Here is a 56,209-nt window from a genome sequence, read left to right on the forward strand (position 1 = left end):
GACATCGCCACGCAGAAAGAAGAACCTGCACGGCTCGCTCTCAGGCTGACGAAGCGACCACCGACCCGGCGAACCTATGCGGTCACAGCACTAGCTCCGTACTTCGCGGGTCACTCTTTTGCACAGCCTCCGAGCTTGATCACCGTCCTCAGGTGATCGTGCTTCGGCGGGTTCTGTAACTCGGACCGCTGCGCTGATCGGTGGCTGACCGCTGCGATCTGTTGATCTTCCCGATTGGGCGACTGGCGGAGAACAACAGATCTAACGCCGGGCTGGGCCGACACCCACTCGACCTGCCAACGGCATTGAACGCCGGGGCACCTGTCCACCACTGGCACTACCCGCAGTACGCCCTCGCTCAGCAGTCGTAGCTCTTGAGCGTCTTCGAGGCACCGGTGGCCGACTTCAGGTAGTCGTTCTCCGACTTCAGGCTGTCGTTCTCCGCCGTCGACTCCGCCAACTGCACGACCAGTCCGGCAGCCATGGACAGGAGCCCCTCGTGCTTCGTTTGGAGCTCCTCGTGCTCTTCCTGAAGCCCTTTGTACTTCCAGGCGAGGACCCCGATGGTGGTGGCGGCCAGAACGCTGGCGCCGGCCTTGACCACGATCCTGGCTTTGCCGAACTTACCTCCGGCTGGCTCGGCACCGTCCTTGCCGATGCAAACGCGGCCCGTCTGGTGCGAGTGCTGCTGGGCCTCGCCGAGATGGTCGCTCTGATACGAGCACGTTCCGCATTGGTAATGGGTCATCAGTCGTTCCTCTCCCCCAGGGGGATGAGCCTGCCACAGATCACGTGCTTCCGGCGACCACTTGGTCACCCTCCGTACGCCCGCCGACGCTGAGGGGAAGGACGCACACCTACACAGGCGGCGCGCCCGCTGGTTGTGGGCTATTATGGTCACTTTCTGTGACAGCTGCAGGCGCTGGTTAGTGACTTCTACGAGTGGCCTCTGTTGTCCCGGTCGCCAGCTTCCGACGGCGCGCGTCGGGGCGCTCGACGAGCCCACAGGTCAGCCCCTGCTCCAGGGTGCCGGCGGCAGGAACAGCGCTCTCTCAACAGAAACCAAAGACGACGGCAGCTCGTATCTGCGGACCGCGTGACTTCGGGCAGGTCATCGTCACCGGGCGGAACGCCACGCAGACCAAGGTCAGGGGCTGACGCGCTTATAGGAACCTCGAGGACAGCGCTGACACGCTGGCCGATGCCTCTATCGTGAACGTCGGGCCACTGGGCCAGGACGATGAAACGGCTGCGGATCACGCAATGAGTGCCGCCGACAGGTTGAGTGATGCCCGCTTCTGAGCATCGCAAGCAACCGTGTCTCACGGGGATTGTGGTTGCGCTGAGTGACAGACGAAGCGAAAGGACGATCCGAGTCGGCTGTCGGTGCGGACGGGTGTATGGGGCTGTACCTAGGCACTGTTCGTCAAAAAGATCTTGCCAAGGCGGCGTAGACGCCAGGCATGATGTGCCGGTGGGACATCTTCCTGTCGACGTGCGTGCTTCGCTTCGGCTCTTCGCCTTCTACCTGGCGAACGGCACCATCGACGTTGACCTGCTCGACGGTTTTGACTACCGACCAACGCTCTTCCGGTTCGGTTCGTCGTTGGAACAGATCTTCGCGATCTATGGCAATGTGCTACAAGTCGACACGAACGGCGAGGTGCTGAACGACGGGGATGCGCAGTACCGCGTCGCTCAGTGGATCCGCAGTTGTTGCGACCCAACTTATGAGGTCGAGCCGCCGTTCGAGGCTTGGGAGACCGAGCTCCACGGTCCATGAATGAGTCAGCAGTCCTCGTGGAGGATCACACCCACATCAGGACCGAGGCAAGGGTGACTGCGCCCGCCGGGGCATGCGCGTCCCCGTCCTCGCGGTCGACGACGGGGCCCTGGGCTTCTGGAAGGCCCTGGCCGAGGTGTTCCCCGAAACCCGCGAACAGAGGTGCTGGGTTCATAAAACCGCAAACGTGCTCGACGCCATGCCGAAGTCAGCGCAACCGGGCGCGAAGAAGGCCGTCCAGGACATCTGCAACGCCGAGGACAAGCAGCACGCTGAGGCAGCGATCACGACGTTCGCTCAGCTCTACGGCGCGAAGTTTCCCAAGGCCGTCAAGAAGATCACCGACGACCAGGACCAGTTGCTGGCGTTCTTCGACTTCCCTGCCGAGCACTGGATCCACCTGCGCACCACCAACCCCATCGAGTCCACCTTCTACACCGTCCGCCTGCGCACCAAGGTCACCCGCGGAGCCGGCTCCCGCACCGCCGCTCTCGCGATGGTCTTCAAGCTCGTCGAGTCCGCCCAGCAGCGGTGGCGGGCCGTGAACGCACCCCATCTCGTCGCTCTCGTCCATGCCGGGGCCCGCTTCGAACGCGGCCAGCTCGTTGAACGGTCGCAGACGACCGCTGCATGAACAGGGTGGTGGGCTTGCCGCGAAGTTCGAGATTATCCGGTCATGTCGGATGGCATTCGAAGTCACGGCCGAAATAGTTCTTGTCGCCGATCAGCGTCTGGCGGGGCCGGGCCGCGACGAGGTCCGATTCGGCCGCGATCAGGTCCAGCAGGGTCTCGCGCTCGTCGGCCTTGGCTCCGGTCAAGGCAAAGGCGACGGGCAGGCCCTGGAGGGTACACACCAGGTGCAGGCGCAAGCCCCAGAAGAACCGGCTGTGGCTGGCGCAGTAGCCGTACTGGGCCCATCCCGCCAGATCCGAGCGTTTTACGGTCTCCCGGGAGCGGCCGCATTCCACGGGTGTGGAGTCCACGATCCACACGTCGTCGCTCCACGTCGAGGTACTGGCGGCCAGGATCCGGGTGACCTGACGGAGCAGCTCGGCTGCCTTGCGTAGTCGTTTGTTGTAGCCGGGCTGCTGCGGCAGGTACGGAAAGAGGTGCCGCAGGTGGGTCCGGGCGTGCCGGAGCCATCTGGCCTCGGAGGTGAACCCGAGCATGGCCTGCATCATCGCAAGGGTGACCCGCTCGGCGTCGGTGAGCTTCGGCGCGATCCCCGTGGCAGGTCGCCATGGTGCCAAGTCCGGACGCGCCTTCAGCAGGTCGTCGGTTGCCACATAGAGTGCTGTCGCGAGGGTGTCCGGGTTGTTCGTCACACAACGTCTTGGGCGCCCTCGTTCTTACCCCCGCCAACAGCCCCTGGAAGGACATCTACGGCGTCACACGGAGTCGACCCACTCCTCGCGAAGCATTCCAAAGAGCACGCAGTCGTAGCGCTCCCCCTCCACCAGCACAGCCGACCGTCGGCGGCCTTCCTCACGGAAGCCCAGCCTGGTGAAGGCACGCACGGCGCGCTCGTTGCCACTCCAGGTGTCCAGCTCCAGCCGGCTCAGGCAGTACGCACCAAACAAGTGGCCCACGAGCAGCCGCAACGCGTCACTGCCGTGGCCGCGGCCCCAGAACTCCCGCTCGCCGATGGTGACTCCCAGCGTGGCCACTCCGACGTAGGGGTCGAGGTCCCGGTAGTCGGCCATGCCTATCACTTCCCCGCCTGCCAGGTCCTCGACCGTGAACACGGCCGACTCCCTCGGGCTCAGCCGCAGCATGGTCTCGAAGCCGAGCCCGATCGCTTCCGCTGTGACCGGACCGAAACACGGGTCACCACCTGCGGCCCAGCGCACCACCTCTGGGTCATTGCGCCAACGGAAATGGTGCTCAGCGTCTTCGGAGCGCAGCGCGCGCAGTCTTACCAGCTTTCCTTCGAACATCGGGCAACCCTAATCGAGCGGAAGGATCACTCAGGGCTGGCGGCGCATACGCGAACGTCCACGGCTCGCCCGCATCACTCGGTCCATGCGACCGTACTGACCCCTTGGAATTGATCATCGAGCTAGCCGTTCAGTCGAAGGGGGCAGGACGTTCGAGCAGGAGGACGGCGAGGCCCGCGGCAGTGAGGAGGGCGCCGGTCAGGGTGATGGCGTGGTGGCCCGGGGGTTCCAGGAGGCGTCCTCCGAGGAGGGCGCCGACGGCGATGCCCGCGTTGATCGTTGCGGAGCCCGCGGCGGACCCGGCCTCGACACCGCGGGGAGATATGCGCAGGATGCGGCTCTGCAGGGCCGTGAGCATGGCGGCCAGAGCCAGGCCGAGCAGGGCGACCGCCGCCATCGCGGGCCACGGATGGCCGCCCGCGACGGCGAGGACCGCCAGGGCCGCGGTCAGGAGCGCCACCGTGCCGGCCATCGTGACGCGGGCGTTGCGGTCGCACAGCGCACCGGACACCCAGGTTCCGGCCAGGCCCGCCAGGCCGTTCGCCAGGAGCACCGCGCTGACGGTGTCCGGGGACAGACCGGCGGCCTGGGTGAGGAAGACGGCGACGTAGGTGTAGAAGGTGAAGACGCCGGCGACGGCCAGCCCGGTGGCCGCTATCAGCAGGGTGAAGCGCGAGCGGCTGGGGTGGGGGGCAACGGACGCCGCGTTCCGTGCCGTCGGGGTCGGTGGCAGCAGGAGCGCGACGGTGACCCCGGCCACCAGGCCGAGGGCGCTCATGACCAGGAACGGCACCCGCCATTCGGTCCGCTGCCCCAGCCAGGTCCCTGCCGGGACGCCGACCGCGCTCGCCAGCGGGATCCCGCTGAACAGCGCCCCCACGACCTTGGCGCGCACCGCTTCGCGGAACATGCCCGTGGCGGTCGTCGCGACCACCGACAACAGCACCGCATGGGTCAGCGCGATCAGGATCTGCGTCGCCAGCAGGAAGGCGTAGCCGGGGGCCAGGGCGGACAGCAAGGTGGCCGCGGCGAAGACACCCAGCAGGGCGGTGAGCAGGCGGCGGCGCGGGATGCGTCGGGTCGCCCTGGTCAGGGGTACCGCGGTGACGGTGACCACCAGTCCGTAGCCGGTCACCAGCAGCCCGACCGACGATTCCGGCACGTCCAGCCCGGACGCGATCTGCGGCAGCAGCCCGATCGGCAGGCTCTGCACGGTGCCGTAGACGAACAGCGCCAAGGTGAGAGCGGCCACCGCGGCCACCGCACGGGCCCGGCCGACCTCTCCTGCCGTTCCGGAAGGAATCACATGGGTACGGCCCTGCATGGGCACATGCCTTTCCAGCATGCCCACCCACCCGGGAGCCGAACTCCCAACGATCCACCGCCACTTGGGCGACAGCTGACGCGCCGAACTCTACGGCCCCCGCCGGAGCAACTCAATGGACCCGCAGCTTCCGACCTGCGCGCCCCACCCGCGCGGGCGGGGCCGCGCCGGATGTCGAGGACCGCCCGCCCGGCCATCGAACCGCGCTCCGGGTGATCAGTGCTCCTGGGCCGTCGGGCGCACCATGATCTCGTTGATCGCGGCGCGCGAGGGCTGAGTGATCATGAAGGTGATGGAGCGGGCGATGTCCTCTGCACGCAGCCAGGCGTCCTGCGGCAGGTCACGGGCGGCGAGGCGCCCGCTGCCGGTCGCCATCTCCGTCAGGGTCAGGCCCGGTTCGACCAGCCCCACTCGGACGCCCCGTCCGGTCACCTCCTGGCGCATGGCCTCGCTGAACGCGCACACCGCGTGCTTCGTCGCCGAGTACACGGCGTTGTTCCTGCGCGCCACCCTGCCCGCGACCGAACTGACGTTCACCAGATCGGCGACCCCGCGGGCGCCGTCCGCCGCCGCGCGCAGCAGGTGCGGCAACGCCGACCGTGACATCCCGAGGACGGCGTTGAGGTTGAGGTCGACCATCCGTTCCCAGTCCGCCGGGTCACCCTCCTCGACGGGACCCATGGCCACGTAGCCGGCGTTGTTCACCAGCACGTCCAACCGCGCGAGGCGAACGACGGCGGCCTCCACGACCTGACGTGCCTGCGCCGGATCCGCCAGGTCGGCGGTGAGAACGGCGCACGAGCCGCCCTGTTCGCGGATGCTCGTGGCCAGTTCCTCCAGCCGTCCCGTACGCCGGGCGACGACCGCCACGGCCGCGCCCTGCCGGGCCAGCTGCCAGGCGGTCGCCGCACCGATGCCACTGGACGCACCGGTCACCAGAGCCGCGCATCCCGACAGGGGCGCTTCGGCGTCGGTGCTCGGCGGCGTGTCGCTCCGGTCCGCGGCCCCCGCGTGTCCGGCATTCGGATCCCTCACACCCGTCACCGCCTTTCACGGATCGCGTCCGCCGCCCGCTCCCACCGCGACCGGCGATGTGCTGCCTCCTCTCGCAGCTTGCACCAGGTGGTCCGGGACCGCCTCCCGCCGACGCCCCGGCGATCACTGGCCGTGGTCCGGGACGCTCCCCTCGGACAGCGCCGCGCCGCGCAGGTGCTCGGCGAGCGCCACGGTGGCCGTCGACGCGCCGCGGCCTTTGACGCCCCACGCCAGCAAATGGTGGCGGCGGGCCCAGGGATCCTGGAGTTCGCACACGGTGAGGGGTTGGCCGGGGTCGATGGCGCGGCGGGGTACGACGGCCAGCCCCACGCCTGCGGCAGCGAGGGCGACGAGGACGCCGAGGTCGGCGACGGTGGTGCGGTAGCGCGCCACCGGAGCGTGCGGCCCGAGGTGCTTCTCGATCCAGCGGCGCAGCGAGGAGCCGGCGTCGAGCCCGACGAGCGGGTGCTCGGCGACCTCGCTGTAGGTCAGCGAGGTCCGGCCGGCGATGATTCCTCCGGCCTGGCCGACCACCACGAGGGAGTCGTCCCCGAGGGGCTCCATGCGCAGGCCGCAGTCGCGGGCCTCGTCGTCGACGACGACCCCCAGGTCCGCCTCGCCGTCGGCGAGCATCCGCACCGTCTGCGGCGTCCGGCTCTCGCACACCGTGACGTCGACGTCCGGGTGTGCGCGGAGGAACGAGACCAGGGCCTGCGGCACGAGCCGGTGCATCGCGGACCCGCCCGCCAGCAGGGTCAGCGGAGCGGTCGGGGACCGGGTGTAGCTGGCGACGGCGCTTTCGAGCCGCGCGGTCTGGTCCAGCACATCGCGTGCGTGGCGCGCCAGCGTCGTCCCCGCCGGCGTGGGCCGCACCCCCCGTCGTCCGCGGATCAGCAGGGCCACGCCGGCGTGGTGCTCCAGCGAACGCACCCTCGCGCTGGCCGAGGGAAGGCTCAGGTGCATCCGATCGGCGCCCGCCGTGATCGACCCCTCCGTCACGATGTGGAGAAAGAGCCGCAAGTCGTCCAGGTCATAGCGCACCCTCCCAGCCTAAGGCTCCGGCTTAGGCTGACTGCGCCGATTACGCATTGTGGACCCACCGGTCGCGCGGCGATGCTCAGCGGGTGTCGGAGTTGTTTCCTGTCCTGCTCGCCGGTGTCGCCGCGGGGGTGCTGAACGCCATGGGTGGCGGGGGCACCTTCGTGGCGCTGCCCGCTCTGGTCGCGTCCGGTCTGCCGCCGGTGACCGCGAACGCGTTGTCGCGGGTGGCCCTCGTGCCGGGAGCCGTGGCCAGTGCGTGGGTCTACCGGGGCGAACTCACCCCGGTCGGGGCGACGCCGACCAGGGCGCTGACAGCGGTCAGCGCGACCGGAGGCGTCATCGGTGCCGGTCTGCTGCTGGCGCTGCCGGCCTCGTCGTTCGACGCCGCGGCGCCGTGGCTGCTCGCCCTGGCCACGGTGGTCCTCGCCTTCGGGCGCCACATCTCCCGGGCGGTGCGCGCGGTGCGGGGCCGCTCGGCCGGTATGAGTTCCCGAGCCGTCCTGATCGGACAGTTCTGCCTGTCCGTGTACGGCGGTTACTTCGGCGGTGCCGTAGGCATCATGATGCTGGCCCTGTGGAGCATCGGTCTCGGCCTCGACGCCGCGGCCAGCAACCCGATGCGGATCGTGCAGCTCGCGGCCGTCTATCTCGGCGCGACCGTGCTGTTCCTCATGGCCTCGGACGCGCTGAGCGCTCCGCTCGTCCTCACGACCACCCTGGCCGGGGCGGTGGCCGGCGGCTTCGTCGGCGCCCATGTGGCGCGCCGCCTGCCCGCCCGGCTGCTTCGCGGCGTCATCCTCACCACCGCCGTCATCATGACCGTTCTCTACTTTCTGCGTGGCTGACCGAGATGAGCGAACGCGACATGGGTGAGGCCACGCCGTACACGGACGCGGCGCGAGCGAGGCTGGTGACGGCCTACGACGCCTGCGTCCTGGCCGACCTCGCGCGGGCCGCGGTTCCCGTCGGCGCGCGCGAGCTGAACGGCGACGGGACCACCTGTGCGCCGGGGGCCGTGCTCGCGGACGCCGCGCGTGTGCTCGCGGCCGCGCGGCGGTTCTTCGACAGCGCCGCCGTGTTCGAGCGCCTGGGCGGCGCCGACTGGCAACTGATCGGTGACGTCCTGGGGGTGTCCGCGCAAGCGGCGCGGGCTCGCTTCGCCATGGCCGAGGCCGGCTTCCGGGAGGACCTGCTCCCGGCAGGGGGAACCGGTTGCACCGAAGCCGGTGAAGCCAGCGAAGCAGGCTGCCTGCGGGCGCACATGGCCAGGGAACCGCTGGAAACGGCCCTCGACCTCGACGAGTGGGTACTGCGCCATCAGGACGGCGACGGCGATCTCGGCACCGCACCGGTCTCCGGCGGCTTGGCCCGCGCCGATCCCGTACGAGACGCCGGGAAGCGCTCCTGACCGGCTGCTCAGGGAGCCGTGGAGTGTCGAACGGGGTCGGCGTGGGTTCCGCGGCCCTCACCGCCTGCCGGCGTGCGCCATGAGCAGCGGCTGGAAGAAGCCCGTCTGCTGGGGCATCCGCCACTCGGGGTCCACGAATCCCGCGTCGGCCACGAGGGCGGACAGCCGGTCCCGGCCGAGTGCCCAGTAGGTGGTCCGGCGGACCGCGACCCGCCATCGCCCGCCGTCCGGCAGGAGCTGGAAGTGCTCCAGGTCGTAGTGCTCGCCGTCCTCGTGCCAGTGCCAGAGCTGGAAGCTGATGGTCGGTTCGGAGCCGTCCGGGGGCCGGTGGACCTGCGGAGGCGCCGAGGCGGGGCGGGTGCGCAGCAGGTCGTCGTAGGGGCGCGTGCTGATCAGCAGCAGGCCACCGGGGCGCAGCACGCGGCGCATCTCCGCCAGGGCGGTGCGGACGTCCTGCTCGGTCAGGAGGTGGGGCAGGGCGTTGTCGGCGCAGACGACGGCGTCGAACCGGCCGTCGGGGAACAGCAGGTGGCGCATGTCGGCGGCGGCCGTGGACAGCGTCAGATTCCGGTGGGCGGCCTCACGCGCGGCGCGGGCGGCGGCGCGGGGGCTGAGGTCCGTCCCTGTGACGCGGTGCCCCCGCAGTGCCAGGCCGATGGCCTGCGTGCCGATGCCGCAGGAGCAGTCGAGCACCGCCGCGCGGCCTTCGCCCATGAGCGCGTCCAGGGCCTCGCCCTGCCGCCGCATGCTCGCGTCCCAGTCCGCGTAGATCAGGTGGTAGTCGTCGGCCAGTTCGTCGTAGAAGCGTGCCACCGATGTCTCGGGCATGGCCCGAGGCTAGCCTCCCGGACGGGGAGTCGACCGCGATGTGGTCAGCTGCCGCTCTCGCAGGTGAAGGGACCGCCGGGGCCGAACGCGAGCCGCGCGAAGTTGTCGGCGATGCGGCGGTGTCCCGCGGGGTCGGGGTGGATCTCGTCGGGCAGCGGGAGTTCGGCGTAGTCCGCCTCGCCGTACAGGTCGCGGCCGTCGAGGTGGTGCAGGTTCGGGTCGTCGGCCGCCCGCTGCTCGACGATCCGGGCGAGTTCGCGGCGGATGACGTTGAGCGTCAGGCGCCCGGCGGCGCGTTCGGCCGGATCGCCGGTGGCCCTGAACCGCAGGGTCCCGCCCTGGAAGTCGGGCGCGAGGGGTCCGGGGGTGTCCTCCTGGACCGGGCACAGGATGGAGGACACGACCAGCAGCGGCGTGGTCGGATGCCCCTCGCGGATGGTGTCGAGGAAGCCGTGGACGGCGGGGACGAAGGCGCGCAGGCGCATCGCGTCGGTGTTGACGACGTTGATGCCGATCTTGACGCTGATCAGGTCCGCGGGGGCGTCCCGCATCGCGCGGGCGGTGAACGGGTCGAGCAGCGCGCTGCCACCGAATCCCAGGTTGACCAGTTCCACTCGACCCTGTGCCGCGGCCAGGGCCGGCCAGATGGCGGTCGGGTGGGCGGCGTTCGAGCCGTGGCTGATGGAACTGCCGTGGTGCAACCACACCCTGCGCCCGCTGAGCGGGGCCGGCTCGACCGGGGCGTCGGTGCGCAGGGCGACCAGTTCGGTGATCTCCACATGGGGAAGCCAGATCTCGACGTCCTTGTCCCGCGCGGGCAGATCGGTGAACCGGGCGGTGCCGGGAGGCCCTTCGAGGAGTTCGGCGGACTGGGTGGCCATGTCGAGGACGCGGACGTTGCCGCCGGTCACCGTGTCCTGGGCCGCGAGTCGGCCGTCGACCAGCAGGTCGTACACGCCGTCCGCCGGGGCCGGGAGCCCGCGGTAGGCCCTTTTGGTGGGCAGGGTGTCCAGCTCGACGGTGGTCGCCCGGGTGCGGAAGGCCAGCCGTACGCCGGACGGCTGCGCCTCGGCCATGGCCAGTTGGTCGTCGGGGATCTGCCGACGCGCCCTGGCGGGTAGCCGGTGCGGCAGCAGGCCGTGCGCCGTGCGCTCCACGTCGAGGGCGCCGCGCAGGAGGTCCGCGGTGACGGGTGTGGTGATCCAGCCGTGTTCGGTGTTCATCGTCTCAGCCTGTTGTCCAAGGGTCGGAGCATCGAGGGAACCCTCGATCCGATAGCGATTATGCAGCTGCCTAATACCTTTAGGCAAAAACTGTCTGTCTTCCCCGCACGCCTTGAGGAGAGTCGGCTCGTGGGACGGTGCCTCAGGTGGTGCGGCCGACGAGATCCTGGGTGCCGAGGACGGTGAGGAGGGCGAGACGTTCGGCGTCCTCGGTGCCGGGTTCGGCCGTGTAGACCATGATCCGCAGGTCGCTGCCCGCCACGGTGAGGACATCGCAGTCCAGCGTGACCGGCCCGACCTGCGGGTGGTCGACCGTCTTGCGCGAGGCCTCGTGGCGGCCGGTGGCGCCCGCGTCCCACAGCTCGGCGAACCGCTCGCTGCCCCCGCGCAGTTCTGCGATCAGTCGTTGCAGCCGCTGGTCGGCCGGGTAACGTTCGGCGGCCACACGAAGGTCGGCGACGAGCGCGGCCTCGTGGTCGCGTTGCGCCCGCGGTGTGCGCCGGGCTCCGGTCCCCGGGCCGAGGAAGTGGCGCCACACGCCGTTGCGCTCGTTGCCGCGCCGGCCGGACGGGTCGCCTATCAGGGCCGCGTACGGCGCGTTGGCCAGAAGCAGGGTCCAGGACGTGTCAAAGACCGCCACGGGCGTCCCCGTCAGCCGGTCCAGCAGCCGCTGGACGCTCGAGGTGATGTACGCCGGAACGGTCTCGGGGCCCGGCGGCGCGAGCCCGGCCAGCCGGAACAGATGCGCGCGCTCTTCCTCCGACAGCCGCAACGCCCGGGCAGGGGCCTCGACGACCTGGGACGAGGGGTTGGTGGCACGGCCCTGCTCGAGCCGGGTGACGTAGTCGACGGAGATCCCGGCCAGCATGGCCAACTCCTCGCGCCGCAGCCCGGCCGCGCGCCGCTGCCCGCCGGACGGCAGCCCCGCCGCCTCGGGCGGGACCCGGTCGCGCCAGCGGCGCACCGCTTTGCCGAACTCCGCCGTCGCCATGCGACCAGTCTGCCCCCGCCGGCCGCGTGCCTGCCTGGTACCGCTGGTCCCAGGAAGACGGGACGCCTGGCTGCGCGGGCGGGCGGGGCGGATCGTGGAGGCATGACGACAACACTGATCACCGGAGCGAACAAGGGCCTCGGTTACGAGACCGCCCGCCGCCTGATCGCCGCAGGCCACACCGTCTACGTCGGCAGCAGGGACGCCGCCCGGGGCCGCCGCGCCGCCGAGCGGCTGGGTCAACAACGCCGGTATCGAGGCGCGCGGTCCGAACAACGAGGTGGCGGGAGCGGCTGACGTCACCGCCGACATGATGCGGGAGGTCTTCGAGACGAACGTCTTCGGCACGGTACGGGTCACCCACACGTTCCTGCCGTTGCTGCGGCGGTCCGCGTCGCCGGTCGTGGTCAACGTCAGCAGCGGGCTGGCCTCGCTCACGCACCTGTCCGACCCGGGCCACCCCGCAGCCTTCTATCCGGGGGTCGCGTACCCGGCGTCGAAGACCGCGGTCAACATGATCACCGTGCAGTACGCGAAGGCGTTCCCGGCCATGCGGATCAACGCGGTGGAGCCCGGCTTCACCAAGACGGACCTGAACGGGAACACCGGGATCCAGACGGTAGAGGAGGGCGCCGAGATCATCGTCCGCATGGCACAGGTCGGCCCGGACGGCCCCAGCGGCGGGTACTTCGACATGACGGGGCCGTTGCCCTGGTGAACGCCTGCGGCAGCGAGGCCGGTTACGCCTGCAAGGATCGGGCCGAGCGGGGCGGCTCCTCGAACAGCACTCTCAACGCGACCTCTCGGTAGTGCTGGATGTGCCGCAAGGAGAGGTCCGCGGCGCGTTCCGCGTCTCCGGCCGCGATCGCCTCGTACAGCCCGCGGTGGTCGTCCCACAACGGGTGGGGATCGTCGATCTGCTGGAAGAGCCAGCGCAGTCGTCCCTCGAGCGAGCCGAGCGTGGTGCTGAGCAGGTCGTTGCCGGCGAGTTCCATGATTTGGTGGTGAAAAGCGGCGTTGGCGCGCGAGATGCGCTCGGGTGTGCCGGACATGGTGGCCTGCCGTGCCGCCTGCAACAGCTTGGCCAGGTGCTGAAGTTGGTCCGCGGTCGCACGCTCGGTGGCGCGGCGTGCCGCCAGGACCTCCAGTGCCTCGCGCATGTCGAAGAGGTTCTCGACGTCCTCGCGGGTCATGCCGCGCACGACGATACGGCGGGGCGACAGTGCCTGGAGGAACCCCTCGGACAGCAGAATGCGGATCGCCTCACGCACCGGCACGCGTGAGACCCCGAACTCCTCCGCCACTTCGCGCTCCATGAGGCGGTCTCCCGGTCTCAGCCGGCCGGTGATGATGCGGTCGCGCAGGCCCTCGCAGACCTGGTCGCGCAGCCACATCGAACCGTTGGCCGAGGCGGCGGGCTGCTGTGCCGTCGGGGCGGCATCGGCCGCTGCGGACTTCTTCGGGTTCACAAGCCCTCCGGGCAGGTCGAGGAAATTAAGGTATACCAAAACCTTGACGGGGAGTTCGCGCACCTCCATTTTAGGTATACCAAGCCGACGAACGGCCTGGCTGTGACCTTGTTGCCCGTTGTCCTGGTCCCGCCTGGACCCCGTCCTGCCCCGGCGCTGGACCGTGCCCTTTTCACCTCCTTTCCCCTGCCGAATCGAGGGTTCACCATGAGTGCCTCAGCAAGACAGCCCGTCCCAGGGGCTGCCCCGGCCAGCACCCGAGAGGGGGACGTCGAGACCGCACGCGGTTCCGCCTCCCCCGGGGGTGCCCGGCCCAGCCGGGTGCGTTGGACCATGTTCGTGCTGCTCCTCGGTGTCGTCGCGCTCAACTACATCGACCGCAGCTCCGTCTCGGTGGCCCTGCCACTGATCACGAAGGATCTCGGCCTCTCCAAGGAGACCACCGGCTTCGTCCTGAGCGCGTTCTTCTGGACGTACGCGCTGATGCAACTGCCCAGCGGCTGGCTGATCGACCGCTTCGGCCCCCGGTTCATGGCATCCGGCTCCTGCATCAGCTGGGGCGTCGTCCAGGCGCTCACCGCAGGCGCGACGGGTGCGGGCTCCCTGCTCGGGCTGCGACTCGCGCTCGGCGCCGTCGAAGCCCCTGTGATGCCGGCCGGCGGCAAGCTCAACGCCCAGTGGCTGCCCGCCCGGGAGCGCGGCAGGGGCGCGGTGCTGCTGGACGGCGGTGCCCCGCTCGGCGCGGCGCTCGGCGGCGTCATCATCACCGGCCTGATCACCTGGACCGGCAGCTGGCGTGCCAGCTTCGTCGTCGCCGGTGTGCTGACCTCCGCCGTCGGGTTCTACGCGGCCTGGTACATCCGCAACACTCCGCGCGAGCATCCCCAGGTCAACGAAGCCGAGGCCAGGTACATCGAACAGGCCCACGCTGTGGAGGATGCGCAAGGGGAGAAGGGCGGTCGCGCCGGACTGCTGCCCTACCTCAAGCACCGCTCCTTCTGGGCGATGTGCCTGGGCTGGATGGGCTTCAACGGCGTCTTCTACGGGCTGCTCACCTGGGGGCCCCTCTACCTCTCCGAGGCCAAGGGCTTCGACATCTCGACGCTCGGCTGGTCGACTCTCGCCATCTTCGGCGCCGGATTCGTCGGGGAACTCGCCGGTGGATGGCTGTCCGACCGCTGGCAGGCCAAGGGCACCCCGATCAACACGGTCATGCGCACCCTGCTGGGCGTCGCCGGTGCCGTCGTCGTCGCCGGACTGCTCGGCGTGGTGCTGGTGCCGGACGCCCTCACGGCCGTCGTCCTGCTCTCCACCGTACTGTTCTTCCTGCGCTGGGCGGGCCTGTACTGGTCGCTGCCGTCCATCCTCGCGGGCCGCGCCAACGCCGGGATCGTCGGCGGCGCCATGAATCTCTCCGGGAACATCGCCGGCATCGTCACACCGATCGCCGTGGGCTTCATCGTCGGCGGCACGGGCTCCTACACCTGGGCCCTTCTGTACTTCGTCGGCGCGGGTGTGCTCTTCACCGCGTCGTCCCTCGCCCTCGACTGCAGCAGGAGGCTGACGACCCGATGACGACGTTCCCGACGACCTCCACGGTGACGACTGCGCCGATGCGCGCGAAGCCAGACGGGCTGCCCCATCGGCTCGGCATGCTCACCCCGTCCTCCAATACCTGTCTGGAACCGGTGACATACCGGCTGCTGGGGACCACCGGCGCCGACGCCGCCGTGACGGCGCACTTTGCCCGCGTGCCCGTCACCCGCATCGCGCTGGACGGCGATTGCGACGCGCAGTTCGACACCGCGCCGATGCTCGCCGCCGCCCGGCGGCTCGCCGACGCCAAGGTCGATGTGATCGCCTGGAACGGCACCTCCGGCTCCTGGCTCGGCGTCGACCACGACCGCGCGCTGTGCGCCGCGATCACTGAGGCCACCGGCGTTCCCGCCACCACCTCCACCCTCGCGTTGCTCGACGCCTGCGCCGCGTACGGCGTGACCCGGCTGGGGCTCGCCCTGCCCTACACCCGCGATGTGGCCGAGCGGATCGTGGCGACGTACGGCGAGGAGGGTGTCCGGTGCGCCCTGGAGGCCGAGCCGTTCGGGATCAGCGACAACGAGGCCTTCGCCCGCATCCCGGAGGGCGAGGTCGCCCGCCAGATCCGCGACGCCGCGCGCGGCGCCGCCCACGCGGTCGCCGTAGTGTGCACCAACGTGCACGGCGCCCGGAGCGCCGAAAGGCTCGAACAGGAGCTGGGAATCCCGGTGTTCGACAGTGTCACCGCGACCCTGTGGAAGTCGCTGGACCTGGCCGGCGCCGCCCCCGCGCTCCCCGGCCAGGGCACCCTGCTGCGCACCGGCAGCCTGCGCGCCCGCTTCCAGGAGGTGCTGGCGGATCTGCTCGCCGCGACCGGCGCCGACCGCACCACCTTCCGCGTCGACCTGCCCGAGCACGGGCTGCACGTCGACCTCACGGCGGGCGAGGCGCACCGCGAGGGGGTGCGGTCCATCCGCCGTGACGCCTCCCTCGACCAGCGGCGGCTGAACACCGTCGAGTGGCTGGAGTGCAACCGGACCCCTCTCGTCCAGCCGCACTTCGAGGCGGTGCCGCACCCGCCGCAGGCGCTGATCGATGTCTACGGAGTGCACGCCCAGATGCTCGGCCCCGTCGAATACGACGGCGCCCTCGCGGGCTGGCTCTCCGTGCACAGCATGGAGGAGCGCGACTGGTCCGACGCCGACACCGCCGCGCTGGCCACCGCCACGGCCCGCATCCACAGCGCCCTCGACCACCGACTCTGACCTCTTCGCACGAAAGGCGAACCGCACCGTGACGCAGGAAAGCATCACCCAGGCCACGACGACCGGTCCCAGGGCCACCAAGGACATCAAGATCGCCCTCGGTGTCGACGTGGACGCCGTCGCCGGCTGGCTCGGCTCCTATGGCGGCGAGGACTCCCCGAACGACATCCAGCGCGGCGTCTTCGCGGGCGAGGTCGGCACCCCGCGGCTGCTGAAGCTGTTCGAGCGGTACGGCATACGCACCAGCTGGTTCATCCCGGGCCACTCCATCGAGACCTTCCCCGAGCAGACCCGGATGGTGGTGGAGGCGGGCCATGAGATCGGTGCCCACGGCTACTCGCACGAGAACCCGATCGCGATGACCCCCCGGCAGGAGGAGGACGTCCTCGCCAAGTGCGTGGAACTCATCGAGCAGTACACCGGACGCAAGCCGCGCGGCTATGTCGCTCCCTGGTGGGAGATGTCGCCGTACACCGCGGAGCTCCTGCACAAGTACGGCTTCTCCTACGACCATTCGCAGAACTATCGCGACTTCACCCCCTTCTACGCGCGCGTGGGTGACGCCTGGACCAAGATCGACTACACCGCGGAGGCCAAGGACTGGATGAAGCCCCTCATCCACGGCCACGAGGTCGATCTCGTCGAGTTCTGCGGCAACTGGTACGTCGACGACCTGCCGCCGATGATGTTCAACAAGCACGCCCACAACAGTCACGGCTACGTCAGCCCGCGCGTTCTGGAACAGGACTGGAAGGACCAGTTCGACTGGGTCTACCGGGAACTGGACTACGCGGTCCTGCCGATCACGCTGCACCCCGATGTGAGCGGCCGCCCCCAGGTGCTGCTCATGCTGGAACGCTTCATCGACTACGTCTCCGGCCACGACGGGGTCGGTTTCTGCACGCTGGAGGACGCGGCGGACGACTTCCGCCGCCGCTTCCCCTTCGACGGACCCGACCGGCCGGCCGACATGCGCTGAGCCCGCGTGCGGAACGGCCGCCTGAACCGGTCGGTGGAGGGCGGGCGTGCGGCCCTCCACCGACCGTGGTCGTCGGCGCTCGCCGATCAGGAAACCGGCGCCGCGTGCACGCCGAAGCCGCGGCCGGATCGAGGTGATCCCGAGGGCTTGCCACGGGTCGTGTCGGATCGTGTACAACCGTTCGCATGATGATCCGCACAGGTGGCCCGGAAGACGCGGCCGACATCCTCACCCTGCTCGACTCCGCGGTCGCCTGGCTGGCCGCCCACGGCCGCACCGGGCAGTGGGGTGACCAGCCCTGGTCCTCCCGCCCGGCGGCCGTCGACCGCATCCAGGCCTACACCCGCGACTACCTGGTCCGGATCGCGGAGGAGGACGGCCGCACGATCGGGGCCGCCGTCCTGGCCGAGGAGCCGCCCGCGAGTGTTCCGCCGGTGGAGGAGCGCGAACTCTACGTCCGCAACCTGGTCACCGACCGGGCCCGCACCGGCTCGGGAATCGGCGCCGCGCTGATCGCGGACGCCCTTGACGAGACCCGCCGCCGGGGCATCGGCCTGCTCCGCGTCGACTGCTACGCGGGTGGCGACCGCCGCCTGGTCGAGCAGTATCAGCGCCTCGGCTTCACACCGACCGACGGGTTCGAGGTCGAGCGGCCCGACCAGGAACCCTGGCCGGGTCAGGTTCTCGAGATCCGCACCTGATGGATCCGTTGCTGCTCAGAGCCCGTGGGCTGTGGGAGGACCTGGGTTCAGCGACGGTCGCGCATGCCGAGGCCGACCAGCTGGTGCCGGCCGTCGGCCCGAGCCCGGCTGAGCCTGTGGAGCTTGGCGGTGGAGGCGTCGGCCCGGCGAGGCTCAGGCCTCGCCGGCCATGCGGAAGGTGGGCGGGAACAGTCTGTTGGGTGTGCGCCGGTGCAGATCGCGCTCGGTGTAGGCCGATCGCATCCGGTCGAAGAGTTCCTGCGCCTCGGCCTTCATGGCCACGAGGTCCAGCCCCGGAAGAGTTCCCTGGTCGGCGACCGTCCGGCCGGCGACCACGGTCATCCGCACGTCGCGCGCGGAGCCGCTCATCAGGAGCGAACGCAGCGGATCGTCCACGACGCCCAGTCTGAAGTCGCTGAGGTCGAGCACGACGAGGTCGGCCTGGGCGCCGGGCATCAGTCTTCCGAGGTCGTCACGACCGAGGGCGCCGGCGGCGTTGAGGGTGGCGGACCGGAAGTAGTCGGCCGCGCCGCCCGCGTCGAGCCTGCCCTCGACGAGCTTGGCGATGTTGCCACCGACGTCCATGCCCTTGATCAGGTCTGGTGGGTAACTGTCCGTTCCCAGTGCGACGTTGACGCCCGCGGCGCGGTACCGGTCGAACGATCGCAGGGCCGTCCCGTACCGGAGCGAGGTGAGTGGACAGTGCACGACGGTGACATCCGCGTCGGCGAGTTTCCCCAGCTCCTGATCGGTGGGCCGCCGGCCGTTCTCCGCGTCCGACCCGAAGAGGGCGTGGGGAACGAACAGGCGGCACTCGAGGAGTCCAGTGCGTTCCAGGAGCTGCAGAGGTGTCGCGTCGTACCACTGTCTGAGCAGTTCGAGTTCCCCGGTGCCCTGCATGCAGTGGATCCTGACAGGCACATCGTATGCGCGTGCCAGTTGAGCGGTGGCGCTCATGAGGTCCAGGGACATGGTCTCGATGCGGCAGGGGAGGAGGGCGCCGTGCACCAGGGGGTTCGCCGAGTCGGCCGCGTGGTCGAGGAAACGCCGTGCGTCGGCCAGGCCTTCGCGGCCACGCTCGTGGTCCCAGAGCACGTCCCGCCGGCCGGTGGAGCGGACGACGTTCACTCCGGAACGGAAGCTGGGGCCGGCGTAGGAACGGAGTCCCAGGTGGGAAGCCGCCTCCGCGATGCCGACGGCGTCTTCGAACGTTTCGGCCCAGGAGCTGTGCACCTCCGAGGCGATGGGCATGAGCGTGGTGACGCCGTGCAGCGCCAGCTGGGCCATCGCGTACGTGCGGATGAATCGCCGCTCCTCGGGGGTGAAGACATCGCGCCGCGGGGTGTTGAAGTAGTCCTCGGACCACTGGTGGCCGTCCCTGAGGGTGGGGTCGGCCCATGAGTCGAGCAGGGCGTGGTCGATGTCGGCCAGGGCGTCCAGGTCGATGAACCCCGGACTGATCAACGCCGCGCCCAACTCGATGCGCCGGTCGGTCTCACCTTGCCAGCGGCGGCCCACATGGAGGATGCGATCGTCTTCGTAGACGATGTCCGCGTCCCGGTGGAGAACATGGTCGCCGTTCTCGAAGCCGATGATCCAGTCTGCGTGCAGAGCGGTTCTCACGAGTGATCGTCCTTGCCGTCTCGCCGGTTGATGTGGGCCGCCGCCGCGCCGCACGGCCGGTCGAAGCCGCCGCGTTCGCTGGTGGCAGCATTCCGGTGCGGTCGCACCGGCCGTGGGTCGGTGGCCTGGTAGCTGTCGAACCCGAGCGCCGGAGGCCCCGGTTACCCGGCCGGGGTCACGGAGGCGTTGAGGTTCGCGAGGGTGGCCCGGAGGTGGTCGGCGCTGCGGCGGATGAAGGCCTCTCCGTCATAGGGCTCGGCTCGGAACTGCTCGATGGTGGGCACGTCGCCGTTCGCCGCGCGGGCGGCGTACTGGTGGGCGAGTCGGAACAGCTCCTCCTTCTCGCTCTCGACCAGGTCGGGATGGAGCGAGAGCCAGGCCGGGTCGGACAGACCGATGGGGACGGCGAGAGTGGGGCCGGCGGGCTCGATCGATGCCCACAGATCCGGGTTCTTCGCGTTCAGCGCGTCCAGCAGCGCGGCCCAGTCGATGACGCCGAGGCCGCACGGGGAGAAGGTACGGGCGAGTCCGTGATCGGTTGTCGAAAGGAGCGAGTCCCGCAGATGGGTGGCGCGCACGTAGGGCGCGACGCGCCGTGCCGCCGCCACGGGGTCCTCGCCCCGTACGAGCACGTTGGCCGTGTCGAAGGTGATCCCGAGCGCGTCGGGGCCGACGGCCTCGACGAGGCGGACCACCTCCGTGCTGGTGATCTCCTCGTGTGTCTCGATGTTCAGGTGGCTGCCGTAGTGGCGTGCGACGGGGGCCAGTTGCCGGAGGAACTTCTCGATCGCCACCAGCTGATCCGACCAGGGAGCGTCGGTACGGAACCTGTCGATGGCGTAGTAGCCGGGCAGGTCGGGCTTGTAGTTGCCGCAGGCCACCCAGAGCTCGCCGCAGTCGGCGCCCTCCCGGCAGGCCTCGATCATCTTGGTCATCCCGCGGGTGTAGTCGCCGTCTCCGAGGACGCGCACCTCGGGCGCCTCGGCGGCGGCGTAGGGATTGACCTTGGCGAGTCCCATCTGGAGGTACAGGCCGAGGTGGTCGGCGTGCCGGCGCAGCTCCCTGAGGATGCCGCGGTCGAGGGTCGGGGTGATGTCGAGCACCGTGCGGAAGTAGACGCCCTCCATCCCGAGGCTGTGGGCGTGGTCGAGAATCTCCAGCGGGGTGTGCTGGGCGGCTCCGGGGATCTTGCGGCCGTCGACACCGATCTTCATGGTCTCTCCTTGTAGTGGCCGTCGCGGAGGACGGATCCTGGTCAGGCGCTGTGTGGTGCGGCTGCCGGCGGGCGCACGGTGTGCAGGCGCCCGGGATGGGCGGGTGGCCCCGTTCGGGGCGGACGCGCCGCGGCCGGCTGGGGTGCGGTGGTCGTCGGTGACCGCCTACCGGCCCCATTCGGAGAAGCGCAGGTTGGCGGCGTAGGCGAAGTGCCTGACGTTCGAACCGACGACCGCGGTGAAGCGGGCCCGGTACAGGATGATGGTCGGCGACTGCTCGAGCCACTTCCTGACCAGTTCGTCCACGATGGGCTGCTGCTCGGCGACGTCCGCCGTGCCGCTGAGCCTGTTCAGCAGCGGCGTGGTTCCCGGGATGCAGATGTGCTGGTTGTTGAACGGGCTACCGCACGTCAGCTTCTTGCGCAGCTCGTAGCCGCCGATCGGAGTGCTGTTCTCGAAGAGGAGACCCGCCTGGTACTTGCCGTCGTTGAAGAGCGTGGAGAAGTCCGTCGGGGCCTTGGCGTCGATGTCGACCCGGACACCGATGGCCTGCCACGAGGACTGCAGAACGGCGGCGAGGTCGGAGACCCCCGGCGACGCCGGGTTGATCATCAGACGGAGTGTCGGGGACTTCTCTCCGGAAGCGGCGAGCAGCCGTTTCGCCTTGGCCGGATCGTAGGGCCTGGCCGGCTCCAGTCCGTGTCGGTAGCCGGCCATTCCGGGCACGAGCGGCCCGTAGTAGGAGTCACCGTAGCCGTAGGCCACCGCCTTGATGATCCCCTGGTAGGGGATCGCGTAGGTGAGTGCCGCACGGAACTTGGCGTTGCCGGTCAGCCGGTCCGTATGGTTCAACGAGACCGTCACCGGGGTGGCGCTGGGGGCGGTGACCACGGTGCAGCAGTCTTCCTTGCTGAGCTTGCTGACGCTCTGCGGAGGCAGTCCCAGCGTGACATCGGCCTGACGGCTCTCCGCTTGCAGCAGCAGGGTGGAGACCGACGGGATGAAGTTGACCCGGACCGTGGGCTCGAGGGCCTGCTTTCCGTAGTAGTTGGGGTTCCGCTTCAGGATGGCGTGATTGTTCGGTACGTACTCGGCGAGCACGTACGGGCCGCTGCTGCTCGCCGTGTGGCTCTGGAGCCACTGGTTGGGGGAGTTCGGCTGCACTCCGCCATGGGCTTCCACCTCCTTCGGATCGTAGATCGACCCCCGGCTCTGGGCGAGGCTGTACAGGATCGCCGGATTGGGCTCGCGCAGCCGGAGGACCACGGTGGTGCTGTCCGGTGCGTCGACGCCGACGACGAGTGGCGGATCGGTGATGCCCAGTTGCAGCGAGAGGGAGCCGCAGGCACCCATTTTCAGGGTGCGGTCGATGGAGTACTTGACCGCTGCCGCGTCGAGGGGGTCGCCGTTGGCGAATCTCGCCCCGGGCCTCAGCCTGAAGGTGTACGTCCTGCCGTCGTCGGACACCTTCCATCCGGTGGCCAGGTCGGGTTCCACCTTGCTGGGGTCGGGGTCGGCCGTGGTGACACCGTCGGCGCCGGTGGTGGTGGAGAGTGTGACCAGGCGTCCGTAGAAGTTGCTGGCCAGGCTGTTGTCGTCACCGGGGCAGACGAACGCGGGATCGAGGCTGCTGATGCTGCTGGCCCAGTTCACGGTGAACGGCCGCTTTCCGCCGCCGGTCGAGACGGGTTGGCCCGAGACGCTGCAGGCCGCCACCGTCGTCATCACAGCGGTGAGCGCTGCTCCCAGGGCGGTGCGCCTGCCGATGGCCCTGGAGGGCTTGTGACGAGGCATGAGCTTCTCCTCTCTCAGAGGCTGCTGGGGGCGCCGCCCAGGGGCGCGGTGGTCGTCGTGAGCATCTCGCCGGGGAAGTGGCAGGCGGCCTTGTGCCCCGGTGCGACCTCCCGGAGCGCCGGATGGGACGTGGCGCATGCGGCGCGCTGGGCACCGACCGGGCACCGCGGGCGGAGAGGGCACCCCTGAGCGGTTCCGTCGCCTTGGGCGGTGGCGGGGTCCTGGAAGACGGAGCGCCGTGCGTCCATCACATCGGGGTCCGGTACGGGCGCTGCCATGAGCAACGTCACGGTGTAGGGGTGCAGTGGTCGCGCGAAGAGTTCCTGCGCCGTCGCCAACTCGACGATCTCGCCGCGGTACATGACCGCGATCCGATGGCAGAGGTATTGCGCGACGGCGAGGTCGTGGACGATGAACAGGTACGTCAGGTTCAGTTCCCGCTGCAGCGAGGTGAGCAGGTTGAGGACTTGAGCCTGCACCGAGACGTCGAGCGCCGTGACCGGCTCGTCCAGGACGACCAGGTCGGGGTTCATCACCAGGGCGCGTGCGATGGCGATGCGCTGGCGCTGTCCGCCGGAGAAGGCATGCGCGTTGCGCTCCGCCTGTGCCGCCGAGAGGCCGACCCGCTCCAGCATCTGCACGGCCCGGTCCCTGCGGGTCGCCTCGTCGCGTTCACCGTGCACCAGGAGGGGTTCCTCGACGAGTTCCCGTACGGAGAAGCGGGGGTCGAGGGACCCGTAGGGGTCCTGGAAGACCATCTGCATACGGGCTCGCAGGCGCCTGAGCTCTCCGCGGGGCAGACCGCGCACGTCGATGCCGTCGAACCGGATCGAGCCGGCATCGGGCTCGACCAGGCGGAGCACGCAGGAGGCCGCGGTGGATTTCCCCGAGCCGGATTCCCCGACCAGCCCGACGGTTTCGCCGCGCACGATGTCGAACGAGACGTCGTGCAGCGCCTTCACCTCCGGCCGGCTGCGCGGCCGGAGGCCACCGCCCTTGGCCTTGTACGTCTTGGACAAGCCGCTTACCTCCAGCAGGGGCTGCTCGTCGGGCACCGCCGAAGTGGCTGTCTGCGTGGTCACTTGGTCTCCTCCGGCTCGTGGGCACCTGCGAAATGGCATTTGGCGAGCTGCCGGCCGCCGTGGGTGCCGACCTGGACGAGGTCGGGCTCGGTGCTTCGGCACAGGGAGTTGTCCTTGCCTCGCGGGCAGCGTGGTTCGAAGGCGCAGCCGTGCAGGGGCCGGGTGGGATCGGGCAGCGCACCCGGAATGGTGGAGAGCAGGCCCTGCTGCCTGCGGTCCGTCCGCAGCACGCACTGGAGCAACTGGCGTGAGTAGGGGTGTGCGGCCGAGCGGAACAGGTCCCTGCTGCGGCTCTCCTCGATCAACTGCCCGGCGTACATCACATTGACGCTGTCGCAGAAGCCGGCGACGATGCCGAGGTTGTGCGTGATCAGCATGAGTGCCGCGCCGCGGTCGGTGACCAGACGGTCGAGCAGCCCCAGGACCTGGGCCTGGGTCGTGACGTCGAGGGCGGTGGTGGGTTCGTCGGCGATGACGAGTTCCGGCGAGTTCGCCAGGGCCATGGCGATGAGCACGCGCTGGCGCATGCCGCCCGAGTACTGGTGCGGGTAGTCGGACAGCCGGTGTGCCGGGTCGACGACTCCGACCTCGCCGAGGAGATCCGCAGCCTGCCGGCCGGCGACCCGCCTGCTCACGGGCTGGTGCGCCCGAATGCTCTCGACGAGCTGGGCGCCGATCGTGCGGATGGGATCGAACGCGCTCATCGGATCCTGGAACACCAGGGAGATGCGGCGGCCGCGGATGCGGGACATCTCCTTGTCCGGCAGCCCTATCAGATTCCGGCCGTCGAGCAGGACCTCACCGCCGCTGATCCGCCCCGGCGGCTGGATGAGGCCCACGATGGACATGGCCATGGCGGACTTGCCGGAGCCCGATTCCCCCACGATGGCCAGGCGCTGACGCCGGCGCACGGAGAAACTGACGTCGCGGACGGCCGCGACCCGCCCGGTGGCGGTGACGAACTCGGTTTTCAGGCCCCGTACTTCCAGCAGCGTTCCCGTGTCGGTGGGCTCTCTTCCCGGGCTGGGCGTCGCCGATGTGTTCATGCCGGTCTCGGTCATGTCAGTTCACTCCCGCGCGGATACGAGGGTCGACGGCCACATAGACGACGTCGGCGACGAAGCTCACGCTCACGTAGAGCACGGCGCTGAGCAGGATGACGCCCTGAACCACGGAGAAGTCCTTCTGGAGGATGGCGTCGACGGTCAGGGAACCGACCCCCGGCCATCCGAAGACCTTTTCCACCAGCACGCTGCCGGTCATGAGTTCGGCGAACAGCATGGAGGTGGCCGCCACGAGCGACAGCAGGGAGTTCGGCACCGCGTGGCGCAGGAAGACCGACCGCCTCCTGACACCCCGGCTGCGCGCGACGGTGATGAACGGCTCGCGCAGGGTGTTGCGCAGTTGGGAACGGAACAGCCTGCTGAGGAAGGCGAAGGGGCCGACCGCGATCATGAGGGCGGGCAGGACCAGATGCCATGCGGCGTCCAGAAACGTCTGGAACTGCCCCGCCTTGAGCGCGTCGATGGTGTAGAAGCCGGTGAAGGCGGGCGGTGGCGTGGTCTGCGGCGAGAGACGTCCCTCGGGCCCCGGGAAGACGCCGAGCTTGACGGAGAGCAGCAGGATGGCGATCAGCGCCAGCCAGAACGGCGGCGATCCCATGGCCAGGGAGGACGATGTCCGCAGCGCCACGTCGGCTCCGCGCTTCCTGCTGTAGACCGCGACGGCGCCGAAGACGACGGCGAGGGCGAGGGCGGCGAAGACGCCCGCGATACCGAGTTCCATCGTTGCCGGCAGGCGTGTGCGGACGAGTGTGGTGACCGGTTGCCCGGTGCTGAAGGAGAATCCGAGGTCGCCCCGGGAGACCGAGGAGAGGTAGTTCCAGAATTGCAGGGGCAGGGAGTCGCCGAGCCCCATGGAGTTGCGCAGCTTTTCGATGGTGGCGGGGTCGGCGAGCTCTCCGCCGATCAGCCGGGCCGGGTCGCCCGGCAGCTTTCTCAGGAGGAGGAAGGAGAAGATCGAGGCTCCGAGCACGGTCGCGGCTGCCACGCCGGCCCGTTTCGCGATCACGTTGAGCATGGTGCGCCTCCGGTCAGTCCGCGGCGATGAACTCGCCGCGAGGATCCAGCAGTTCGCGGGCACGGTCGGCGACGATGGTGGTCAGGGTGACCGCGATCAGCAGCACGAGACCGGGGAAGGCGGCCATCCACCACTGGCCGGTGAGGAAGAACTGCTGACCATCGGTGATCATGGACCCGAGTTCGGCGGTGGGCGGCTGCGCGCCCATGCCCAGGAAGCCCAGAGCGGCCAGCGACAGCACGGCGGCACCGAACACGGCGGCCATCTGGAGCACGATGGTCGAGATCAGATGGGGCAGGATGTGGCGGAACAGGACCCGCTTCCTGGTCGCGCCGATGGCGTTGGTGGACTTGACGAAGTCCAGTGAGGAGATCCGGAGCACTTCGGCTCGCAGGGTGCGCATGTACCAGGGGAAGGAGTGTATGGCGAGGCCGATGACGATCGCTGTGACGCCCGGCTTGTACGCCATGACGACGGCCATGGCGAGCATGATCGCGGGGAAGCACAGGATGGAGTTCGTGAGCCAGGTCAGCGCGGTGTCGACGTATCCGCCCAGCGCTCCGGCGAGGAGCCCGGTGCTGCATCCCAGGACCGCCCCCGCGACCACCACGATCAGCCCCGCGCCCAGGGACGTCCGTGCGCCCGTGAGGACCCGCGCCATCATGTCCCGGCCGAGGTTGTCGGTGCCGAGGGGGTGGGCGAAGGAGGGCGGCATGAGCTGTTCGGCCAGGTCGACGGTGTTGGAGTCGTGCGGCCACAGCCACGGTCCGACGAGCAGGACGATCGCCAGGATCGCCAGCCCGGACAGGGCCGAGACCAGTACCGGGTCACCGTTCGTCAACCGCCGGCGTGACGGGGCGGGTGGTGCCGCCGTCGCTGTGTCAACTGTCGCTGCCACTGGGGCCTCCCGTGATCGTGGACAGGATGCGGCGCAGGAACGCCGCGCTGGCGTCGAGATCGGCGCGTCGTGCGGCGGCGCCGGGGTCGTCGGTGAGCTCTTCGAGGGTGGGCGTCTCCCCCCGTCCGGCACGCGTCTCGCACCTCCACGCGCCGTGGACGAGCGTGGCCAACTCGCGTGCGTGGACGTGTGGTTCGGCGTCGAACCAGCTTCGGTCGAAGATGCTCGTGTCGAACTGGCCCATGTGTTGTTCCAGCGTCAGGCGGTCGGCCGGCGCCTCCTCCACAAGCGTGGTGAGGATGCTGCGCCAGTCCAGGATTCCGGCCCCGCACGGCCGTAGCTTTCGCCTGAGGCCTCCCTCGACGAAGTAGAGGGCCACGTCCTCGAGGTGGGTCTGGTGGATGTGGGGTGCCAGCCGCTTGGCGGCCTGGGCCGGGTCCTCGCCGCGGACCACGAGATTGGCCACGTCCAGGCTCACCCCGACGGCGTCCGGTCCACAGGTCTCGACCAGGCGCAGCACTTCCTGCGAGGAAAGGTCCTCGTGGGTCTTCAGGTTCAGGCGCAGCCCCTCACCGCGCAGCAGCGGCACCAGGGCTTCCATCGTCTGCCGGACGTTGTCGAGTTGTTCACGGTGTGCGACCTCTCCGTGCGTGCGAACGGTTCTGGTGTAGGCGAAGAACTGCCGGCAGCCGACCGTCCGGGCGGCCTCGATCATGGCGGTCAGCTCCGCCAGCAGTGCGCCGGAGTCACGGGAGGGGCCGAGGCAGCCGATACCCGTTTCGACATAGAGGCCCCGTTCCGAGGCCTGCTCGGCGGTGGCCCTGAGGGCAGCCCCGTCGAGTTCCGGACTGATCGCCCGAGGAGTGGCGAACAGGACTCCGTCCAGGCCCCGGGCGTGGACGAAAGCCAGGGCGTCCTCAGGGGATCCGTCATCGAAGCCCTGGGGCCGGCCGCACATGGTCCCGATCCTCAGTCGGCGGTCGCCGGCGGCTGAGGGCACCGTCCGGGTGCCAACTGCTCGGATGGAACGGGCCGTTACCTGCGACGTCGTGGTCGTCATGCGTTATGATTATCAGTCGTCTGATGTTTGGGGAAGGGGTTGTGCAAGAGGTGTCGGACCGGGATGCCGTACCGGCGCGGCCGGCATCGGGCAGTGGCTACCCTCTGCCCAGGACGACGTAGGTGCTTCTCCGATCTTGAAAGCACATGGGGCGGAGCCGACAGGGCGGATGTTATGAACATGCTGAAGGTCAATCGGGTGTCGGCGGTCGACGCGGTGATCGACGAGATCAGGAGACAGATCCACGAAGGGGAGTGGGTACCGGGGGACCGGCTTCCGTCGGAAGCCGAACTGACCAAGACACTCGGGATCAGTCGCGCTTCACTGCGGGAGGCCACGCGGGCCCTGGTGCACTCGGGACTGCTGGCAGTGCGGCAGGGCGACGGTACCTACGTCGTCGCCGTCGACGAGGCTGCCGTCACGCTCAGCCGCAAGATCATGAACAGCAAGACCAGCGAGGTGCTCGAGGTTCGCCGCGGACTCGACGCCTCCGCGGTGCCACTCGCGGCCGTGCGCCGCACCGAAGCCGATCTGACGGCCCTGCGCGAAGCCCTCGACGACCGTCAGCGAAGCGCGGAAGCCGGTGATCTCGACTCCTTCATCGAGGCGGACCTCCGGTTCCACATGGCGGTGGCCCAGGCCTCTCACAACGAGCTGCTGATCGACCTCTACGCGAGTCTCAACGTGCCCTTCCGCAAGTCGCTGGGGGGCGCGATGGGCCAGGGCACCAAGGAGCACGAAGCCCTGTACCGAGCCATCGAACGACGTGACACCGAAGGCGCGACGGAGCTGGCCCTCGCCATCGTCGCGCGCATGGAGCCGCCTGAGCACCCGTGACGTGAGGACCCCGGCGGGGGAAGCGGCCGGTGCGTTCGCCCGCAACCGAAGTGACGAGGGAGTACAGCGTGAGCGAATCCACCTGCGTCCGAGCCGTTCGCCCCTGGGGCGGTGCCCTCTCGGACGTTCTCATCGAGGACGGCGTCATCCGCGAGGTCGTCCCGCACACACCCGGCTCGGCCGGACCCGGCCACGGACAAGTCATAGCCGGTCACGGTCATCTGGCACTGCCGGCCTTCGCGGATGTTCACGCTCACCTCGACTCCACACGCCTGGGTCTCCCGTTCCGGCCCCATACGGCACGGGACGGTCTTCTCGGGCTCATCGACAACGACCTCGAGAACTGGAGGGATGCCGAAGAGAGCGTCAGCGAGCGTGCGACCCGCACGCTCGGCATGACGATCGCGTCCGGTGCCACGGTCGTTCGCAGCCACGCTCAGATCGACGTCTCCTCGGGCCTCGACCGGCTGGAGGGGGTCCTGGCGGCCAGGGAGGCCCACGCCGACCGAGCCGAGGTGCAGGTTGTCGCCTTTCCTCAGGCGGGCATCGTCCGTGCCCCTGGCACGGTCGACCTGCTGAGAGCCGCGATGTCCAGTGGCGCCGACCTCATCGGCGGTATAGACCCGTGTGCCCTCGACCGGGACCCGGCACAGCATGTGGACATCGTGTTCGACATCGCGCACAGACACGGGGTCGGCATCGACATCCACCTCCACGAGCCCGGAGAACTGGGCTGTTTCACCATGGAACTCATCTGCGACAGAGTGCGCAGTCTCGGTATGCAGGGCAGAGTGACCATCTCGCACGCCTTCGCGCTGGCGACCGCTCCGCCCCCTCGAATCCAGGCAGTGATCGAACAGCTCGCACACCTCGACATCGCCCTGACGACCATCGCCCCGAGCGGACAGCGCGTCCTGCCCGCGGACCAACTGGCCGCGTCGGGGATCCGACTCGGTCTGGGCCAGGACGGCATGCGGGACTACTGGTCTCCCTTCGGTGACGGCGACATGCTGGGCAGGACGTGGCAGTTGGCGTTCACCCAGCAACTCCGCCACGACCGCCTGATCGAACGGTGCCTGGCGATCGCGACCGTCGGAGGGCGTGCTGTCGTCGGCACCGGTGAACCCGCCGCCGCTTCGTGGACCGACACCGCGGACACCTGCCCGGGTCTGCGGCGAGGCGATCGCGCGGATCTTCTGCTGCTGCCCGGCGAGACAGTGACGTCAGCGATCATGGACCGGCCGAAACGGCGGACAGTGCTGCGAGCCGGCAGAGTGGTCGCCGTCGACGGATCACTTTCGCCCGAAGCTCTCCGGAAAGCCGTCTCGTGACACGACTGACGCACCGCGGAGGGAAGGTCGAAGAGCAAGCCCGGCCGTCCCTCAGCGCATGCGCCCCAGCGCCTCCCGCACCCGCCGCGCGTCCCGGATCCGCTGCTCGTACGTCGCGCCCAGCGCGAGCAGGAGCAGCCCGGCGAGCGCGGGAGGCAGCCAGCGGGGGAGCGCGTCCGTCAGCTGCACCAGGTAGGGGGCGAGTTCGTGCAGCGCGTCCAGCACGAGCACGCTCCCGCCGAGGACGAGCGGTGCCTGGAGGCGATGGCGGGCACCCAGCAGGGTGACGACGAGGGCCGCCGTGCCGAGCAGCAGGGGGCGCGGCCAGTCCGCGTCGGCCCACGCCGCGAGCAGGCTCGGCACGAGCGTCACCGACAGCCCGGGACCGTACGTCGTCCACGACGAGGCCTTGGGGTCCCGGTGGCGCCGGACGAAGCCCACGACCAGCGCCGGGACGGTCACCGGCAGGGTGTACGCCTCCGGGGCGCCCACCGCCATCGACGCGAGCCGCACCCAGGTGGCCAGCACGAACAACACGGCGGCCGCGTACCCGGCCTGACGGCGGTCCCCGCGCACGGCGGTGCCCGCGGCGATCACCCCGCACAGGGCCAGCACCAGGGACAGCACGGGTGCGTCGGTGACGGCCAGCCCGACGGCCAGGAGCCCCGCGGCGGCGCCCGTCGCCTCGACCGGAACCGCGGTCCGCGGGACCCGCGCCGCCAGCAGAGCCGCCGTGGCCGGGACGACCAGGAGCAGCACCGCCGTGTGCGCGGCAGTCAGGCCTGCCGCGGCACCCACCGCACACGCCAGACCCGCCGCACCGGCAAGGGACGCGCTCGCGCAGACAGCGGTCAGACGCGGGTGTGCGGCGGCCACCACGAAGAGCGCCGTCAGTGTGGCGAGCACGACCAGGGTCGCGCCCTCGGAAGCGAGCGAGAGGAGCGTGAGGCCGCCCGCGGTGAACAGGGAGAGGAGGACGGCGGTGCGGGACGTCGGCGTCCGACGGGCGAAAGCCGCCATGGCCAGCGCCGCCACGACCGTCAGACCCTGAGTGAACAGCCCGGCCACGTACGGGAGGTGCAGTGCGACCGGGAGGACGAGCGCGGTCGCCCAGACCAGGACCACGACCCCGGCCGCGGCCGGGTCGCGCCGGGCCGAGATGGCGCGGGCCGCCCCGGCCAGCACCACCGCGACGACCGCGAGCACCAGCGGCGCGGCCGCCGCGTCCGCCGGCCACGGTGTCCAGACCGTCACCGCGGCGCGCAGGTCCGACGGCGCCCCGGACCAGACCCGTACCGTCCATCCGACCGGACCCAGCAGCGCCACGAGGACCAGGGGCAGCGCCCACACCACCGCAAGGGTCTGGACGCAGGCCGACGCCCGGGCGACACCGCGCCGCACCGGTTCCGGGAACGGGGCGCGCACGACCGACAGGAGCCCGACCCCGCAGGCCAGATGGACGGGCACCGTCCACACACCGGGCAACGACGCGCGAGGGACGCCGCCGAGCGCCGCGACCAGGAGCAGCCCGCCGGTCACCGCGGCGCCGGTGGCAAGGCCCTGCCGCGGGGCGCGCCACGCGGCGTACAACGCGATCGCCGCCGCAAGGGCGAGGAGCGCCGCCGCACGGGCGGCGGCGCCCGGTCCGGAGGCCTCCCAGGAGAGCACGCCGGCCGCCGCCACGCCCCAGCCGCCCGTCCCGTACGCGCCGACGGCGGCGGCGACGCGCAGGGACCTCGCGGACGTCCGGAGCGCGACGACCGTGTCGAACGCGGCCGTCACCAGCAGGGCGGCCGTGATCGCGGACGGGCCCGCGCCGGCCGCCACCGCCCACAGCAGCAGGGGGAACTGGGCGGCGGCCAGCGCGGCGGGCAAGGGTATGCGCAGGGACCCGAGCGCCTTGCCGTACCCCCACCACAGCCCGGCCAGGAACACCGCCGCGACGGCGGCGTATCCCGTGCCGTCGGCGTCCGTCAGCGCGACCTCGTGCACCGCGTACGCGTCGAGCACCGTCAGCGCCAGACCGAGGCCTGCCAGCGTCTCCGCCGTCGAGCGCAGCCCGCGCCTCAGCAGGGGCACGGGAGCGCCGAGCGCCGCCACCGTCACCGTGGCGAGCACCAGAGACCGCCCGGCGATCCCCAGGTGCCCCCAGCTGACCAGGGTGAACGCGAGTGCGGCGACGGTCAGCAGGACGCCGCCGAGGACGAGGAGCACGTTCTGCACGCGGGGCGCGGTGGTCTCGGGCCGCCCCGGCACCGGCGGAGGGGGCGGGCAGGTCTGCTGGAGGAGACCGATCAGGTGGGCCCGACGGGCCAGCAACTGGGCCCGGCGGGCGTCGAGTTGCCACAACTCCGCGTCGAGGATCCGCAACTCCTCGGCCGGTGGCGGTAGGTGGGTCATGCCCTGGAGTGTGGCGCGTCCCACGCCGCGCGGCATGAGCGCGCCTACTCAGACCCGTACTCAGACAACCGCCGCCAGGCTGCGGCTTCGTCACGCCGTGTCCTTTGCGCTTCCCCGTGCTCGTGCCGGGCCAGGTGATCAACGAGACTGTGCTGCGCACCATGGGAGCTACTGTGCTGCGCACCATGGGAGCTACTGTGCTGCGCACCATGGGAGCTACTGTGCTGCGCACCATGGGAGCTCTCGACACTCGCGAGATACCCGGATACCGGCCCGACACCGGTTACCGGGTCTTCACCGAGTCCGCTGTGAAGGAGATGACGGCATGACGGGCAGCCAGGTGCTGCGGGCGCACGACCGGCCGGCGACGCGCTGGAAGAACGGCGGCGGCCTGACCCGGGAGGTCGCCGCCGACGCCTCCGGGGCGGGTCTGGAGGACTTCGTCTGGCGTGTGAGTCTCGCCGACGTCGCCCGTGGCGGCCCGTTCTCCTCCTTCGCGGGCGTGGACCGGATCATCACCGTCGTGGACGGGGCCGGGATGGAGCTGACCGTCGACGGTGTCCCGCACACCGTCGCCGACTGCTACGAGCCCTTTTCCTTTCCCGGTGACGCGGTCACGGGCTGCCGGCTGCTCTCCGGCCCGGTCGTCGCCCTCAACGTGATGACGCGGCGCGCCCGCGCGACGGCGCACGTCCGAGTGGCGCGTGAGGGGTTCTCCGTCGTCCCGAGGACCGGGGTCCTGGTTCTCGTGATCGCCTTGGCGGGGACGGTGGCCGTCGAGGAGTCCCACGCCGGCCTCGGCCGGTTCGACGCGGTCCTGTTCTCGGACCGCGACGCGGGTGCCCTTCGTGTCGACGGGGCGGCGGCGGTCATCACCGTCACCACCACGTCCGGCTCGCCCCGGACCTGACCGAGCCCTTCCCCGACCGTGCCGTCGCCGCGGGCGCGGGTGGCTTCTCAGTGTCTTCTCAGCGGGCGTCACCGAGGCTGGAGGAGTCCCGGGGACGGTGGTCCTTTTCGCACAGAGGAAGCGAGTCCTTCTCGCATCGAACGCGCATCGAAGAGGAGGCGTCCATGGTTTTCCGCACCGCAGCCCCACCCGTCACTCCCCGCCGGGGCCCCACGGCCCCGGGAACCGGGGGCACCGGTGACAGGCTGCACCGCTTCTTCGACGACGCCTGCGACCGTACTCCGACGGCCCCGGCCCTCGAATGCGGACCGCGGCCGGTGACCTACGCCGATCTCGACGCGGCGGCCAATCGCGTCGCCCGGTATCTGCACGGTGCCGGCATCGGTCCGGGCAGCCGCGCGGCCCTGCTGCTCCCCAGGTCCGTGGACATGTACGCGTGCCTTCTGGGCGTGTGCAAGGCGGGCGCGGCGTTCGTGCCGATCGACCCGGCCGCGCCGCCCGACCGGGTCGCCTTCATCCTGGGCGACGCGGGCGCGTCCGCCGTGCTGACCACGTCGGCGCTCGCGTCCGGTGCCGTCTGGGCGCAGGGGCGCCAAACGTGCCCGGTGATCGAGGTCGACACGTGTGCCGGGGAACTCGCCGCCCTGCCGCCCGAGCGGCCTTGCGCCGTGGCGGACGCGGACGACCCGCTGGCGTACGTGATGTACACCTCGGGGTCAAGCGGCAGGCCGAAGGGCGTGGAGATCGCGCAGTCGAGCATCTGCAACTTCCTGCGCGTCGTGTCACCCGTCTACGGCATACGGTCGCACGATCGCGTGTACCAGGGCATGACCCTCTCGTTCGACTTCTCGATCGAGGAGATCTGGCCCACCTGGGCGGCCGGCGCCACGCTCGTCGCCGGACCCGGCGGCGCCGGGCAGCTGGGCGACGACCTCGCCGAGTTCCTCGAGGAGCACCGGGTCACCGCTCTGTACTGCGTCCCCACGCTGCTGGCGACGATCTCCCGTGACCTCCCGCGGCTCCGCGAGATCGTCGTCGGCGGCGAGGTGTGCCCCGCCCCGCTCGTCGAGCGGTGGAGCAGGCCGGGACGGCGGATCCTCAACACCTACGGGCCGACCGAGGCAACCGTCACCGCCACCTGGCAGGAACTCAGGCCGGGGCGTGCGGTGACCATCGGCCGCCCGCTGCCGACCTGCTCGGCCGTCCTCCTGGACGAGCGGCTGCGCCCCGTGCCGCACGGCGCCGTCGGCGAGATCTGCCTGGGCGGTCCAGGCCTCGCACGCGGCTACGCGGGACGGCCCGACCTGACCGCCGAGCGCTTCGTCCAGCACCCCTCGGCGCCCGGCTCGGGCCGCCTGTACCGCACCGGAGACCTCGGCAGGATCACCGACGACGGGGAGATCGAGTACCTCGGCCGGGCCGACGCCGAGGTGAAGATCCGCGGCTACCGGGTGTCCCTGGAGGAGATCGACAACGTGCTGCTGGAGGACCCCGGCGTGGCCCAGGCGGCCACCACCCCCGTGTCGCCGCGCGACGGACACGACGGTGACCGCGTGCTCGCCGCCTATGTCGTGCCCGCCGGGGACGGCACGGTCCCCGGCGACGACCTCACCGCCCGGCTGAACCGGCGCCTGCGCCGGTCGCTGCCCGCCTACATGGTGCCCGCGACGCTGGACTTCCTCGACCGGCTGCCGGTCATGCCCAGCGGCAAGACGGACCGCACGAGACTGCCCGCACCCACCGGCCGCCGGCTCGCCGGCACCGGCCCCGTGGCACCGGTCCGCGACCCGCTGGAGGCCAGGGTGCGCGACGCCTGGGCCCGGACGCTCGGCATGCCACCCGGCGAACTCTCCGCGGATGCCGACTTCTTCACCGACCTCGGCGGCCACTCGCTGCTCGCCGCCCGAGCGGTGTCGCTGCTGCGCGACCCGGGCGGCGGACCCGGCCCCACCCTGCGCGACCTGTACGAGAACCCGACCGTGACCGGCTTCGCGGCCCGGCTGCGCGCCACCGCCGACGCCTCCCGCGGCGTGCGGCGACCGCCCCGCCCCGCCCCCCTGCGGCACGGCCGCGCCCGCGTCGCGCGGGCCGGTCTCGCCCAGGCCGCGGCCTTCTACGCGCTGCTCCTCCTGCTCACCGGACCGGTGGCCGCGTCCTTCGTGCTGGACCACGGACAGGTGGCCGGCGGCGAGGCCACGGGACCGGCCCTCGCGGTGCTGGCCGGCTGGTTCGCCGTACGCTGGCTGGTCCCCGTCCTCCTCGCGCGGCCCCTGGCGGCGGGCATCCGGCCCGGCCGGTACCCCCTCTGGGGGGCGACCTACCTGAGACTGTGGCTGCTGGACGTGCTGCTGCTGGGGATCAGCCCACTGCGGATGCTCAGCGGATCCCCGCTCATGGGCCCGTACCTGCGGCTCCTCGGTGCCCGCGTCGGCCCCGGCACCGCCATCGCCACCGGCTTCGTCGGCCTGCCCACGCTGCTGCGCGTCGACCGGGACGCCACCATCGGCTACGGCGCCACGCTGCGCCCCTGGCAGGTCGCCGACGGATGGGTCACCGTCGCCCCGATCACCGTCGGCGAGAGGGCGTACGTCGGTGCCAACGCGGTCCTCGAACCGGGCGCCCGCCTGGGCCCCGGATCCGCGCTCGGCGAGCAGTCCGTGGCCGGCCCGGGCGAGGCCGTCCCGGCCGGGGCGCGCCGCGCCGGATCGCCGGCCCGCCCGGTCGAAGCACTCGCCCCGCTCGTCGAGACGATGCTGCGCGACCGTACCGAGGCGGACCGCTGGCGGCCCCGGCACCTGGCCGCCGTCGTGCTCGGTCTGGTCCTGCTGGAGTCCATCGTGGTCGTCACGGCCCTGCCGAGTGCCGCCCTGCTCTGGTGGGCCTGGTCGCACGGCGGCGCACCTGCCGGTCTCGCGGCGGCCGCGCTGTCCGGCCCGGTCCTCGTGGTCACGGTGTGCCTGGTCGTCGCCGCCGGGAAGCGGGCGGTCCTGCCGAGGACCCCCACCGGAATCCATCCCGCGCGCTCGGCGCTGGGCGTGCGCAAGTGGATCGCCGACAAGCTGCTGGAGCAGAGCCTCACCCTCACCAACTCCCTCTACGCCACGCTCTACACCGTCCCCTGGCTGCGGCTGCTCGGCGCCCGTGTCGGCCGGCGCGCCGAGGTCTCCACCGCGGCGCACCTCGACCCCGACCTGCTCACCCTCGGCGACGGCAGCTTCGTCGCCGACATGGCCGGCGTCGGCGTCGCCGCGTTCGCGGCCGGGCGCATGGCCGTCGAGCCCACCGACATCGGCGAACGCGCCTTCGTGGGCAACGCGGCGCTGGTCCCGGCCGGCACGCGGCTCGGCCCGGGCTCGCTCGTCGGTGTGGGCACGGTGCCGCCCCCGGCGCGCGTGCCCGCCGGCAGCACCTGGCTGGGCTCACCGGCCCTGCGGCTGCCGGTGCGCCAGGACAGCGGGTCCTATCCGGAGGAGAAGACGTTCCGGCCCACCCGCGGGGCCGTGCTCGGCCGCCTGGCCATCGAGTTCTTCCGCACCACCCTGCCCATGTCGGTGCTCACGGCCGCGGCGTTCCTGTACCTGCTCGCCCTGTCGGACACCGCCCGCCGCGCCGGGCCGTGGGTGCCGCTGCTCGTGTCGCCGCTGTTCGGCGCCTGCGCGGTGCTGGCCGTCATCGGGTGCTGCGTGCTGGCCAAGTGGGCCGTCGCCGGACGGTACCGGCCCCGGGTGGAGCCCCTGTGGAGCCTGTTCGTGCGCCGCACGGAATTCGTCACCGGCCTCTTCGAGGCGGCGGCGGTACCCGCGGGCGTGGGCGCCCTGGTGGGGACGCCCTTCCTGCCGCCGGTGCTGCGCGGGCTCGGTGCCCGCATCGGACGGCGCACCTGGATCGGCACCACGTACCTCACCGAGTTCGACCTCGTCGAGGTGGGCGACGACGCCTCGATCGGCATGCACGTGTCCCTGCAGACCCACCTGTTCGAGGACCGTGTGATGAAGATGTCGACGGTGACCGTCGGACCCGCCGCGAGCGTCGGTACCCGGACCGTCGTGCTCTACGACACGCAGGTGGGCGCCGGTGTCCGGCTCGGGGCGCTGTCCCTGGTGATGAAGGGCGAGCGTCTGACGCCGGGAACGAGCTGGCACGGACTCCCCGCCGAAGGAGACGGCGGAGCGACGGCCCCCGCCGAGCCGGCGACGTACCCACCGTGAGGCCGCCATGACACACCTGACGCACTCCGGGGCCGCCGGGCGCCGTCCCCTCGCCCTCGTCTACCGCGGCCCGGCCTCGCTGCCCGGCTGCCCCGAGGCGGTCGCCGGACTGCTCTCCTCGGGGCCGTGGGACCTGGACGTCCGCTTCACCGGCCCCGACGAGGCGCTCGCGCTGTCGGCCGAGACCCTCTCCCAGGCCCTGCTGTACGCCCAGCCCGGCGGCGGCACGCTCGCCTCCGCCTACCGGAGACTGCGGCGGCGGCGCCGGGAGATCCGCGACTTCGTCCGCGACGGCGGGCGCTACCTCGGGTTCTGCCTCGGCGGCTACCTCGCCGGGGCCACACCGGGCTTCGGCCTGCTGCCCGGCGACACCGACCAGTACATCTCCTCCCCGGGGGCCACCGTCCACGACGAGAGCGACACCCTGGTCACGGTGGCCTGGAGAGGCCGGCCCCGGACCGTGTTCTTCCAGGACGGCCCGCTCTTCGTCCTCGACGAGCACGCCGAGGCCACCGTCCTCGCCACCTACGACAACGGCGCCCCCGCCGCCCTCGCGACCCGCTTCGGCCGCGGACGGGTCGCGGTCACCGGTCCCCACCCCGAGGCCACGACCGCCTGGTACACCGACCACGGCCTGCCCGTGCACCACACCCTGGACCTGGCCGTGGACCTGGTGGAATCGGCACTGAAGGACTGAACGACGGAAGGACTGAAGGACGGAAGGGATGCCCCACCCCGTGAGTACGGCCCCTGCCCGTGGGCCGCCCCCACTCCTCGACCGCCTCCCAGGAAGCCGCTCCGGTCCGGAGCTATCGTGGTTCCTGAGAGGCTGCGATGCGGACGCTGATCATTGAGGACGAACAGGCACTCGCCGAGGCGATCGCCGACGGGCTTGCCGCCGAGGGATTCGTCTCGGACGTGGTCCACGACGGCCCGGACGGACTGTGGCGGGCCCTGCACGAGCCGTACGACGTCATCGTGCTCGACATCATGCTGCCCGGCCTGTCCGGGTACGAGGTCCTCAAACGCCTGCGGGCCGCCCAGACCTGGACACCGGTGCTGATACTCAGCGCGAAGGCCGGGGAGTACGACGAGGCCGACGCCCTCGACCTCGGCGCCGACGACTACCTGAGCAAGCCCTTCTCCTACGTCGTGCTCGTCGCCCATCTCCGAGCCCTGCTGCGGCGCGGAGCGCCCGCCCGCCCCGCCGTCCTCACCGCCGGAGACCTCACCCTCGACCCCGCGCGCCGCCGCTGCCGTCGTGGACACCGCGAAATCGACCTGACAGCGCGCGAGTTCACTCTGCTCGAATACCTGCTCAGGCACCCCGACGAGGTGATCAGCAAGACGGACATCCTCACCCACGTGTGGGACGAGCACTTCGACGGCGACACCAACATCGTCGAGGTCTACGTCGGCTACCTCCGCCGCAAGATCGACGCCCCCTTCGGCCGCCGGACCATCGAGACCGTCCGCGGCGCCGGCTACCGGCTGCGCGACGGCGTGGGGTGACGATGACCGCGGGCATCCGGTACTGGTGGGCCCGCCGGTCACTGCGGCTGCGCCTGACCGCGGCCGCCGCCGCGGTCATCGCCATCGGGCTGGCCGGAGCCGCCGTGCTGCTCGTCGTCTGGCTGCACGCCAGCCTGATCGGCGAACTCGACCAGGCCGCCCTGCAACGAGCCCAGGTCGTCGCGGCGGACAGGGACAGCGCGGACGTGCCCGTCGCCGACCACGGGGGAGCCGCCGTCCAGGTGATCGCCGGAAAGGGGAAGGTGCTGGCCAGCTCGGCCAACCTGCGGGGCCGCCCGCCCGCGTTCACCTTCCCGGCGAGCCGGTCCGCCACCCCGCACGCCCGCACCGTCGCCGACATCCCCGTGGGGCCGGGCGGGACCTGGCGAGCCGTCGGCATCCCGGCAGGCACCGCCCGCGACCCGGTGACCGTCTACGTGGCCCTCCCCACGGGGAGCGTCGACCGCGGTCTGGCCCGGCTCACCGTCGGTCTGGCGACCGGGGTGCCGGCGGTTGTCGCCGCCCTCACCGGAGTCGTGTGGCTGTTCACCGGGCGTGCGCTGCGCCCCGTGGAGGGCATGCGCGCCCAGACCGCCGAGATCACCGCGTCCGACCTGAGCCGCCGCCTCGACGTATCGCCCGCCGACGACGCGCTCGGCCGGCTGGCCACGACCCTCAACGACCTGCTGGCACGGCTGGACGCGTCGACGCGGCGGCAGCGGCGGTTCGTCGCGGACGCGGCCCACGAACTGCGCACCCCGCTGAGCACCCTGCACACCCGCCTGTCCGTCGCGGCCCAGCACCCCGGCCTGACCGACGGGCGGTCCCTCGCCACCGGGCTCCTCCCGCAGACCGAACGGCTCACCCGGCTCGTCGACGACCTGCTCCACCTCGCCCGGCTCGACGCCCGGCCACGGCCGCGGGCCCGCCCCGTCGACCTCGACGAGATCGTCTTCACCGAGGTGCGCGAAGCCCGCCGGCGCACCCGGCTCGTCATCGACCAGCACGCCGTCGGCGCGGCACGTGTGGCGGGCGACGAGGACGCCCTCGCCCGTGTCGTACGCAACCTGCTCGACAACGCGGTGCGCCATGCCGGCACCCGGATCGACGTCAGCCTCCGCACCCTCGGCGACACCGCGCAACTGATCGTCGCCGACGACGGGCCCGGCATCCCCGAGGCCGATCGTGAACGCGTCTTCGGGCGCTTCACCCGGCTCGACGACGCCCGGGCCCGGGACACCGGCGGCAGCGGTCTCGGCCTCGCCATCGTCCGTGACACCGTCACGGCTCACCACGGCAGCACGCGCATCGAGGACAACCGGCCCGGCGCCCGGCTGGTCGTCCTGCTGCCGACGACGGAACGAGGCCCGTGAAGAGCCGCCCGGGCCCCACCGCCGGGCCGGCGAGATGCCGGACGACAGGCCCGGGGAGCCGGCGCGGGACGACCGGGCGCCCACGTCACGGCGCGGGCGCGGGCCCGGGAGCGGCGTCGGACACCACGCGCACGCCCAGCCCGCGCACGCGGTAGATGCACCTGTCGTCGCCCCACAGCGACGCGTCCGCCGTCGCATAGGGCCCGAGTGCGTCCCTACCGCTCTCCACGATGTCCATGTCCACCCGGATCAGCCGGTGGGCCGGGATGATCGTGTACGCCGACGTGCTGGGGTAGCCGAACCGCCGTCAGACTCCTCCGCCTCACCACGTAGGACACGGTGTAAGCGGCCTGGCCGAGGTTCGCTGCGGTACGGCCGTGCCCGATAGGGGCGCCGGGATCAGCGGCGCACTTCGCCGCGCCCGGCTTGGCGCCGTAACCCGAAAAAGCAGTGGCCGCGCGAGCTCGGGGCTGCATACGTTCTCCTCCATGGTTGACGCAACTTTCGGGCATCCGCGCCTGGCCGCCCTCTACGACCCACTCGATCCGGACCGCAGCGATCTCGACGCGTATCTCGCGATGGCGGAGGAGTTCGGCGCACGGTCCGTGCTGGACATCGGGTCCGGTACGGGCGTGTTCGCGCTGCTGCTCGCCGAGCGCGGGATCACGGTCACCGGGATCGATCCCGCGCGGGCGTCCGTCGACGTCGCGCGTGGCAAGCCGGGCGCGGAGCGGGTGCGCTGGCTCGACGGCGACGCGGGGGACCTGCCGCCCCTGCAGATCGACCTGGTGACGATGACCGGGAACGTCGCCCAGGCGATCGCCGATCCGCAGGCGTGGCGTACGACGCTGCGTGGCGCGTACGAGGCGCTGCGGCCCGGCGGGCGGCTTGTCTTCGAGTCGCGCGATCCGGCGCAGCGTGTGTGGGAGGAGTGGGCGGAGTGGACGCGCGAGACCACGTACCGCATGACGGACATCCCGGGCGTCGGTCACGTCGAGACCTGGGCCGAGCTGACGGACGTGAGCCTGCCGCTGGTGAGCTTCCGCGGTACGCACGTGTTCGCTGCGGACGGGGACGTACTGATCTCGGAATCGACACTCCGCTTCCGCGAACGTACGGAGATCGAGCGGGACTTGCACGAGCACGGCTTCGTCGTCGAGGACGTACGCGACGCACCCGACCGGCCGGGCAGCGAGTTCGTGTTCGTGGCGCGGCGCGGTACCGCGGAGCCCGTCCCTCCCGGAACGCCCTGGGAAGCGTGCGCACCGCACAACGTCGGGCGGACGGGACTTTGACCCAGCCACGTGGCCGAGGCATCCGTCTATGCTCGGCTCGTGCAGCCGCTTTCCGACAGCAGCAATCCGTTGATCACGGCGTTCCCCGCCGAGCTTGCAAGGGATGTCGAGGCAGTCCTGGCGGTGATGCCTGATTCTCGGCTCCAGCCGCACGCCTCGTTCTCGGTCGCTGTGGAGGGCCGGCAGGTTCTGATCCCCGGGCGCCTCTACAACGACGAGCCGCCGACCGACACGGTGGCGTCGCTTTCGTCACGCCAACAACAGCTTCTGCACTGCCTGTACTCAAGGCACTGCGACGGGGTGGTCAGACAGCGTCACCTGGAGAAGGTCGTTGGTTCCACGGACCCATGGGTTGTCCCCTACGTCGTGCAACTGGTTGGCGAGTACGTCTTGGAGATCCTGGTCGTCATCTGCGATGAGCTCCGTGATCTCGACACGCCCGGCACCTGCGGCCACCTCGCTTACGGGCAGTTCATTGTGAACAACCCGGCCTTCTTCGCACGCACCCAACGACGGGTCGTGAGCTACTGGAACTGCTACTACCGGGGCGCCTACGCGAGTTTCCGGGGCTATCCGGGGTGCACTCTTCTTGACCTCCTACGGTCCGCTGCCTCCGACAGAGCAGGGCATCCCTGGCCCACCCTCGCCCCAGCCGGCGCCAGGGTGGACGGCTACTGCTAGGGACTGTCTCCTTGAAAGGCTATGGGCGCCATTCCTGCTGGTAGGCGGGGTGTTCGGCGTATGACTGGCCAAGGACTCGCAGCGCGTATGCCAGGCCGGCCGAGCGGGAGTCCCAGGGGTCCATGGCTTTGTAGTCGTTCGCCAGTTGCTCGAAGGTCCGCGCCCCCGAAGTAGACCTTGGCCACGACGGTTACCGCCTCCGCGACCACCTGGGGCTCCGGCATCCCCAGGGCCTCGGCGAGAGCATGGACCACCCGTGACCGGACCTCCCCCTCGGTGCCGGCTGTCACGGCCCTCCGCAGAGCGGCGGGCTCCAGCCGGGCGAGTTCGGCCTCCACGAGGGCTCTGCGCCGCCGATGCGGCTCACCAGAACTGAATCGGGCCACGGTGGTCCGCAGCCACGCGACGCTCTCCCCAGCGGGGCCACCGTCCGCGGCCGGCAGTTCCGGAACCAGCGCCGGGTCCGCGAGCGCCGCCCACACGTCCGTATAGCGATTGAATGTGTGCATCGTGTGCGTCATGGCCCTGACGCTAGGTGCGGAACAGTTCGGCCCTGCCCGAACCATCCCTGCGGCATCATGACGGCATGCCTTCGCTCGCCGAGACCGCCGGCCTGTTCGCCGACCGCACCAGGGCGGTCTTCTGTCAGGCCCTGCTTGACGGACGTGCCTGGACGGCGGGCGAGCTCGCCCGGCATGCGGGAGTGCGGCCCTCTACCGCCAGCGAGCAGCTCTCCCGCCTCGTCGAGGGTGGAGTGCTGACTGAGGAACGCCAAGGCCGGCACCGCTATGTTCGGCTGGCAGGCACGGAGGCAGCCGCCCTCGTCGAAGCCCTGGCCCCGTTCGCCTCGGACACCCCCCGTCCGCAGAATCTGCGCGAGTCTGTGCGGCTCAGCGCCGAAGCCCACGCCCGAACCTGCTACGACCATCTGGCGGGGCAGTTGGGTGTGGCCCTGGCCGACGCCATGATCTCGCGAGGACTGGTCGCTACCGACTCTGGGCTCGCGGTCACGGCGGCAGGCCGGGCATGGCTGGCCGACGCCCTGGGATACGAGCAGCCACCAGGTGCCCGGCGCCCCTTGGTGCGGACCTGTCTGGACTGGACGGAGCGTCGACCGCATCTCGCCGGCGCGCTGGGCGCGGCCCTGTGCTCCACAGCGTTGCATCGGCAGTGGCTACGGCCAGTCGGCACCGGACGCGCGGTAAAGGTGACGCCGCAGGGCGCCGAGGCGTTCCGAAACCTGCTGGGCATGACGGTCTAGCCACGGCAACGGGGTGCCGGTCCTGGCCGAGCAAGGGCTATGCCTGCAGGTAGAGATCTTGACAATTACTCGGGGATCGCGGCCGTGGAGTCCCGGCCACATACCGGTTGCCTGTTCTTTTGCGGCCGTGGTTTTCTGAACTCCCTTCGTATCTACGCACCATGCCCTTTGGGAGCCCCTGAACGCACCCTATGATCGCTGCCGGGCTGGCCTTTGCTGGCGTGGCGATGCTCATCAACATGGCACCCGGTCCCGACTCGCTGCTCGTTGTCCGAATGTCCGTGGCTCAGGGCAGGCAGGGCGGACTGGCCGCCGCCCTGGGTATTCTCGCCGGCTGCATGGGCTGGGGCATCGCGACAGCCGCGGGCCTGACGGCCCTGCTGACCGCGTCCCACCTGGCGTACGACACACTCCGCGTGTGCGGCGCCGCCTACCTCGTCCTCCTGGGAGCCACGGCACTCTGGCATTCCAGAAAGCCCGCCGACCCTGAACCGGCAGGGCGGACCACTGTCCCGGCCGGCCGCTTCGCGGCATTCCGCGTTGGCCTGGGAACAAATCTCCTCAACCCCAAGGCGGGAGTGTTCTACATGAGCCTGATCCCGCAGTTCGTCCCGCGAGACGCACAGATGTTCAGCGCGACGATGCTCTTCACCGCCATCGACGTGATCGAGCTGGCTGCCTGGTACTGGCTTCTTACCCGTGCCGCCGCGGCGCTGAGCGAGCGCATCCATCGTCCCGCGTTCCGCCGCTGCCTCGAACAGATCACCGGCGTGGCCTTCCTCGGTTTCGCCGCCAACCTCCTCACCGACCGCTCGTAGACCCCCAGCCGTATCCGCGCCTGCAGGATCGCCAGTCGGCGGCACTGACCGAAGCAGATCTCTTTCAAGGAGACAGTCCCCAGGACTCGGCCGCGCACCGTTGCCGGGGCTATGGGCGCCATTCCTGCTGGTAGGCGGGGTGTTCGACGTATGACTGGCCCCGGTCAAGCGGCATCGATGAGGGGACGTCCGCCCCAACGGATGCCCTTCTCGCTGCGGATGCGAGCGCGCCTCTCATGAGCGAAGCCGGCTCGGTTCAGCTCTCTGGAAGCGTGGCTACTCCGGCGAGGTCGAGGAGTTGGTGCATCGTGGCGTGTGGCAGGGCTGGATTGGCCGCGGCGTGGCGGGCGGAGCCGACCATGCCGAGGCGCTGGTGCAGCTCGCGGCTGGGCAGGCGGGGGTCCCGCAGTGCCCAGCAGCCGACGTCTGGATCGTCCACGAGTCGCAGGACGAGTTCGGGGCCGGCTTCGGGGTCGTCCAGCGCGGCGTGACGCAGCCGCGGGTTGGCGTGGTCGGCGAAGCGGGCGAGGCCGGGTCTGACGAAGTTCGGGTGGGAGCGCAGGAACTCCCGCTTGAGGCCGTGCCAGTGGGCGTACATCTCCAGCACCAGGTCGTGCGGGGCCTGCCGGCACGACTCGCACAGGGTGAGTTTGACGAAGAAGTCCTCGTCCTGGGCCAGGCGGTCCACCACGTCGGCGGGCAGATGGTGCTGCCTGGCGATGCTGCGCCGCAGGAGGACATGCCCGGAGGCGGCGGCACGGCGGGCGACGTCCGGTTCATGGCCGCGTTCCACGATCCAGCTCGGCAGCGAGTGGTAGCCGTCCGGCACGACGTAGGCGATGGCGGCGCGTTGCTGTTCGGTGAGGTCCTCGCGCATCGAGAGGGCGAGCCGGACGGCGTCGTCGGGGTCCTCGGCAAGCTCCAGGGCCAGGGCGGTCGGAACCTCAGGGTCCTGGGCTGCCTTCATCCGTACGGCGGGGTCGGGATCCTGGACACGTACGGCCGGGGCGGGCAGGGGTTCCGGCTCGCTCGGGAACAACGCGGCGATGGCGTCCTGGACTTGGGGCGCGGGGTCGGCGAGCAGGCTCTCGCGTACGGTGGCCGCCAGCCGTGGCCACAACTCCGCGGTGAGAGCCCCAGCCCGCACTGCGGCGTCCTCGTCCTGGGCGAGCCGCTCCCGCACCGGCATGGGCAGGTTCCACAGCGTGGCCATCCGCCGGACCCTTGCCTCACTGTCGCCCGCCAGGATGTCCGGCACTCCCTCGGGTATGCGCCGACCGAAGTCGCCCAAGGACGCCGCGTAGACGAAGCGGACCCGGGGAGCGGGGTCACGGGCAAGGCGCGCCAGTACGTCGACGTCGGCGTTCGGGTTCTCCGCGGCCTGAAGCCGGTGGTCGATCTGGGGTGAGGCCACGAGCACGGCCGTGCGCTCCGCGTCCAGAGAACACCAGGTCAGCCAGTGGGAGGGGCAAGGCAGTTCTTCAACGGTGAGCAACCGCGCCAGCACCGAAGGGGGTAGAGCGTGATTCGATGCCAGCCCAGCGAGCCACTCCTTTGCCAACTGGTCATTCCCACTCAGTCGATCCAAGCTCTCGCGTACGTCATCCATGCACCGATCTTCCTGGAGCCCTGGCAGTCGTGGCCACCGCCCACACCGTCTGCCGCCGGGCCCTCCGCACACCGGGCGGCCCGCCCCTGACGTGACCGGGACGAGGCGCATCACCTACGCGACGTCGGGTCGTGTCATCAGCGGTGACCGCACATGCAACGCCAGACTGGGGCTGGTGAGGGGCACGATGTTCCACGTTGCCGTCGCTGTTCCGGCCTCGGCGTCTATCGACAGCCGAACCCGGTGCGGTGTGGTGATGACGTACAGCTCGGCGACGAACGTGTTGCCCTGCCAGGCGCCGGCCGCGACGACAGGGCGGCCGAGCGGTGAACTTTCCCGCCATTCGCCGTGGCCGACCTCGACGTTGAGCAACGGCCCCAGACGAAGGAGCCATCCATCGTCCAGGGGATCGACGCTCACCGTGGTTCCGTCGGGCAGAGCCGAACCCTCGGCGGAGGCGTCGAGTCTCGCCTTGACGGAACGCCCCGGGGCGGCCGAACCCAGCACCGGTGCCAATGACAGCCGCCGCAGGCGATCGGCGAGCATCTCGTCGTCCCGGATGCTTCCCGCGTCCTCCATGTCGGGTAACAGGCACTCCCACAAGGGGTCGAGCACTGCCTCTTCCTGCGTTACGGCGCCGGTCACGGCGACCACGAGGTCGTGCGACGGGACGACCACGCACAGCTGGCCGAAGGCGCCGGCGCCGCGGTAACCGTGACGCGACATCCAGAACTGGTAGCCGTACCCGCACAACGCGTCGGGATTCTCCGACCAGTCCTCGATCTGCAAGGTGTCGATGTGCCGTCTGGTCGCGAGCTCCACCCATTCGCGCGGGACGAGCCGCCGGTCACCCCAAAGGCCTTTGCGCAGCAGCAGTTCGCCGAAGGCGGCGACGGCCTCGGTCGTGAGGTGCAGTCCGTGGAATCCGAAGGCGGCACCGCTCGCCACACGGTCCCATTCGGCGTGGTCGACACCCATCGGCTTGAAGAGGCGTTCGTCCAGCAGTTCCGGGAGGCCGCGGCCCGTGACCCGTTCCACCATCCGGGCCAGAATGAAGGTGGTCGGATTGTCGTAGGCGTGCCGTGTTCCCTCGGCCTCAGGGAACGGTACGCGCAGGAAGCCCTTCACCAGGTCGCCCGGTTCCCGTTGCCAGGCCTCGGCGAGGCTGTCCGCTCGGTGGCCGGCCGTCATGGACAGCAGGTGGTGAACGGTGAGGCGGCGTCCCTGCTCCGAGATGTCGTCCGGAACGTGGTCGGGCAACACATCCACCACCCGATCGTCCAGCGAGAGCAGCCCGTCGGCGATCGCGAGCCCCACGGCGACCGAGGTGAACGACTTGGTCAGCGAGTAGAGAAGGTGCGGGCGTTCGGCCGAGTACGGCGCCCACCACCCTTCGGCGACGACGTGACCGTGGCGTACGACCATGATGGAGTGACACTCGACGGATGGTGCTTCGAGCCGGTCCAGCAGCGCGGCGATCGAACGGGACGACATCCCCGACGCGGCCGGTGTCGAGCGCGGCAGGAGAATACGCTGAGAAGCCATCGGGATACCGTATGCGTTAATTCTTGGCGGCACCGGTGGGCAGACGTGTCATGCCCTCTTCATCCTTCGGGGTGGGTCCCTGGGGGAAGCGATCGCACCCGAGGCTCACCAGGTGACAGCCCCGAGGCTACGCCTTCCGGGCCAGCCCGGCAGCGATCAGGTGCTCCCAGACGGTGAGTTCCCGTTCGCCGCCACCACGCCACGGGTCCTCAACCACGTCGGGACGCCACAGGGGCGCAGGAACGATGCCGGGTTCGAGGATCTCCAGGCCGTCCAGCAGGGAGGCGATCTCCTCGTCGGTGCGCCACCGGCCGCGGCCGAAGGTCTGCTGGAGGACTCTCTCGGCCTCCGCCGTCTCCGGGTTGTTGCCGGAACGGAAGTGGCTGACGAAGAAGTAGCTCCCCGAGGGCACCTGGTCGCGCCAGTAGCGGACGATTCCGGCCGGGTCCTCCTCGTCGTTGACGTGGTGGAGGATGGCGCTGAAGACGACGGCGACGGGGCGTTCGAAGTCGATCAGGTCCAGGGTGTCCGGGTGGGTGCGGATGTCCTCGGGGTTCCGCACGTCGAGGGGGACGACCCGGGTCCGTTCGTTCTCCTCCAGCAGTGCCCGGCCGTGGACCAGCACCTGGGGGTCGGTGTCGACGTACACGACCCGGGACTCGGGAGCGTGGCGTTGCGCGACCTGGTGGACGTTGTCGGCGGTCGGAAGACCACTGCCCAGGTCGATGAACTGCCGTACACCGGTGGTCGTCGCTATCTCCTCGACCGCCCGGGTCAGCGCCGCGCGGTTGGCGAAGGCGATGGCCACCGAACCGGGAAGGTCGCGTTTGAACACGTCGCCGATCTCCCGGTCCACGGCGTAGTTGTCCTTGCCGCCGAGCAGGTAGTCGTAGACGCGGGCGATGCTGGGCTTGGTGGAGTCGATGGAGGAGCCTTCAACGGTCATGGCGACCATCCTGCCCGCGTTGGCGCCCGCCGACCATCACTTTCGGTCGGCCCACGGCCGATCGCGCTTGCGACGGCGGGGCGCTCCGCTGAACTTGTCGCGGCAGCACGGCAGCGGCGCGGTGGGGGAGTGACGCCCCTGCGGCTTCGGCCCCGCCTGCCGGCAGGGACGTGGTCAGAGGGGTTGGACCCGGGTGCGCAGGAGGCAGAATTCGTTGCCTTCCGGGTCGGCCAGGACGTGCCAGTCCTCGCCGCCGGTCTGGCCGACGTCGACGGGCCTGGCGCCGAGAGCGAGCAGCCGTTCCAGCTCGGCGTCCTGGTCGCGGTCGGTGGGGTTGACGTCGATGTGCAGCGGGAGCTTCGCGGTCCGCGGATCGCTGCTGGGGCTGAGGACGAGCGTGGGCCGCGGGCCGCCGAAGCCGGTGTCGGGCGGCCCGATCTCGATGCTTCCGTCGTCTTCCCGGTCGAGTTCGACATAGCCGAGGACCTCGCTCCAGAACACGGCGAGGCGTTCGGGGTCGGTGACATCGAGGACCAACTCACTGATGCGGCATGCCATGCCCGTCAGTGTAGGGAGGGGACGACCTGCCATGCGAGCGCGTTCTCATCGCGGCATCGTCGACCACGGGCCGGGAGGGCCAGGTCAGGTCGGGCCAGGTCGGATCGGCTTCGGAGGTTGTGAGGAGCCTCCTCCCCGGCTTATGGTCGTCCTGACGATAAACGGGGGAAGGGGCTTCCTGCATGACCACGACGACGGTGAGCAAGCGCGCCGCGACCGGAGCACTGACCGGACTCGCCCTCGGGGACGCCCTCGGCTTCCCGACCGAGTTCAACGACGTGCCCTCGATCCTCGCCAAGTGCGGTCCATGGCGGGAGATGGAACTCCCGCAGCGCGCGTTCGTCTCCGACGACACGCAGATGACCCTCGCGCTCGGACACGCGCTCAGGACCGCCATGGACCGGGGCATGCTCACCCCGAAACGGCTGGTGCGGCCGCTGCGCGAGGAGTTCGTCGACTGGTACCAGTCGCCGCAGAACAACCGGGCCCCGGGCAGGACCTGCCTGACCGCCTGCTCCCTGCTGAAGGCGGACGGACGGTCCTGGCAGGAGGCCAGCCAGATCGGCTCCAAGGGCTGCGGCGCCAACATGCGTGTGGCCCCCATCGGACTCGCACCCGGGCTCAGCGACGAACAGCGTGCCGGCGCGGCCCAGTTGCAGTCCGCGCTCACCCACGGCCATCCGACGGCGCTGGCGGCCTCGGACCTCACCGCCCGCGCCGTGCGGCTGCTCGCCCAGGGCGCCGACCCCGCCGGGCTCGTCGCCCGACTGCGCACATACGCCCACGACAACCGCACCCGCTACCACCACACCTGGCTCGGCGACCTGTGGACCCGCTCCCAGGACCCCACCCCCGAGCACTTCATCGCGCGCGGCTGGGACGAGTGCCTGGAGATCCTCGACCGGCTCCAGGAGGCCGTGCGCACCGTCTCACCGGAGGCCGACCCGTGCCTGGCCACCGGTGCGGGCTGGGTCGCCGAAGAGGCCTTCGCCACCGGCCTTCTGTGCTTCCTGCTCTTCCCCGACGAGCCGGTCACCGCCCTGCGCCGAGCCGCCTGCTCCTCCGGCGACTCGGACTCGATCGCCTGCCTCACCGGCGCTTTTGCGGGCGCCTGGCTGGGCGCGGAGGCCTGGCCCGCCCAGTGGGTCGACCGGATCGAGTACCGGGCCGAGCTGCTGGCGCTGGGAGCACTCTGGGACGCACAGGGGAGCACGATCATCCGCGGCAACCATCCATGACGAGGCGGGACTTCGTTATGTACGTGTGAGATGCCTCCCGGCCGAGGGATGGCACACTCCTGCCTGCGATGAAGGGATACTCCATGAAGAAGCGCCTCAGACCCCTGCTGCTGGCTGCCGCGAGCCTGACCGTGGCCGTCGCCGCGAGCGCGTGCGGCCCGGCCGATGAGGGGGCCGCGTCGGTGAAGCCCGCGGCCGCCGGAACAGAGCCGCCGGCCGGGGCCTCCACGACCCCGAAGACATCAGCGAGTTCACCGGCGAGCCCCTCGGCAAGCCCCTCGCGGAGCGCATCGCCGAGCCCCGCCCCCGCGCGCACCACGTCCAGCCCCACACCGGAACCAGCACCCGTCAAGAGCACGGCCACGCCCCGCACGCGCGCCGTCTGGCCCCGTGGCGCCTTCGCCCGGCTGACGTTCGAGATACCCCCGGGCTGGACGCTGACGCAGTACGGCAACGATGCCTGCGTGCAGCCCGTACACCGGGCCGGGCTGCCCACGGTGCTCGGCTGCGCCGGAATCGCCATCAAGTCCGGCGCCATCGCCGGCAACGAACTGCGACCCTACGCGGCCCGTCAGCCCGGCGGCTGGTACGCGGCCACCGACGTCCAGCCCTGCCCGGTCCGGCCGACCCTCGCGGACGGGTCCTTCAACGGCATCACCAGCGGCACGTCGTCGCTGTCGGTTGAATCGGGCCTGCGTCCGGTGGGCGACCGCACGGCGGCCTACGACCGCTGGACGGCCGCCTGCACGAGCGGCTACAGCTTCTCACCCCAGGCGTGGTACCTGCCCGTCTCCCGGGTGCTGTTTCTGGACTACACGGGGCACGCTGAGACAACCCGGGTGCTGGAGTCGGTGCGCTTCCCCGGCTGATCGTCACAGGCGAGCCGGCGGCGACCTCGGCGACGCCTCGGAAACCTGTGGCGCGTTCTTGCACCCGAATGCTCAGCCGTTCTCACTCCGTCGGCCCCTGCCGTCGGGCCGCGTGACGCGGATGGCGCAAAGCTCGAGAGGTGGGGGTCCATGGGAAGGAAGGCCTGCATGACGGCATCCCTGGTACTCGGCTTCATACGCCGTACGAGTCGGAAACCCTTCATGGTCGCCGGATGCGCGGTGGCTCTGTGCACGTCCGCGGCAACCCCGGTCGCCGCCGCCGGTGACACGAGCGGCGGCAAACCCACCGTGGTCCTGGTGCACGGAGCGTTCGCGGACGCCTCCAGCTGGAACGGTGTCGTCGCGCGACTCCAACGCCGCGGCTACAGAGTCGTGGCGCCCGCCAACCCGCTGCGGAGTCTGTCCAGCGACTCCGACTACATCGCCTCGGTGCTGGACAGCATCAAGGGCCCGATCGTCCTGGTGGGCCACTCGTACGGTGGCGCCGTCATCAGCTCGGCGGCAGCCGGCAACCCACGGGTCAAGTCCCTGGTGTACGTGGCGGCCCAGATGCCCGACAAGGGAGAGAGCCCGGCAGCCCTGGCCGCCCGATTCCCCTCTGCCCTCGCGAACGCCACCACGTCGGTCCCCTACCGTGCCGGCGGCATCAGCGGAACGGACATGTACATTCGGCCGGACAAGCTCCACGAGGTCTTCGCCGCCGACCTGCCGCAGAGCATGACGAATCTGATGGCAGCGACCCAACGGCCCGTCGCGGTGGCCGCGTTCTCCGAGAAGGCCAAGGCGGCAGCATGGCGGTCCATTCCGTCTTGGGCCCTCGTCGCCAAGCAGGACAAGAGCATCAACCCGGATCAGGAACGCTTCGAGGCGAGGCGCGCCGGTTCTCACACCGTGGAGATCGACTCCTCCCACGTGGCCATGATCTCCCATCCCGACGCGGTCACCGACCTCGTCCTCCAAGCCGCCACCGCCGCTGGCTCCGCCCACACATCGCGGGTGGCCGCCACCGCGGGCGGCGGCTGAGAACCAGAAGACGCCCGCTCACACCGTTCTGGGAGAATCCATGGCACCGAAGCCCCCTGTTCCTCCGTTCACCCGGGAGAGCGCGATCGAGAAGGTCCGTCTCGCCGAGGACGCCTGGAACACCCGGGACCCTGAGCGTGTGGCCCTCGCCTATACCGTCGGCAGTCGCTGGCGCAACCGTGCTGAATTCCTCAACGGACGCGAGGAGATCGTCGCCTTTCTCACCAGGAAGTGGTCCAGGGAGCTGGACTACCGGCTCATCAAGGAGCTGTGGGCCTTCGACGGGAACCGCATCGCCGTACGCTTCGCCTACGAGTGCCACGACGACTCGGGCAACTGGTTCCGCTCCTACGGGAACGAGAACTGGGAGTTCGACGAGGAGGGCCTGATGCGGGTTCGCCTGGCCTGTATCAACGACCTCCCGATCAAGGAAGAGGAACGTCAGTATCACTGGCCCCTCGGCCGTCGTCCCGACGACCACCCGGGGCTCAGTGACCTGGGGTTCTAGCACGTCAGCCACGGCAGCCACCGCCCGCGCCCCAGAGGCGCGGGCGACCACCTTCCCGTACCGCGTACGGCGCCGGAGCACCGCCTGCTGCCGGGACCGGTCAGAGTGCTCCGGTGAGGTCTCTGTCGAGTGCGTGGCGGTGTGGCGGGTTGATGTTGTCGCTGGTGGTGGTCCAGCTGTGGGTGAAGGCGACGGGGATGTCGAGGGCGAGGAAGTTCTTCCCGTCTTCTGTGCGGGCGCGTAGGTGGAGTCGGTGTCTGGCCACCGGTACCGTCCTGGGGATCTGCAGGTCCCAGGTCTGTTTCCACGGGCCGGCGGGTGGGTGGGTGTCGCCGGAGAGGTGTGTGCCCATGCGTGCGAGCAGGTCGGGCAGCTTGTAGCTCTTGTCCAGTATTTTCATGGGGCCGATCTTCATGATGACCCTGCAGGTGACCTGGGTCAGGTCGACGGTCTCTTTGAGGTAGCTGTCCATTTCCCAGCGGACCGGGTGTCCGAGGCGCGGTAGCGCGGGGGTGCAGGTGATGTCGAGGATGTCCATGACGTAGTTGTCGTCGCTCGCGTCCTCCACCAGGCGATTGTTCATATCAGTCGTCCCGTGCTGTCTTGGGGTCCCTTTGGGGTGAACCGGTGAAGCAGGAGGGCGTCAGCGTGGGCAGTCCCGTGGCGCCTTCCGGCCGTTCTAGGATGGTGTACGAGGCACGTGCACCGTCGGTACCCGTCAGGTGCGAGTGCCGGGTGCCCGGGTGCCTGAGTGCTCGGGGGTTCGAGACCAGAACCCCGGCCCGATTACGGCGGGCCGGGGTTCTATATGGGTCGCATGGCGCGTCTGGGTTTAGAAGTCGTCGTCGTAGTCGCCGCCGCCGCCGTGGTGGCGCTTGACCACCCGGAAGCTACCGACCACTCCGTGCTTGACGTGGACGCCGCCCCTGACGTGCTCGACCCTGACGTTGGTGGCGTCGCTCCAGGGGCCGACGGTGGCGACGGGGGCGCCGTTGTCGCAGGTCGCGCCGCGGAAGAACTCGACCCTGTGCTTGCTGTCGTTGCGGATGTTGAAGCTCGTGGAGCCCAGGCCACTCACGACGGTGATGCACCCGTCGGGGTGGGCGCGGTACTCGCGCTCGTTGATGTAGATCCGGCCGATCTCGTGGCGGCGCTTGCCCTGCTTGCCGTACTCGCCTTCGCCGCCGCGGCCACCGCCACCGCCGCCGCCCTCGTTGCCCTTGCCCTGTCCGCCCTGTCCGCCCTCGCCGCCCATCGGAGCGTAGGCGGGAGCGGGGGCCTGCTTGACGACGGCCGGGGCCGCCTCGGGCGCGGGTGCGGCGGTGGCGTAGGTGATGCCGGTCACGACGAGCGCGGCGGCTGCGGAGGTGGCCGCGGTGACGACCTTGGAACGGGTCATGATCATGGCGTCTTGCTCCTTCTCAGAGAGGCCGGCTTTGACAGCCGGTATGTGATTGAACGTAATGACCACCCCCAGGGCTGTCATTTCGGGCGTAGGGGAAGGGCCGGGGTCAGGGAGCCGAATGGGGGACCCGAAACACCCTCAGACCCGTTTCCTCATGTGCTGACGGGACGTCAAACTGCCGCAAATGCTGGGAAGATTGATGAGGGATTAGGCCTTAAAGGTGATCTCTGATGCCTGATCACCCGTGCGGCAGCGGGTCGCCTGGAAATGCGGCGCGAAAGACTCATCAGATTCCGGGATGGGCAGGGCTGTGGCTACGGGCCGGATCCCGGCAGTCCTGCCCCGCGAGGACACCGTTGCCTGTGCCGTCCGCCGTCCGGCGTGGACTGGGCACCCGTCCCGCAGGGGGCTGGGGCGGGAGCAGGGGGTGAGAGTCGAAGCGGGGCCCATGACGCCCCCTCACCCGGCCGACGTCGACCTTCGGCAGGGGGCGTGCTCGCGCGAGGCGTGGGCGGGCAGGGCCCGGGTCGATGACGGGGCGCTCGTTCCAGTACCCGCAGCCGCTGCGGGCTCCCCTGGGCGGCCGTCCCCTTTGCCGCTCACCGCACCCTCTACGCCCTCGCCTCTCACCTTCAGCGCCGCATGGACGGCGGCCCATATGCAATAAATTGACGCTGTGTCACTTACGTGACAGCCAGAACCCCGGCCCGATTGCGGCGGGCCGGGGTTCTGGATGGTTCGTGTGCTGCTTCTGATGTGTCTGGATGTGTCTGGGTCTAGAAGTCGTCGTCGTCGTCGAAGCCGAAGTCGAAGTCTTCGTGGTGGCGCTTGACCACCCGGAAGCTACCGACCACTCCGTGCTTGACGTGGACGCCGCCCCTGACGTGCTCGACCCTGACGTTGGTGGCGTCGCTCCAGGGGCCGACGGTGGCGACGGGGGCGCCGTTGTCGCAGGTCGCGCCGCGGAAGAACTCGACCCTGCGCTTGCTGTCGTTGCGGATGTTGAAGCTCTTGGAGCCCAGGCCGCTCACGACGGTGATGCAGCCGTCGGGGTGGGCGGAGTACTCGCGCTCGTTGATGTAGATGCGGCCGATCTCGTGGTGGCGCTTGCCGTGCTTGCCTTCGCCGCCTTCGCCGCCGCGGCCACCGCCACCGCCGCCGCCCTCGTTGCCCTTGCCCTGTCCGCCCTCGCCGCCCATCGGCGCCTGGGCGGGTACCTGCTGGACGACGGCCGGGGCCGTCTCGGGCGCGGCGGCGGCGTAGGTGATGCCGGTCGCGGCCAGTGCGGAAGCGGCGGAGATGGCCGCTGTGACTGCGGTGGAACGGGTCATGATCATGGGCCTTGCTCCTCTCTCTGAGGGGCCGGCTGTGCAGCCGGCATGTGATTGAACGTAATGACCACCCCCAGAGCTGTCATTTCGGGCATATCGGAAGGACGGGTGCGGGGGAGCCGAATGGGGGACGCGGAGGGCCCGCAGGCCCGCCTCCTCAATTGCTGACGGCACGTCAAACTTTTTTGATTTCAGGGCAGATTGATGGGGGATTAGGCCTTCAAGGTGATCTCTGACGCCTGCTCACCCGTGCGGCAGCGGGTTGCCTGGAAGCGCCGGAGTGAAGGGCCCGTCAGATGCCGAGTGCGGCTGGGTCACGGACGGGGTCCCGGCAACCGTGACCCGCCGGGACGCTGAGTCCGTGCCGTCAGCCGGCCGCCGTCCGGCGCGGATCGGGGCCACCGTCGCGGTGGTCAAGCAGGTGAGGGCCCGCAAGCCCGGGCCTGCCCGTGACGACCCCTCACCCTGCGGCCCACGGGCTCGTGCCCAGTCAGGGGCGACGCACCGACGGCCCGGGCGGGGCCGGACCCGCTGTCCGTATCAGCGCCCCGACTCAAGTCCCCTTGCCGGCCTTCGGCTTGCGAGGCCGGGTCGGGCGTACTGGATTCGGTCCGCAGTGAGGGGGCGATGGTGAGGTGCGCCATCCGCGGCCTGTTGGGTCGGGCATCTGCGAAGTGCCCGCTGGCCGGGACTGGTTGAGGGTGCCCGCAGGGTCAACGGAGTCGGCCCGGGTTACTGCTCGCTGATGAGCGTGGGCAGGCTGCGCATGTCGTCGAAGACGGTGGTGCCAGGGCCTTCAAGCCGTTCGGCCGGGGTGAGTCCGCCGGCGTATCCGAAGGCGCGCATGCCGGCTGCGCGGGCGGCCCGGACACCGGGTTGGCTGTCCTCGATCACCACGCAGGCGGCGGGATCGACCCCCATCTGCCGGGCGGCATGCAGGAACAGGTCCGGGGCGGGCTTTCCGCGGGCGACGTCGGTGGCGCTGTAGATGCGGCCCGCGAACCGGTCGTAGAGTCCGGTGCGGCCCAGGGTGTGACGCATCTTGTCGTGAGAGCCGCTGGAGGCCACGCAGGTCGGCAGGGTGATCGCGTCGAGTGCCTCGGGCAGCCCGTCGACAGCGGCGAGGTCGGTGTCCACGGCCTCACGGTGCAGCTGCTCGAACCGTTCCGACCAGATCGCGGCGGTCTCCTGGCCGAGCCGGGCGGCAACCTGCTCGCGGATGGCGGCATGCGAGCGGCCGATGAACCGGTCGACGACCTC

At 70.5% G+C, this 56,209-nt stretch carries 51 protein-coding genes and 6 pseudogenes (1 of these 57 cut by a window edge); 26 read left to right on the forward strand and 31 right to left on the reverse strand.

Going from position 1 to position 56,209, the window contains the following annotated elements:
• Positions 1-358 precede the first annotated feature (358 nt).
• A complete protein-coding gene (locus ACIHCX_RS36465) occupies positions 359-748 on the reverse strand; it encodes a hypothetical protein (RefSeq protein ID WP_400037389.1) in 390 nt (129 codons plus the stop codon).
• 726 nt (positions 749-1,474) lie between these two features.
• Between ACIHCX_RS36465 and ACIHCX_RS36470 the strand changes: the two genes are divergently transcribed.
• Both ACIHCX_RS36470 and ACIHCX_RS36475 read left to right on the forward strand, forming a co-directional pair.
• Positions 1,475-1,783, forward strand: coding sequence for a hypothetical protein (locus tag ACIHCX_RS36470; RefSeq protein WP_400037391.1), 309 nt, complete (start codon positions 1,475-1,477; stop codon positions 1,781-1,783).
• A gap of 58 nt (positions 1,784-1,841) precedes the next feature.
• A pseudogene (locus tag ACIHCX_RS36475) lies at positions 1,842-2,417 on the forward strand (transposase); the annotation flags it as partial.
• A gap of 55 nt (positions 2,418-2,472) precedes the next feature.
• On the opposite strand, the pseudogene ACIHCX_RS36480 reads toward ACIHCX_RS36475, so the two are convergent.
• The 5 genes and pseudogenes from ACIHCX_RS36480 to ACIHCX_RS36500 all read right to left on the reverse strand — a co-directional run.
• Positions 2,473-3,108: pseudogene (locus ACIHCX_RS36480) on the reverse strand (transposase); the annotation flags it as partial.
• A 63-nt stretch (positions 3,109-3,171) separates the two neighbouring features.
• Positions 3,172-3,720, reverse strand: coding sequence for a GNAT family N-acetyltransferase (locus tag ACIHCX_RS36485; protein ID WP_400037393.1), 549 nt, complete (start codon positions 3,718-3,720; stop codon positions 3,172-3,174).
• Between the two features lie 130 nt (positions 3,721-3,850).
• The gene (locus ACIHCX_RS36490) at positions 3,851-5,065 is read right to left on the reverse strand and encodes an MFS transporter (protein ID WP_400037396.1); all 1,215 of its coding nucleotides are present in this window, start codon (positions 5,063-5,065) and stop codon (positions 3,851-3,853) included.
• A gap of 195 nt (positions 5,066-5,260) precedes the next feature.
• Positions 5,261-6,079, reverse strand: a complete 819-nt coding sequence (locus ACIHCX_RS36495; RefSeq protein ID WP_400037398.1) for an SDR family NAD(P)-dependent oxidoreductase — start codon at positions 6,077-6,079, stop codon at positions 5,261-5,263.
• Positions 6,080-6,202: 123 nt separating this feature from the next.
• A complete protein-coding gene (locus ACIHCX_RS36500) occupies positions 6,203-7,120 on the reverse strand; it encodes a LysR family transcriptional regulator (protein ID WP_400037400.1) in 918 nt (305 codons plus the stop codon).
• Between the two features lie 83 nt (positions 7,121-7,203).
• On the opposite strand from ACIHCX_RS36500, the gene ACIHCX_RS36505 reads away from it, so the two are divergent.
• Together ACIHCX_RS36505 and ACIHCX_RS36510 are read left to right on the forward strand one after the other, a co-directional pair.
• Positions 7,204-7,965 (forward strand): sulfite exporter TauE/SafE family protein, encoded by a 762-nt coding sequence (locus tag ACIHCX_RS36505; protein ID WP_400037402.1) that lies wholly within the window; start codon positions 7,204-7,206, stop codon positions 7,963-7,965.
• A 5-nt stretch (positions 7,966-7,970) separates the two neighbouring features.
• Positions 7,971-8,528: a hypothetical protein gene (locus ACIHCX_RS36510; protein WP_400037404.1), complete on the forward strand. Its 558-nt coding sequence runs from the start codon at positions 7,971-7,973 to the stop codon at positions 8,526-8,528.
• Between the two features lie 57 nt (positions 8,529-8,585).
• Here the strand turns inward: ACIHCX_RS36510 and ACIHCX_RS36515 are convergent, their stop codons facing one another.
• From ACIHCX_RS36515 to ACIHCX_RS36525, 3 genes are all read right to left on the reverse strand, one after another.
• A complete protein-coding gene (locus ACIHCX_RS36515) occupies positions 8,586-9,356 on the reverse strand; it encodes a class I SAM-dependent methyltransferase (protein WP_400037406.1) in 771 nt (256 codons plus the stop codon).
• 44 nt (positions 9,357-9,400) lie between these two features.
• The gene (locus tag ACIHCX_RS36520) at positions 9,401-10,579 is read right to left on the reverse strand and encodes a GDSL-type esterase/lipase family protein (RefSeq protein ID WP_400037408.1); all 1,179 of its coding nucleotides are present in this window, start codon (positions 10,577-10,579) and stop codon (positions 9,401-9,403) included.
• A gap of 142 nt (positions 10,580-10,721) precedes the next feature.
• A complete protein-coding gene (locus tag ACIHCX_RS36525; protein WP_400037410.1) occupies positions 10,722-11,570 on the reverse strand; it encodes a helix-turn-helix transcriptional regulator in 849 nt (282 codons plus the stop codon).
• Between the two features lie 102 nt (positions 11,571-11,672).
• On the opposite strand from ACIHCX_RS36525, the pseudogene ACIHCX_RS36530 reads away from it, so the two are divergent.
• Positions 11,673-12,288, forward strand: a pseudogene (locus ACIHCX_RS36530) (SDR family NAD(P)-dependent oxidoreductase).
• A gap of 22 nt (positions 12,289-12,310) precedes the next feature.
• On the opposite strand, the gene ACIHCX_RS36535 reads toward ACIHCX_RS36530, so the two are convergent.
• The gene (locus ACIHCX_RS36535) at positions 12,311-13,102 is read right to left on the reverse strand and encodes a GntR family transcriptional regulator (RefSeq protein WP_400037412.1); all 792 of its coding nucleotides are present in this window, start codon (positions 13,100-13,102) and stop codon (positions 12,311-12,313) included.
• Positions 13,103-13,372: 270 nt separating this feature from the next.
• Between ACIHCX_RS36535 and ACIHCX_RS36540 the strand changes: the two genes are divergently transcribed.
• From ACIHCX_RS36540 to ACIHCX_RS36555, 4 genes are all read left to right on the forward strand, one after another.
• Positions 13,373-14,614, forward strand: coding sequence for an MFS transporter (locus tag ACIHCX_RS36540; RefSeq protein ID WP_400037414.1), 1,242 nt, complete (start codon positions 13,373-13,375; stop codon positions 14,612-14,614).
• Positions 14,615-14,652: 38 nt separating this feature from the next.
• Positions 14,653-15,840: an aspartate/glutamate racemase family protein gene (locus ACIHCX_RS36545; protein ID WP_400037416.1), complete on the forward strand. Its 1,188-nt coding sequence runs from the start codon at positions 14,653-14,655 to the stop codon at positions 15,838-15,840.
• Between the two features lie 28 nt (positions 15,841-15,868).
• Positions 15,869-16,819 (forward strand): polysaccharide deacetylase, encoded by a 951-nt coding sequence (locus ACIHCX_RS36550; RefSeq protein ID WP_400037418.1) that lies wholly within the window; start codon positions 15,869-15,871, stop codon positions 16,817-16,819.
• A 188-nt stretch (positions 16,820-17,007) separates the two neighbouring features.
• Positions 17,008-17,520 (forward strand): GNAT family N-acetyltransferase, encoded by a 513-nt coding sequence (locus ACIHCX_RS36555; protein ID WP_400037539.1) that lies wholly within the window; start codon positions 17,008-17,010, stop codon positions 17,518-17,520.
• A 153-nt stretch (positions 17,521-17,673) separates the two neighbouring features.
• Here ACIHCX_RS36555 and ACIHCX_RS36560 read toward each other — a convergent pair whose 3' ends face one another.
• The 8 genes from ACIHCX_RS36560 to ACIHCX_RS36595 form a co-directional block, all read right to left on the reverse strand.
• Entirely contained in the window at positions 17,674-19,143 is a 1,470-nt protein-coding gene (locus tag ACIHCX_RS36560) for a chlorohydrolase family protein (protein ID WP_400037420.1), read from the reverse strand.
• Between the two features lie 161 nt (positions 19,144-19,304).
• Positions 19,305-20,357 (reverse strand): sugar phosphate isomerase/epimerase family protein, encoded by a 1,053-nt coding sequence (locus ACIHCX_RS36565; RefSeq protein ID WP_400037422.1) that lies wholly within the window; start codon positions 20,355-20,357, stop codon positions 19,305-19,307.
• Between the two features lie 165 nt (positions 20,358-20,522).
• Complete coding sequence (locus tag ACIHCX_RS36570; protein ID WP_400037424.1) at positions 20,523-22,151, reverse strand: ABC transporter substrate-binding protein; 1,629 nt, start codon at positions 22,149-22,151, stop codon at positions 20,523-20,525.
• Between the two features lie 14 nt (positions 22,152-22,165).
• Positions 22,166-23,233 (reverse strand): ABC transporter ATP-binding protein, encoded by a 1,068-nt coding sequence (locus ACIHCX_RS36575; RefSeq protein ID WP_400037426.1) that lies wholly within the window; start codon positions 23,231-23,233, stop codon positions 22,166-22,168.
• Positions 23,230-24,294 carry an ABC transporter ATP-binding protein gene (locus ACIHCX_RS36580; RefSeq protein WP_400037428.1) on the reverse strand — a complete coding sequence of 355 codons (1,065 nt, stop codon included), beginning with the start codon at positions 24,292-24,294 and terminating at the stop codon, positions 23,230-23,232. The genes ACIHCX_RS36575 and ACIHCX_RS36580 overlap by 4 nt, the downstream gene beginning before the upstream one ends.
• Position 24,295: 1 nt before the next feature.
• On the reverse strand, positions 24,296-25,312 hold the full coding sequence (locus tag ACIHCX_RS36585) for an ABC transporter permease (RefSeq protein WP_400037430.1): 1,017 nt from the start codon (positions 25,310-25,312) through the stop codon (positions 24,296-24,298).
• A 13-nt stretch (positions 25,313-25,325) separates the two neighbouring features.
• Positions 25,326-26,210, reverse strand: coding sequence for an ABC transporter permease (locus tag ACIHCX_RS36590; RefSeq protein ID WP_400037432.1), 885 nt, complete (start codon positions 26,208-26,210; stop codon positions 25,326-25,328).
• The gene (locus tag ACIHCX_RS36595; RefSeq protein ID WP_400037434.1) at positions 26,194-27,168 is read right to left on the reverse strand and encodes a sugar phosphate isomerase/epimerase family protein; all 975 of its coding nucleotides are present in this window, start codon (positions 27,166-27,168) and stop codon (positions 26,194-26,196) included. Before ACIHCX_RS36595 ends, ACIHCX_RS36590 begins: the two co-directional genes overlap by 17 nt.
• 300 nt (positions 27,169-27,468) lie before the next feature.
• Between ACIHCX_RS36595 and ACIHCX_RS36600 the strand changes: the two genes are divergently transcribed.
• Both ACIHCX_RS36600 and ACIHCX_RS36605 read left to right on the forward strand, forming a co-directional pair.
• A complete protein-coding gene (locus ACIHCX_RS36600) occupies positions 27,469-28,107 on the forward strand; it encodes a FadR/GntR family transcriptional regulator (RefSeq protein ID WP_400037436.1) in 639 nt (212 codons plus the stop codon).
• A gap of 68 nt (positions 28,108-28,175) precedes the next feature.
• A complete protein-coding gene (locus ACIHCX_RS36605) occupies positions 28,176-29,438 on the forward strand; it encodes an amidohydrolase (RefSeq protein ID WP_400037438.1) in 1,263 nt (420 codons plus the stop codon).
• 51 nt (positions 29,439-29,489) lie between these two features.
• Here the strand turns inward: ACIHCX_RS36605 and ACIHCX_RS36610 are convergent, their stop codons facing one another.
• Positions 29,490-31,838, reverse strand: a complete 2,349-nt coding sequence (locus tag ACIHCX_RS36610) for an SCO7613 C-terminal domain-containing membrane protein (RefSeq protein ID WP_400037441.1) — start codon at positions 31,836-31,838, stop codon at positions 29,490-29,492.
• Between the two features lie 104 nt (positions 31,839-31,942).
• Between ACIHCX_RS36610 and ACIHCX_RS36615 the strand changes: the two genes are divergently transcribed.
• The 7 genes and pseudogenes from ACIHCX_RS36615 to ACIHCX_RS36645 all read left to right on the forward strand — a co-directional run bounded on the left by ACIHCX_RS36615 (position 31,943) and on the right by ACIHCX_RS36645 (position 39,841).
• Positions 31,943-32,167 carry a hypothetical protein gene (locus tag ACIHCX_RS36615; RefSeq protein ID WP_400037443.1) on the forward strand — a complete coding sequence of 75 codons (225 nt, stop codon included), beginning with the start codon at positions 31,943-31,945 and terminating at the stop codon, positions 32,165-32,167.
• Positions 32,164-32,748 (forward strand): HutD family protein, encoded by a 585-nt coding sequence (locus ACIHCX_RS36620; protein WP_400037445.1) that lies wholly within the window; start codon positions 32,164-32,166, stop codon positions 32,746-32,748. Before ACIHCX_RS36615 ends, ACIHCX_RS36620 begins: the two co-directional genes overlap by 4 nt.
• Positions 32,749-32,912: 164 nt before the next feature.
• A pseudogene (locus ACIHCX_RS36625) lies at positions 32,913-34,691 on the forward strand (amino acid adenylation domain-containing protein); the annotation flags it as partial.
• 324 nt (positions 34,692-35,015) lie between these two features.
• Positions 35,016-36,956: pseudogene (locus tag ACIHCX_RS36630) on the forward strand (Pls/PosA family non-ribosomal peptide synthetase); the annotation flags it as partial.
• A gap of 7 nt (positions 36,957-36,963) precedes the next feature.
• Positions 36,964-37,653, forward strand: coding sequence for a BPL-N domain-containing protein (locus ACIHCX_RS36635; RefSeq protein WP_400037447.1), 690 nt, complete (start codon positions 36,964-36,966; stop codon positions 37,651-37,653).
• Between the two features lie 137 nt (positions 37,654-37,790).
• Positions 37,791-38,468 (forward strand): response regulator transcription factor, encoded by a 678-nt coding sequence (locus ACIHCX_RS36640; protein WP_400037450.1) that lies wholly within the window; start codon positions 37,791-37,793, stop codon positions 38,466-38,468.
• A gap of 2 nt (positions 38,469-38,470) precedes the next feature.
• Positions 38,471-39,841, forward strand: a complete 1,371-nt coding sequence (locus ACIHCX_RS36645; RefSeq protein ID WP_400037452.1) for an ATP-binding protein — start codon at positions 38,471-38,473, stop codon at positions 39,839-39,841.
• Positions 39,842-39,926: 85 nt separating this feature from the next.
• Here the strand turns inward: ACIHCX_RS36645 and ACIHCX_RS36650 are convergent, their stop codons facing one another.
• Positions 39,927-40,085: a hypothetical protein gene (locus ACIHCX_RS36650; RefSeq protein ID WP_400037454.1), complete on the reverse strand. Its 159-nt coding sequence runs from the start codon at positions 40,083-40,085 to the stop codon at positions 39,927-39,929.
• 244 nt (positions 40,086-40,329) lie between these two features.
• Between ACIHCX_RS36650 and ACIHCX_RS36655 the strand changes: the two genes are divergently transcribed.
• On the forward strand, positions 40,330-41,136 hold the full coding sequence (locus tag ACIHCX_RS36655) for a class I SAM-dependent methyltransferase (protein ID WP_400037457.1): 807 nt from the start codon (positions 40,330-40,332) through the stop codon (positions 41,134-41,136).
• A gap of 39 nt (positions 41,137-41,175) precedes the next feature.
• Positions 41,176-41,817: a hypothetical protein gene (locus ACIHCX_RS36660; protein ID WP_400037459.1), complete on the forward strand. Its 642-nt coding sequence runs from the start codon at positions 41,176-41,178 to the stop codon at positions 41,815-41,817.
• A gap of 19 nt (positions 41,818-41,836) precedes the next feature.
• Here the strand turns inward: ACIHCX_RS36660 and ACIHCX_RS36665 are convergent, their stop codons facing one another.
• On the reverse strand, positions 41,837-41,941 hold the full coding sequence (locus ACIHCX_RS36665) for a DUF6221 family protein (protein ID WP_400037461.1): 105 nt from the start codon (positions 41,939-41,941) through the stop codon (positions 41,837-41,839).
• Between the two features lie 31 nt (positions 41,942-41,972).
• Positions 41,973-42,338, reverse strand: a pseudogene (locus ACIHCX_RS36670) (isocitrate lyase/phosphoenolpyruvate mutase family protein); the annotation flags it as partial.
• A gap of 65 nt (positions 42,339-42,403) precedes the next feature.
• Here ACIHCX_RS36670 and ACIHCX_RS36675 point away from each other — a divergent pair.
• Both ACIHCX_RS36675 and ACIHCX_RS36680 read left to right on the forward strand, forming a co-directional pair.
• Entirely contained in the window at positions 42,404-43,078 is a 675-nt protein-coding gene (locus tag ACIHCX_RS36675; protein WP_400037463.1) for a winged helix-turn-helix domain-containing protein, read from the forward strand.
• Between the two features lie 191 nt (positions 43,079-43,269).
• Positions 43,270-43,896: a LysE family translocator gene (locus tag ACIHCX_RS36680; protein ID WP_400037465.1), complete on the forward strand. Its 627-nt coding sequence runs from the start codon at positions 43,270-43,272 to the stop codon at positions 43,894-43,896.
• Between the two features lie 256 nt (positions 43,897-44,152).
• Here ACIHCX_RS36680 and ACIHCX_RS36685 read toward each other — a convergent pair whose 3' ends face one another.
• The 4 genes from ACIHCX_RS36685 to ACIHCX_RS36700 all read right to left on the reverse strand — a co-directional run bounded on the left by ACIHCX_RS36685 (position 44,153) and on the right by ACIHCX_RS36700 (position 48,554).
• Complete coding sequence (locus tag ACIHCX_RS36685) at positions 44,153-45,310, reverse strand: hypothetical protein (RefSeq protein ID WP_400037467.1); 1,158 nt, start codon at positions 45,308-45,310, stop codon at positions 44,153-44,155.
• A 309-nt stretch (positions 45,311-45,619) separates the two neighbouring features.
• Positions 45,620-47,050: a serine hydrolase domain-containing protein gene (locus tag ACIHCX_RS36690; RefSeq protein WP_400037469.1), complete on the reverse strand. Its 1,431-nt coding sequence runs from the start codon at positions 47,048-47,050 to the stop codon at positions 45,620-45,622.
• Positions 47,051-47,177: 127 nt separating this feature from the next.
• Positions 47,178-48,005, reverse strand: coding sequence for an SAM-dependent methyltransferase (locus ACIHCX_RS36695; RefSeq protein WP_400037471.1), 828 nt, complete (start codon positions 48,003-48,005; stop codon positions 47,178-47,180).
• Positions 48,006-48,170: 165 nt separating this feature from the next.
• Positions 48,171-48,554, reverse strand: a complete 384-nt coding sequence (locus ACIHCX_RS36700) for a VOC family protein (RefSeq protein WP_400037473.1) — start codon at positions 48,552-48,554, stop codon at positions 48,171-48,173.
• Positions 48,555-48,736: 182 nt separating this feature from the next.
• Here ACIHCX_RS36700 and ACIHCX_RS36705 point away from each other — a divergent pair, with 182 nt between their 5' ends.
• Positions 48,737-49,792, forward strand: a complete 1,056-nt coding sequence (locus ACIHCX_RS36705; protein WP_400037475.1) for an ADP-ribosylglycohydrolase family protein — start codon at positions 48,737-48,739, stop codon at positions 49,790-49,792.
• Here the strand turns inward: ACIHCX_RS36705 and ACIHCX_RS36710 are convergent.
• Complete coding sequence (locus ACIHCX_RS36710) at positions 49,770-50,156, reverse strand: hypothetical protein (RefSeq protein ID WP_400037477.1); 387 nt, start codon at positions 50,154-50,156, stop codon at positions 49,770-49,772. The genes ACIHCX_RS36705 and ACIHCX_RS36710 overlap by 23 nt on opposite strands.
• A gap of 100 nt (positions 50,157-50,256) precedes the next feature.
• On the opposite strand from ACIHCX_RS36710, the gene ACIHCX_RS36715 reads away from it, so the two are divergent.
• The 3 genes from ACIHCX_RS36715 to ACIHCX_RS36725 all read left to right on the forward strand — a co-directional run bounded on the left by ACIHCX_RS36715 (position 50,257) and on the right by ACIHCX_RS36725 (position 52,213).
• Positions 50,257-50,661, forward strand: coding sequence for a hypothetical protein (locus ACIHCX_RS36715; RefSeq protein WP_400037480.1), 405 nt, complete (start codon positions 50,257-50,259; stop codon positions 50,659-50,661).
• Positions 50,662-50,829: 168 nt separating this feature from the next.
• A complete protein-coding gene (locus tag ACIHCX_RS36720) occupies positions 50,830-51,705 on the forward strand; it encodes an alpha/beta fold hydrolase (protein WP_400037482.1) in 876 nt (291 codons plus the stop codon).
• A gap of 40 nt (positions 51,706-51,745) precedes the next feature.
• Positions 51,746-52,213: a DUF1348 family protein gene (locus ACIHCX_RS36725; RefSeq protein ID WP_400037484.1), complete on the forward strand. Its 468-nt coding sequence runs from the start codon at positions 51,746-51,748 to the stop codon at positions 52,211-52,213.
• A 100-nt stretch (positions 52,214-52,313) separates the two neighbouring features.
• On the opposite strand, the gene ACIHCX_RS36730 is transcribed toward ACIHCX_RS36725, so the two are convergent.
• The 4 genes from ACIHCX_RS36730 to ACIHCX_RS36745 all read right to left on the reverse strand — a co-directional run.
• Positions 52,314-52,796: a hypothetical protein gene (locus tag ACIHCX_RS36730; RefSeq protein WP_400037486.1), complete on the reverse strand. Its 483-nt coding sequence runs from the start codon at positions 52,794-52,796 to the stop codon at positions 52,314-52,316.
• A 249-nt stretch (positions 52,797-53,045) separates the two neighbouring features.
• Positions 53,046-53,618, reverse strand: a complete 573-nt coding sequence (locus tag ACIHCX_RS36735; RefSeq protein ID WP_400037488.1) for a hypothetical protein — start codon at positions 53,616-53,618, stop codon at positions 53,046-53,048.
• Positions 53,619-54,394: 776 nt separating this feature from the next.
• The gene (locus ACIHCX_RS36740; RefSeq protein WP_400037490.1) at positions 54,395-54,955 is read right to left on the reverse strand and encodes a hypothetical protein; all 561 of its coding nucleotides are present in this window, start codon (positions 54,953-54,955) and stop codon (positions 54,395-54,397) included.
• A 726-nt stretch (positions 54,956-55,681) separates the two neighbouring features.
• On the reverse strand, positions 55,682-56,209 hold the 3' portion of the coding sequence (locus ACIHCX_RS36745) for an HAD family hydrolase (protein ID WP_400037492.1). Its footprint extends 123 nt past the window's final position; only the last 528 of its 651 coding nucleotides appear in the window; its start codon lies beyond the right edge, outside the window — the gene reads right to left on this strand; its stop codon occupies positions 55,682-55,684.

Origin of the sequence: Streptomyces sp. NPDC052043, from assembly GCF_044548235.1 — a bacterium.
Lineage (GTDB): Bacteria > Actinomycetota > Actinomycetes > Streptomycetales > Streptomycetaceae > Streptomyces.

Excerpts from the sequence above, each read along its gene's own strand:
- ACIHCX_RS36515 (WP_400037406.1), bottom strand. The coding sequence starts at position 9,356 with ATGCCCGAGACATCGGTGGCACGCTTCTACGACGAACTGGCCGACGAC.
- ACIHCX_RS36510 (WP_400037404.1), top strand. The coding sequence starts at position 7,971 with ATGAGCGAACGCGACATGGGTGAGGCCACGCCGTACACGGACGCGGCG.
- ACIHCX_RS36735 (WP_400037488.1), bottom strand. The coding sequence starts at position 53,618 with ATGATCATGACCCGTTCCAAGGTCGTCACCGCGGCCACCTCCGCAGCC.
- ACIHCX_RS36585 (WP_400037430.1), bottom strand. The coding sequence starts at position 25,312 with ATGCTCAACGTGATCGCGAAACGGGCCGGCGTGGCAGCCGCGACCGTG.
- ACIHCX_RS36520 (WP_400037408.1), bottom strand. The coding sequence starts at position 10,579 with ATGAACACCGAACACGGCTGGATCACCACACCCGTCACCGCGGACCTC.
- ACIHCX_RS36620 (WP_400037445.1), top strand. The coding sequence starts at position 32,164 with ATGACGGGCAGCCAGGTGCTGCGGGCGCACGACCGGCCGGCGACGCGC.
- ACIHCX_RS36580 (WP_400037428.1), bottom strand. The coding sequence starts at position 24,294 with ATGACCGAGACCGGCATGAACACATCGGCGACGCCCAGCCCGGGAAGA.
- ACIHCX_RS36525 (WP_400037410.1), bottom strand. The coding sequence starts at position 11,570 with ATGGCGACGGCGGAGTTCGGCAAAGCGGTGCGCCGCTGGCGCGACCGG.
- ACIHCX_RS36740 (WP_400037490.1), bottom strand. The coding sequence starts at position 54,955 with ATGATCATGACCCGTTCCACCGCAGTCACAGCGGCCATCTCCGCCGCT.
- ACIHCX_RS36725 (WP_400037484.1), top strand. The coding sequence starts at position 51,746 with ATGGCACCGAAGCCCCCTGTTCCTCCGTTCACCCGGGAGAGCGCGATC.
- ACIHCX_RS36720 (WP_400037482.1), top strand. The coding sequence starts at position 50,830 with ATGACGGCATCCCTGGTACTCGGCTTCATACGCCGTACGAGTCGGAAA.
- ACIHCX_RS36700 (WP_400037473.1), bottom strand. The coding sequence starts at position 48,554 with ATGGCATGCCGCATCAGTGAGTTGGTCCTCGATGTCACCGACCCCGAA.
- ACIHCX_RS36645 (WP_400037452.1), top strand. The coding sequence starts at position 38,471 with ATGACCGCGGGCATCCGGTACTGGTGGGCCCGCCGGTCACTGCGGCTG.
- ACIHCX_RS36565 (WP_400037422.1), bottom strand. The coding sequence starts at position 20,357 with ATGAAGATCGGTGTCGACGGCCGCAAGATCCCCGGAGCCGCCCAGCAC.
- ACIHCX_RS36680 (WP_400037465.1), top strand. The coding sequence starts at position 43,270 with ATGATCGCTGCCGGGCTGGCCTTTGCTGGCGTGGCGATGCTCATCAAC.
- ACIHCX_RS36690 (WP_400037469.1), bottom strand. The coding sequence starts at position 47,050 with ATGGCTTCTCAGCGTATTCTCCTGCCGCGCTCGACACCGGCCGCGTCG.
- ACIHCX_RS36610 (WP_400037441.1), bottom strand. The coding sequence starts at position 31,838 with ATGACCCACCTACCGCCACCGGCCGAGGAGTTGCGGATCCTCGACGCG.
- ACIHCX_RS36655 (WP_400037457.1), top strand. The coding sequence starts at position 40,330 with ATGGTTGACGCAACTTTCGGGCATCCGCGCCTGGCCGCCCTCTACGAC.
- ACIHCX_RS36705 (WP_400037475.1), top strand. The coding sequence starts at position 48,737 with ATGACCACGACGACGGTGAGCAAGCGCGCCGCGACCGGAGCACTGACC.
- ACIHCX_RS36570 (WP_400037424.1), bottom strand. The coding sequence starts at position 22,151 with ATGCCTCGTCACAAGCCCTCCAGGGCCATCGGCAGGCGCACCGCCCTG.
- ACIHCX_RS36730 (WP_400037486.1), bottom strand. The coding sequence starts at position 52,796 with ATGAACAATCGCCTGGTGGAGGACGCGAGCGACGACAACTACGTCATG.
- ACIHCX_RS36665 (WP_400037461.1), bottom strand. The coding sequence starts at position 41,941 with ATGGACCCCTGGGACTCCCGCTCGGCCGGCCTGGCATACGCGCTGCGA.
- ACIHCX_RS36595 (WP_400037434.1), bottom strand. The coding sequence starts at position 27,168 with ATGTGCGGCCGGCCCCAGGGCTTCGATGACGGATCCCCTGAGGACGCC.
- ACIHCX_RS36695 (WP_400037471.1), bottom strand. The coding sequence starts at position 48,005 with ATGGTCGCCATGACCGTTGAAGGCTCCTCCATCGACTCCACCAAGCCC.
- ACIHCX_RS36640 (WP_400037450.1), top strand. The coding sequence starts at position 37,791 with ATGCGGACGCTGATCATTGAGGACGAACAGGCACTCGCCGAGGCGATC.
- ACIHCX_RS36540 (WP_400037414.1), top strand. The coding sequence starts at position 13,373 with ATGTTCGTGCTGCTCCTCGGTGTCGTCGCGCTCAACTACATCGACCGC.
- ACIHCX_RS36675 (WP_400037463.1), top strand. The coding sequence starts at position 42,404 with ATGCCTTCGCTCGCCGAGACCGCCGGCCTGTTCGCCGACCGCACCAGG.
- ACIHCX_RS36465 (WP_400037389.1), bottom strand. The coding sequence starts at position 748 with ATGACCCATTACCAATGCGGAACGTGCTCGTATCAGAGCGACCATCTC.
- ACIHCX_RS36545 (WP_400037416.1), top strand. The coding sequence starts at position 14,653 with ATGCGCGCGAAGCCAGACGGGCTGCCCCATCGGCTCGGCATGCTCACC.
- ACIHCX_RS36485 (WP_400037393.1), bottom strand. The coding sequence starts at position 3,720 with ATGTTCGAAGGAAAGCTGGTAAGACTGCGCGCGCTGCGCTCCGAAGAC.
- ACIHCX_RS36555 (WP_400037539.1), top strand. The coding sequence starts at position 17,008 with ATGATCCGCACAGGTGGCCCGGAAGACGCGGCCGACATCCTCACCCTG.
- ACIHCX_RS36490 (WP_400037396.1), bottom strand. The coding sequence starts at position 5,065 with ATGCTGGAAAGGCATGTGCCCATGCAGGGCCGTACCCATGTGATTCCT.
- ACIHCX_RS36635 (WP_400037447.1), top strand. The coding sequence starts at position 36,964 with ATGACACACCTGACGCACTCCGGGGCCGCCGGGCGCCGTCCCCTCGCC.